General features: G+C 66.4%; 47 protein-coding genes, 3 tRNA genes and 1 pseudogene (1 of these 51 cut by a window edge). 29 read left to right on the top strand and 22 right to left on the bottom strand.

The genetic code is table 11. The features are described from left to right. Positions 1 to 151 precede the first annotated feature (151 nt). From HWN72_RS14085 to HWN72_RS14065, 5 genes are all read left to right on the top strand, one after another. Positions 152 to 325, top strand: a complete 174-nt coding sequence (locus HWN72_RS14085; RefSeq protein WP_170065941.1) for a hypothetical protein — start codon at positions 152 to 154, stop codon at positions 323 to 325. A 236-nt stretch (positions 326 to 561) separates the two neighbouring features. Beyond that, positions 562 to 2,217 (top strand): NAD+ synthase, encoded by a 1,656-nt coding sequence (locus tag HWN72_RS14080; RefSeq protein ID WP_211150493.1) that lies wholly within the window; start codon positions 562 to 564, stop codon positions 2,215 to 2,217. Between the two features lie 93 nt (positions 2,218 to 2,310). After that, positions 2,311 to 3,495 carry a benzoate/H(+) symporter BenE family transporter gene (locus HWN72_RS14075; protein ID WP_211150492.1) on the top strand — a complete coding sequence of 395 codons (1,185 nt, stop codon included), beginning with the start codon at positions 2,311 to 2,313 and terminating at the stop codon, positions 3,493 to 3,495. A 33-nt stretch (positions 3,496 to 3,528) separates the two neighbouring features. After that, positions 3,529 to 4,860: a glutamate--tRNA ligase gene (gltX, locus tag HWN72_RS14070; protein ID WP_211150491.1), complete on the top strand. Its 1,332-nt coding sequence runs from the start codon at positions 3,529 to 3,531 to the stop codon at positions 4,858 to 4,860. 332 nt (positions 4,861 to 5,192) lie between these two features. After that, entirely contained in the window at positions 5,193 to 6,221 is a 1,029-nt protein-coding gene (locus HWN72_RS14065; RefSeq protein WP_211150490.1) for an aspartate-semialdehyde dehydrogenase, read from the top strand. A gap of 148 nt (positions 6,222 to 6,369) precedes the next feature. Here HWN72_RS14065 and HWN72_RS14060 read toward each other — a convergent pair whose 3' ends face one another. The 3 genes from HWN72_RS14060 to HWN72_RS14050 form a co-directional block, all read right to left on the bottom strand. Continuing rightward, positions 6,370 to 7,149: a 3-hydroxybutyrate dehydrogenase gene (locus HWN72_RS14060; RefSeq protein WP_211150489.1), complete on the bottom strand. Its 780-nt coding sequence runs from the start codon at positions 7,147 to 7,149 to the stop codon at positions 6,370 to 6,372. Further along, positions 7,146 to 8,315, bottom strand: a complete 1,170-nt coding sequence (locus HWN72_RS14055; RefSeq protein ID WP_289357432.1) for a patatin-like phospholipase family protein — start codon at positions 8,313 to 8,315, stop codon at positions 7,146 to 7,148. The genes HWN72_RS14060 and HWN72_RS14055 overlap by 4 nt, the downstream gene beginning before the upstream one ends. Positions 8,316 to 8,532: 217 nt before the next feature. Further along, on the bottom strand, positions 8,533 to 11,286 hold the full coding sequence (locus HWN72_RS14050) for a [protein-PII] uridylyltransferase (RefSeq protein WP_008830854.1): 2,754 nt from the start codon (positions 11,284 to 11,286) through the stop codon (positions 8,533 to 8,535). Between the two features lie 270 nt (positions 11,287 to 11,556). On the opposite strand from HWN72_RS14050, the gene lgt reads away from it, so the two are divergent. From lgt to HWN72_RS14025, 5 genes are all read left to right on the top strand, one after another. Further along, complete coding sequence (lgt, locus tag HWN72_RS14045; RefSeq protein WP_211150488.1) at positions 11,557 to 12,450, top strand: prolipoprotein diacylglyceryl transferase; 894 nt, start codon at positions 11,557 to 11,559, stop codon at positions 12,448 to 12,450. Continuing rightward, complete coding sequence (locus HWN72_RS14040) at positions 12,450 to 13,511, top strand: class I SAM-dependent methyltransferase (RefSeq protein ID WP_211150487.1); 1,062 nt, start codon at positions 12,450 to 12,452, stop codon at positions 13,509 to 13,511. Before lgt ends, HWN72_RS14040 begins: the two co-directional genes overlap by 1 nt. Continuing rightward, a complete protein-coding gene (locus HWN72_RS14035; RefSeq protein WP_211150486.1) occupies positions 13,511 to 13,999 on the top strand; it encodes a DUF2306 domain-containing protein in 489 nt (162 codons plus the stop codon). Before HWN72_RS14040 ends, HWN72_RS14035 begins: the two co-directional genes overlap by 1 nt. Before the next feature lie 149 nt (positions 14,000 to 14,148). After that, a complete protein-coding gene (locus tag HWN72_RS14030; RefSeq protein WP_211150485.1) occupies positions 14,149 to 15,573 on the top strand; it encodes a pitrilysin family protein in 1,425 nt (474 codons plus the stop codon). An 11-nt stretch (positions 15,574 to 15,584) separates the two neighbouring features. After that, positions 15,585 to 16,970, top strand: a complete 1,386-nt coding sequence (locus HWN72_RS14025) for a pitrilysin family protein (protein ID WP_211150484.1) — start codon at positions 15,585 to 15,587, stop codon at positions 16,968 to 16,970. Positions 16,971 to 17,105: 135 nt separating this feature from the next. Here the strand turns inward: HWN72_RS14025 and HWN72_RS14020 are convergent, their stop codons facing one another. Then, a complete protein-coding gene (locus tag HWN72_RS14020) occupies positions 17,106 to 19,154 on the bottom strand; it encodes a protein-disulfide reductase DsbD (RefSeq protein ID WP_211150483.1) in 2,049 nt (682 codons plus the stop codon). A gap of 98 nt (positions 19,155 to 19,252) precedes the next feature. On the opposite strand from HWN72_RS14020, the gene HWN72_RS14015 reads away from it, so the two are divergent. The 4 genes from HWN72_RS14015 to HWN72_RS14000 all read left to right on the top strand — a co-directional run bounded on the left by HWN72_RS14015 (position 19,253) and on the right by HWN72_RS14000 (position 23,651). Then, positions 19,253 to 20,923 (top strand): alkaline phosphatase family protein, encoded by a 1,671-nt coding sequence (locus HWN72_RS14015; RefSeq protein ID WP_008829700.1) that lies wholly within the window; start codon positions 19,253 to 19,255, stop codon positions 20,921 to 20,923. Further along, a complete protein-coding gene (locus HWN72_RS14010; RefSeq protein WP_008829699.1) occupies positions 20,920 to 22,161 on the top strand; it encodes an FAD-dependent monooxygenase in 1,242 nt (413 codons plus the stop codon). Before HWN72_RS14015 ends, HWN72_RS14010 begins: the two co-directional genes overlap by 4 nt. Positions 22,162 to 22,366: 205 nt before the next feature. Next, positions 22,367 to 23,221, top strand: coding sequence for a trans-aconitate 2-methyltransferase (locus tag HWN72_RS14005; protein ID WP_008829698.1), 855 nt, complete (start codon positions 22,367 to 22,369; stop codon positions 23,219 to 23,221). Between the two features lie 229 nt (positions 23,222 to 23,450). Then, positions 23,451 to 23,651, top strand: a complete 201-nt coding sequence (locus HWN72_RS14000; protein ID WP_008829697.1) for a secretion chaperone CsaA — start codon at positions 23,451 to 23,453, stop codon at positions 23,649 to 23,651. A 131-nt stretch (positions 23,652 to 23,782) separates the two neighbouring features. On the opposite strand, the gene HWN72_RS13995 is transcribed toward HWN72_RS14000, so the two are convergent. Continuing rightward, complete coding sequence (locus HWN72_RS13995) at positions 23,783 to 24,961, bottom strand: TonB-dependent siderophore receptor (protein ID WP_008829696.1); 1,179 nt, start codon at positions 24,959 to 24,961, stop codon at positions 23,783 to 23,785. A gap of 544 nt (positions 24,962 to 25,505) precedes the next feature. Continuing rightward, a tRNA-Gly gene (locus HWN72_RS13990) sits at positions 25,506 to 25,579 on the bottom strand. 158 nt (positions 25,580 to 25,737) lie between these two features. On the opposite strand from HWN72_RS13990, the pseudogene HWN72_RS31095 reads away from it, so the two are divergent. Continuing rightward, positions 25,738 to 25,928: pseudogene (locus HWN72_RS31095) on the top strand (IS5/IS1182 family transposase); the annotation flags it as partial. A gap of 57 nt (positions 25,929 to 25,985) precedes the next feature. Here HWN72_RS31095 and HWN72_RS13985 read toward each other — a convergent pair. Further along, a tRNA-Thr gene (locus tag HWN72_RS13985) sits at positions 25,986 to 26,061 on the bottom strand. Positions 26,062 to 26,166: 105 nt separating this feature from the next. Then, a tRNA-Val gene (locus HWN72_RS13980) sits at positions 26,167 to 26,242 on the bottom strand. A gap of 169 nt (positions 26,243 to 26,411) precedes the next feature. On the opposite strand from HWN72_RS13980, the gene HWN72_RS13975 reads away from it, so the two are divergent. Continuing rightward, positions 26,412 to 28,163: an SLC13 family permease gene (locus HWN72_RS13975; protein ID WP_248006008.1), complete on the top strand. Its 1,752-nt coding sequence runs from the start codon at positions 26,412 to 26,414 to the stop codon at positions 28,161 to 28,163. A 25-nt stretch (positions 28,164 to 28,188) separates the two neighbouring features. Here the strand turns inward: HWN72_RS13975 and HWN72_RS13970 are convergent, their stop codons facing one another. Both HWN72_RS13970 and dcd read right to left on the bottom strand, forming a co-directional pair. Beyond that, the gene (locus HWN72_RS13970) at positions 28,189 to 28,770 is read right to left on the bottom strand and encodes a DoxX family protein (protein WP_036526938.1); all 582 of its coding nucleotides are present in this window, start codon (positions 28,768 to 28,770) and stop codon (positions 28,189 to 28,191) included. 200 nt (positions 28,771 to 28,970) lie between these two features. Beyond that, a complete protein-coding gene (dcd, locus tag HWN72_RS13965) occupies positions 28,971 to 29,525 on the bottom strand; it encodes a dCTP deaminase (protein ID WP_008831254.1) in 555 nt (184 codons plus the stop codon). A gap of 86 nt (positions 29,526 to 29,611) precedes the next feature. Between dcd and HWN72_RS13960 the strand changes: the two genes are divergently transcribed. The 4 genes from HWN72_RS13960 to HWN72_RS13945 all read left to right on the top strand — a co-directional run bounded on the left by HWN72_RS13960 (position 29,612) and on the right by HWN72_RS13945 (position 33,563). Further along, positions 29,612 to 30,310, top strand: a complete 699-nt coding sequence (locus HWN72_RS13960) for a hypothetical protein (RefSeq protein WP_037520273.1) — start codon at positions 29,612 to 29,614, stop codon at positions 30,308 to 30,310. A gap of 46 nt (positions 30,311 to 30,356) precedes the next feature. Beyond that, the gene (gene wecB / locus HWN72_RS13955; RefSeq protein WP_008831252.1) at positions 30,357 to 31,478 is read left to right on the top strand and encodes a non-hydrolyzing UDP-N-acetylglucosamine 2-epimerase; all 1,122 of its coding nucleotides are present in this window, start codon (positions 30,357 to 30,359) and stop codon (positions 31,476 to 31,478) included. Further along, the gene (wecC, locus tag HWN72_RS13950) at positions 31,468 to 32,781 is read left to right on the top strand and encodes a UDP-N-acetyl-D-mannosamine dehydrogenase (protein ID WP_211150481.1); all 1,314 of its coding nucleotides are present in this window, start codon (positions 31,468 to 31,470) and stop codon (positions 32,779 to 32,781) included. Before wecB ends, wecC begins: the two co-directional genes overlap by 11 nt. 263 nt (positions 32,782 to 33,044) lie before the next feature. Then, positions 33,045 to 33,563 (top strand): CHAP domain-containing protein, encoded by a 519-nt coding sequence (locus HWN72_RS13945; protein WP_008831250.1) that lies wholly within the window; start codon positions 33,045 to 33,047, stop codon positions 33,561 to 33,563. 163 nt (positions 33,564 to 33,726) lie between these two features. Here HWN72_RS13945 and HWN72_RS13940 read toward each other — a convergent pair whose 3' ends face one another. The 3 genes from HWN72_RS13940 to HWN72_RS13930 all read right to left on the bottom strand — a co-directional run bounded on the left by HWN72_RS13940 (position 33,727) and on the right by HWN72_RS13930 (position 35,272). Next, positions 33,727 to 33,954 carry a hypothetical protein gene (locus HWN72_RS13940; protein ID WP_008831249.1) on the bottom strand — a complete coding sequence of 76 codons (228 nt, stop codon included), beginning with the start codon at positions 33,952 to 33,954 and terminating at the stop codon, positions 33,727 to 33,729. 147 nt (positions 33,955 to 34,101) lie between these two features. Next, complete coding sequence (locus HWN72_RS13935) at positions 34,102 to 34,776, bottom strand: CDP-alcohol phosphatidyltransferase family protein (protein WP_008831248.1); 675 nt, start codon at positions 34,774 to 34,776, stop codon at positions 34,102 to 34,104. Positions 34,777 to 34,855: 79 nt separating this feature from the next. Beyond that, complete coding sequence (locus HWN72_RS13930; protein WP_008831247.1) at positions 34,856 to 35,272, bottom strand: secondary thiamine-phosphate synthase enzyme YjbQ; 417 nt, start codon at positions 35,270 to 35,272, stop codon at positions 34,856 to 34,858. Positions 35,273 to 35,334: 62 nt separating this feature from the next. Here HWN72_RS13930 and HWN72_RS13925 point away from each other — a divergent pair, with 62 nt between their 5' ends. From HWN72_RS13925 to HWN72_RS13900, 6 genes are all read left to right on the top strand, one after another. Then, entirely contained in the window at positions 35,335 to 36,135 is an 801-nt protein-coding gene (locus HWN72_RS13925; RefSeq protein WP_211150480.1) for an enoyl-CoA hydratase-related protein, read from the top strand. A gap of 90 nt (positions 36,136 to 36,225) precedes the next feature. Next, complete coding sequence (locus HWN72_RS13920; protein WP_008831038.1) at positions 36,226 to 37,713, top strand: diguanylate cyclase; 1,488 nt, start codon at positions 36,226 to 36,228, stop codon at positions 37,711 to 37,713. Positions 37,714 to 37,815: 102 nt separating this feature from the next. Further along, positions 37,816 to 38,727: a LysR family transcriptional regulator gene (locus HWN72_RS13915; protein WP_248006007.1), complete on the top strand. Its 912-nt coding sequence runs from the start codon at positions 37,816 to 37,818 to the stop codon at positions 38,725 to 38,727. A 137-nt stretch (positions 38,728 to 38,864) separates the two neighbouring features. Further along, positions 38,865 to 39,842 (top strand): alpha/beta fold hydrolase, encoded by a 978-nt coding sequence (locus tag HWN72_RS13910; RefSeq protein WP_036526946.1) that lies wholly within the window; start codon positions 38,865 to 38,867, stop codon positions 39,840 to 39,842. Positions 39,843 to 39,895: 53 nt separating this feature from the next. Continuing rightward, a complete protein-coding gene (locus HWN72_RS13905) occupies positions 39,896 to 40,525 on the top strand; it encodes a pyridoxamine 5'-phosphate oxidase family protein (RefSeq protein ID WP_008831035.1) in 630 nt (209 codons plus the stop codon). After that, entirely contained in the window at positions 40,525 to 40,995 is a 471-nt protein-coding gene (locus HWN72_RS13900; protein ID WP_008831034.1) for a nuclear transport factor 2 family protein, read from the top strand. Before HWN72_RS13905 ends, HWN72_RS13900 begins: the two co-directional genes overlap by 1 nt. A gap of 143 nt (positions 40,996 to 41,138) precedes the next feature. Here HWN72_RS13900 and HWN72_RS13895 read toward each other — a convergent pair whose 3' ends face one another. The 9 genes from HWN72_RS13895 to HWN72_RS13855 all read right to left on the bottom strand — a co-directional run bounded on the left by HWN72_RS13895 (position 41,139) and on the right by HWN72_RS13855 (position 53,324). Beyond that, the gene (locus HWN72_RS13895; RefSeq protein ID WP_248006006.1) at positions 41,139 to 42,569 is read right to left on the bottom strand and encodes a CHAD domain-containing protein; all 1,431 of its coding nucleotides are present in this window, start codon (positions 42,567 to 42,569) and stop codon (positions 41,139 to 41,141) included. A gap of 119 nt (positions 42,570 to 42,688) precedes the next feature. Next, positions 42,689 to 43,126, bottom strand: coding sequence for a barstar family protein (locus HWN72_RS13890; RefSeq protein WP_081799066.1), 438 nt, complete (start codon positions 43,124 to 43,126; stop codon positions 42,689 to 42,691). After that, on the bottom strand, positions 43,123 to 44,160 hold the full coding sequence (locus tag HWN72_RS13885; RefSeq protein ID WP_211150479.1) for a PHB depolymerase family esterase: 1,038 nt from the start codon (positions 44,158 to 44,160) through the stop codon (positions 43,123 to 43,125). The genes HWN72_RS13890 and HWN72_RS13885 overlap by 4 nt, the downstream gene beginning before the upstream one ends. A gap of 121 nt (positions 44,161 to 44,281) precedes the next feature. Further along, entirely contained in the window at positions 44,282 to 45,691 is a 1,410-nt protein-coding gene (locus HWN72_RS13880; RefSeq protein WP_051211516.1) for a PepSY domain-containing protein, read from the bottom strand. Continuing rightward, positions 45,679 to 47,961, bottom strand: coding sequence for a TonB-dependent receptor (locus HWN72_RS13875; RefSeq protein ID WP_211150478.1), 2,283 nt, complete (start codon positions 47,959 to 47,961; stop codon positions 45,679 to 45,681). Before HWN72_RS13875 ends, HWN72_RS13880 begins: the two co-directional genes overlap by 13 nt. Positions 47,962 to 48,038: 77 nt before the next feature. Continuing rightward, positions 48,039 to 48,428, bottom strand: a complete 390-nt coding sequence (locus HWN72_RS13870; RefSeq protein WP_008831027.1) for a hypothetical protein — start codon at positions 48,426 to 48,428, stop codon at positions 48,039 to 48,041. A 225-nt stretch (positions 48,429 to 48,653) separates the two neighbouring features. Further along, on the bottom strand, positions 48,654 to 50,069 hold the full coding sequence (locus HWN72_RS13865) for an aldehyde dehydrogenase family protein (RefSeq protein ID WP_036526976.1): 1,416 nt from the start codon (positions 50,067 to 50,069) through the stop codon (positions 48,654 to 48,656). Positions 50,070 to 50,227: 158 nt separating this feature from the next. Beyond that, a complete protein-coding gene (locus HWN72_RS13860) occupies positions 50,228 to 52,024 on the bottom strand; it encodes a thiamine pyrophosphate-binding protein (RefSeq protein WP_202902853.1) in 1,797 nt (598 codons plus the stop codon). 106 nt (positions 52,025 to 52,130) lie between these two features. After that, on the bottom strand, positions 52,131 to 53,324 hold the full coding sequence (locus tag HWN72_RS13855) for a CaiB/BaiF CoA-transferase family protein (RefSeq protein WP_211150477.1): 1,194 nt from the start codon (positions 53,322 to 53,324) through the stop codon (positions 52,131 to 52,133). A 139-nt stretch (positions 53,325 to 53,463) separates the two neighbouring features. On the opposite strand from HWN72_RS13855, the gene HWN72_RS13850 reads away from it, so the two are divergent. The 3 genes from HWN72_RS13850 to HWN72_RS13840 all read left to right on the top strand — a co-directional run. Continuing rightward, positions 53,464 to 54,630, top strand: coding sequence for an acyl-CoA dehydrogenase family protein (locus tag HWN72_RS13850; protein WP_008828008.1), 1,167 nt, complete (start codon positions 53,464 to 53,466; stop codon positions 54,628 to 54,630). Positions 54,631 to 54,774: 144 nt separating this feature from the next. Then, a complete protein-coding gene (locus HWN72_RS13845; protein ID WP_008828007.1) occupies positions 54,775 to 55,665 on the top strand; it encodes a CoA ester lyase in 891 nt (296 codons plus the stop codon). A 133-nt stretch (positions 55,666 to 55,798) separates the two neighbouring features. Further along, on the top strand, positions 55,799 to 56,985 hold the 5' portion of the coding sequence (locus HWN72_RS13840; protein WP_008828006.1) for an acetyl-CoA hydrolase/transferase family protein. It continues 61 nt past the right edge of the window; only the first 1,187 of its 1,248 coding nucleotides appear in the window; the start codon lies at positions 55,799 to 55,801; its stop codon lies off the right edge, out of view.

The following is a 56,985-nucleotide window of genomic DNA, read 5'->3' as shown; positions in this document are numbered from 1 at the left end:
TATCTTTATATGTGCGCAAGCCCTAGGAATTCTGCGGATTTCCGCCTGTCGTATTCCTATTTGCGTTGCACCATTGTCTCGTCTAAAGAATGCCACTGCAGGCTTGCCTGCAAGCGTTGGCCTATGCGCCAAACAATGCAAGGGGATTCGCATGAAGAAGATTGCTTTCGCCGCGTTCGCGTCGGTTGCCGCACTGTCGCTCGCTGCTTGCGGTGGTGAGCCCGCCGCCGAAGCTACCACGGATTCGGTCGAGACCGCTCCCGAGGAGCTGATGACCGGTGACGCCACCGACGTTCCGACCGAGGCTGCGTCCGAGGCGATGTAATCGGCTCGGGGGTTCGGCGCTACCTTTCGGTGCACTGACCCCCGCCGCTTTCCGCTTCCGGGTCCAACCGGCTTGTGGAAAGTCCGTCTCACGACGGACAGAAGCCCTCCCCGACGGGAGGGTTTTTTGTATCTGCATCGCGCGTTTATGCGGGGTGCGGAGCAGCAAGACCCGCCCGTCGATGACGGGCGGGTTTTTGTTTGCACTGCCTTCGGGGGCGGGGCATCAACCGGGCCATGCCCGATACGCTGAAGATCACGCTCGCGCAGCTCAACCAGTCGGTCGGGGACGTTCCCGGCAATGCCGCCGCCATTTCGGCAGCGCGTGAGGCGGCGAAGGGCAGCGACCTCGTCGTCTTCCCGGAACTCCACCTCATCGGCTATCCGCCCGAGGACCTGATCCTCAAGCCGGCGCTGATCGAGCGCGCGGCCGCCCAGCTTCAGCAACTCGCCGAATCGACCGCCAGTGAAGGTCCGGCAATGCTGGTCGGCTCGGCCTTCGTGCTCGATGGTGCGCTGCACAACGGGGTGGCGCTGCTCGATCAGGGCAAAGTCGCAGCGGTTCGCCTCAAGCACGAATTGCCAAATTACGGCACCTTCGACGAAATGCGCCTGTTCCAGCCCGGCCCACTGCCGGAACCGATAATCCTGCGCGGCACGATGATCGGGGTGCCGGTCGGCGAGGATATATGGCGCTACGAGGTCTGCCGCCATCTCGCCGATTTCGGCGCCGAAATGCTCATCTCGATCAATGGCAGCCCTTACGAGATCAACAAAGAGGCCCTGCGCATCGAAGGCGTGGCCAAGCGCCGCGCGGTCGATACCGGGCTGCCCCTGGCCTATCTCAACCGGGTCGGCGGGCAGGACGAACTGGTCTTCGACGGCGCGAGTTTCGCGGTCAACGGCGATGGCGCGCTGGCGGTTCAGCTGCGCGACTGGGAGGAGCAGGTCGTCGAAACCCGCTGGACCAAGACCGCCAAGGGCTGGCGCTGCGATCGCGGCGCCGTGGAGCCGCTCGCGCAGCACCCTGAGGACATCTACAGTGCAATGGTGCTCTCCTTGCGCGACTACGTGAAGCGCAACGGCTTTCCGGGCGTCGTTCTCGGCCTGTCTGGCGGGGTCGATTCGGCGACTTGCGCGGCCATCGCCGTCGATGCGCTGGGGGCCGACAGGGTCTGGGGGGTGATGATGCCCTCGCGCTTCACCAGCGAGCAGAGCCTCGACGACGCGGCCGCCTGCGCCCGCTCGCTGGGCATCCGCTATACGGAAATGCCGATCGGCGCGGCGATCGATGGATTCGACGCCATGCTCGGCGAGGCATTCGAGGGAACGCAGCGCGACCTGACCGAGGAGAACCTGCAGTCACGGGTACGCGGTGCGGCGCTGATGGCGCTGTCGAACAAGTTCGGCCCGATGCTGCTCGTCACTGCGAACAAGAGCGAGCTGAGTGTCGGTTATGCGGCGATCTACGGGGCCATGGCGGGCGGCTACGCCCCGCTCAGGGATGCCTACAAGAGCACGGTCTACGCGCTGGCGCGCTGGCGTAACGGGCAGGTCCCGCGCATCGGGCTCGGCCCGCGGGGGCCGCTGATTCCGGAAGGCGTGCTGACGCGCGATCCCACGGCCGAACTCTACGAAGGACAGCGCGATTGCGACAGCCTGCCGCCTTACGATGTGCTCGACCCGATCCTCGTCGGGCTGGTCGAGAACGACAAGAGCGTGGCGCAACTGGTCAACGAGGGCTTCGAGCATGGGGTTGTGCGCCACGTGGAGTTCCTGCTCCACCGGGCAGAATACAAGCGCCGCCAGTCACCGCCCGGCGTCAAGCTGACTGCGCGCAATTTCGGACGCGACCGGCGCTATCCGATCACGCACGCCTTCCGGAGCGCGTAGCGGGGCGCCCATGGTTCGGATGCTTGCTGGAGAGGCTCACGGTGATCGGTAACCGTGGGTTTCTTCAGTGAGGAATCATGTCATACGCACGACATGCCTTTGCGTTTTTCGATAGCCGGCCTTCCGCCGCTCGCCGCCTGGACTTCCGCTTTCATCGCCGCTCTGGTGGGCTTCGGCGGCACGGTTGCGCTCATCGTGCAGGCGATGCGCGGGCTGGGCGCGGACGCAGGGCAGGTCGGTTCGGCGGTGACGGCCTTGTGCCTGGGCATCGCCGTGTGCGGTGCGTTGCTTTCGCTGCATCTGCGTATACCGGTGGTGCTCGCCTGGTCGACGCCGGGCGCTGCATTGCTGGTGGCCAGCGCCGGAGCGGTCAGCTGGCCTGTCGCGATCGGTGCGTTTCTTGCGGCGGCCGCGATGATGTGCGTGCTGGCGGTAGTACCCGTGCTGGAGAGGGCCGCGCAGCGGATCCCCGCCTCGGTCGCCTCGGCGATGCTGGCGGGCGTGCTGTTGCCGTTCTGCCTGCAGCTGTTCCGGACCTTGGAAAGCGACGCCCTGCTGGTCTGCGTACTGCTGGTGGTTTTCGTCATCGCTCGCCAGCGGCTGCCGCTCTATGCCCTGTTGCTGGTGCTGGGCGCCGGTATCGCGGTCCTGCTGCTGCGCGGCGATCTCGCCGGTCATCACGGCGGGTCCTTGCTGGGGAGCCTGCGGCCGGTCGCTCCCCGGTTCGACTGGCGCGCGGTGACCTCCATCGGGGTGCCGCTGTTCCTGGTGACGCTGGTGTCGCAGAACCTGCCTGGCCTCGTGGTATTGCGTTCGGCCGGCTATGCGCCGGCGCCGCGCCCCCTGTTGCTGAGTACGGGGCTGGCGACGCTGCTGCTCGCGCCGTTCGGCGCGCATGGCGTGAACCTTGCGGCGATCACGGCCGCGATCTGTACGGGGTCAGACGCGCATCCCGATGCTGCAGGCCGCTGGGTGGTCGGCGTGATCTATGCCGGTTTCTATCTGCTTCTGGCGCTGTTCTCGACGCCGCTGGTGCTGTTCTTCCTCGCGATGCCCTCATTCGCGATCGCCGCGCTGACCGGGATTGCGCTGATCGCCCCGCTTTCGGGTGCGGTGGAGCAGATGCTGGTCGAGAAGTCCGAGCGCGATGCTGCGATCCTGACGTTCGCAGCCACCGCTTCGGGTGTCTCGCTGCTGGGCGTCGGCTCGGCGTTCTGGGGGCTGCTGGCGGGATTCGCGGCACTGGCGGCAAAATGGGCGTTTGCGCGCCGAAATTGACCTGACGGCCAGCGCCCCGTAATTGCGGGCGCCATGACCGTTACCCGCTTCGCTCCCTCGCCCACCGGGCACCTTCACGTCGGCAATATCCGCACGGCGCTGCACAACTTCCTGCTGGCCAAGCAGGCGGGCGGGCGCTTCCTGCTGCGCATCGACGATACCGACGCGGCGCGTTCGAAAGAGGAATATGTCGAGGCGATCCGTGCCGATCTGGCCTGGCTGGGCCTCCATCCCGAAGGTGAGGAGCGCCAGTCCGCGCGCTTTGTCGTCTACGAGGAAGCCTTCGCGAAGCTGGAAGCAGCGGGCCGCGTCTATCCGTGCTGGGAGACGCCGCAGGAACTGGATTTGCGCCGCAAGGTGCTGCTGGGGCGCGGTCTTCCGCCGATCTACGACCGCGCGGCGCTGAAGCTTTCGGCCGAGGAAAAGGCCGCGAAGATCGCGGCGGGCGACCTGCCGCACTGGCGCTTCCTGCTCGATCATGAAGAGCAGATCGCCTGGGACGACGGCGTGCGCGGGGCGCAGAAATTCGACGCCGCGCAGATGAGCGATCCCGTCGTGCGCCGCGCCGACGGTTCGTGGCTCTACATGTTGCCCTCAGTGATCGACGACATCGCCATGGGCGTGACCAGCATCCTGCGCGGCGAGGACCATGTGTCCAACACCGCGGCGCAGGTGCAGATGTTCACTGCGCTCGGCGCTCCGGTGCCTGCGTTCGCGCACGAGGCGCTGCTGGTGGGGACCGAGGGGAAGCTGTCGAAGCGTCTCGGCTCGCTGGGCGTCGCGCATCTGCGGGAAGTCGGGATCGAGCCGCAAGCGCTGGTGGCGCTGCTCGGACGGCTGGGGACGAGCGATCCGGTCGATCCGCTGCTGGGGCTGGAGGAGTTGGCGGGGGCCTTTGATCTTTCGCACTTCGGCCGCGCGCCTGCGCGGTTTGACGAGGCGGAACTGGAGCGCGTGAACGCCGCCGTGGTCCATGCGCTTAGCTTCGGTTCCGTGGCCGCGCGGTTGCCCCAAGGCATGGACGCGGCGGCTTGGGAAGCGATTCGTCCGAATCTCGCCAAAGTGGGTGAGGCGGCCGACTGGTGGGCCGTCGTGACCGGGCCGGTGGCTGCGGCGGAATTGTCCGATGAGGACCGTGCCTATTGCGCGCAGGCTGCTGATACGCTGGCCGGGCTGGAGTGGGGCGAGGGCATCTGGAAGGCGCTGACGGGGGCGCTCAAGGACGCCACCGGGCGCAAGGGAAAGGCGCTGTTTCTGCCTTTGCGTCAGGCGCTTACGGGCATGGAGCATGGGCCGGACATGGGCGCCCTGTTGCCGCTGATTGGGCGCGATGCGGCGTTGGAGCGGCTGCAGGCGGCCGCGTAAAACGCGGGGGCTTCGACAAGCTCAGCCTGGGCGGAATTCCAAATTGGTCTATCAACCTCGTTCAGGCTGAGCCTGTCGAAACCCCCCGTTGCACACGCAACATAAATTCCATTTACACCGCCCGCGCTTGCCGCTAGTGGCGCGATCATGTTCGTGAAGCCGATCATTATTACCACCCCGAAACCGACCGCGTCCGCGCGGTGGGCGTCGGTGTGCTGGTACTGAACGGCACAGAGCGACACTCACCCCGCACTTAACGGCACGCGGGGCTCTCCAAACGAAGATACCAGACCCTCGCGCTGCTCCACTACTAAGTAGGAGACGCATAGGTCATGGCAGCTAAGTTTACCCCCGGTCAGAAGCTCAACGTCGGCGTCGTCGGCGCGACCGGGCTCGTCGGTTCGATGATCCGCGAGATCCTCGCCGAGCGCAATTTCCCCGTCGCCCAGCTTCGCCTCTTCGCCTCGGCCCGTTCGGCGGGCAAGGCAATCGACGGCGTGGTCGTCGAGGATGCGGCGACTGCCGATTTCTCGGGGCTCGACGTCGTGCTGTTCTCGGCCGGTGGTTCGACCGCCAAAGAACTCGCGCCCAAGGCCGCTGCGGCGGGGGCGATCGTGATCGACAATTCCTCGGCCTTTCGTTCGGACCCGGAGGTGCCGCTGGTCGTCGCCGAAGTGAACCCGCATGCACTGGCGAATCTGCCCAAGGGCATCGTCGCCAACCCGAACTGCACCACCATGGCGGCAATGCCGGTGCTGCGTCCGCTGCATGACGAGGCGGGGCTCAAGCGCCTGATCGTCTCGACCTACCAGGCGGTGTCGGGCGGCGGTCTCGAAGGCATCGAGGTGCTGGCCAGCCAGATCGAGCACGTCGGCGACCGCACCCGCGAACTCGCCGCCGGCGATACCGCGCCGCTGCTGCCCGAGGCGAAGAAGTGGGCGGTGCCGATGGCGCACAACGTCGTCCCCCTGAACTACGTCTATGCCGAGGACGGCTACACCGAGGAAGAGATCAAGCTGCGCGACGAGAGCCGCAAGATCCTCGAAATCCCGGGCCTGCCGGTTTCGGGTACGTGCGTGCGCGTGCCGGTGTTCACCGGCCACTCGCTGTCGATCAATGCAGAGTTCGAGCGTCCGGTCAGCGCCGCGCGCGCGCTCGAACTGCTGGGCAGCGCGCCGGGCGTGGTGGTGACCGAAGTGCCCAACCCGCTGGAAGCCACCGGCAAGGACCCCGTGTTCGTCGGCCGTGTGCGCAAGGACCCAGGCGTGGAGAACGGCCTCGCGCTGTTCCTGTCGAACGACAACTTGCGCAAGGGCGCGGCGCTCAACGCGGTGCAGATCGCCGAAGCGCTGATCGGGTGAAGTGAAATCCTCCCCATCCCGCAGGGATGGGGAGGGGGACCGCCGCCGCAGGCGGTGGTGGAGGGGGAGAGTTCAGAAAACTCCCCCTCCGTCAGCCCTGACGGGCTGCCACCTCCCCATCGCTTCGCGACAGGGAGGATTGGTTAGTTTATTCCATGAACCAGCCGTGGCTTGCCACCAGCGACTGGCCGGTCAGCGCGTTGGTCGGGAAGCTCGCGAAGAACAGCGCGACTTCCGCAATATCCGCGACGGTGGTGAACTCGCTGTCCACGGTGCCGCCCAGCATCACCCGGCTGATGACTTCGTCCTCGGAAATACCCAGTTCCTTGGCCTGCTCCGGGATCTGCTTGTCCACCAGCGGGGTGCGTACGAAGCCGGGGCAGATCACGTTGGTGCGCACGCCCTTCTTGCCGCCTTCCTTGGCGATCACGCGGGAGAGGCCCAGCAGACCGTGCTTGGCGGTGACATAGGCGCTCTTGAGCGGGCTCGCTTCCTTGGAGTGCACCGAACCCATGAAGATCACCGAGCCCGACCCAGCTGCGTACATGTGCGGCAGCACCGCCTTCGAGGTCAGGAAGGCGCCGTCGAGGTGGATCGCCAGCATCTTCTTCCAGTCGGAATAGGCGTAGTTCTCGACCGGGTTGACGATCTGGATGCCCGCGTTGGAGACCAGCACGTCCACCGTGCCCCAGGCGGCGATGACTTTGGCGACGCCGTCGTTCACCTGCTCCTCGCTGGTGACGTCCATCGCCACGGCCATGGCCTGCCCGCCGCTGGCGACGATATCGTCGGCGGCCTTCTGCGCGGCTTCGAGGTTGAGGTCGGCGATCACCACCTTGCCGCCTTCACCGGCGTAGATGTCGGCGATGGCCTTGCCGATGCCGCTGGCGGCGCCGGTGACGATGCAGACCTTGTCCTTGAGCTTCATGCTGCTGCTCCATTTGAAGAATTCGAGGCGAGGGGATGTTTCAGGCGGCCGCCCGCGCGGTCTCCGGCAAGGTCGAAAGTCACGATTTCATCGGGGTCGATGTCGCGGTTCACCCAGTCCGGATGGCGCAGCGAATGCTCGGCGTCGATATGGCCGCAATGCCAGTGCTCGTCGATGGTCAGGCGCGAGAATTCGTAGTCCTTGGAGTTCGTCTCGTAACCGTGCGCGCGGTTGATGAGGTGCATCACCGCGACCGCGCCTGCCGGGCGGCAGTCGAGCAGGCGGGCGAGATCGGGGTCGTCCTGGAATTCCTCGGGCAGTCTGCGGGCGAGGCGCTTGGCGGCGGCGCGCAGTTTCTGGAGGGCTTTCGAGGTGTCGGTATTGAGCCGGGTGCGGCTGGAAAAGCGGATGTCCTTCTCACGCTGGGCAATGTCGGCCATCGAGGTCGGGATGATCCCGCGCGAGGAGAACAGGTCCACCTGGTAGACATTCATCTCCTGCATCGAGCGGTTGTCGAGCACGTATTGCAGCGGCGTGTTGGAGACGAGGCCACCGTCCCAGTACCATTCGCCGTCGATTTCCACCGGCGGGAAGCCGGGGGGCAGGGCGCCGCTGGCCATGATGTGCTCGGGGCCGATGGTGCGCTCGGTATTGTCGAAGTAGGCGAAGTTGCCCTTGAGCATGTTGACGGCACCGACGCTGAAGCGGGTTTCCGCACTGTTGAGGCGTTCGAAATCGACGAGGTCGAGGAGCGTCTGGCGCAGCGGCGCGGTGTCGTAATAGCTCAGGCGCGAGAGATGGTTCGGCCACTCGGGCAAAGGCATCGGCCAGCGCGGGGTGAAGAAGCCGGGCAGGCCCATGGTGGCGGCATATTGCGCCGAAGCCTCGTTGAAGGCGCGGCGGGCGAAGCCGATCGGTTCGTCGAGGCGGTACTGCAGTTCGCGCGAGATGCCGTGCCAGAATTTTTTGAGTGCGGGGATGCGGTCCTGAGGGGCGTTTCCGGCGATCAGGGCGGCGTTGATCGCGCCGATGGATATGCCCGCGACCCAGTCGGGAGCGATGTCTCGTGTCGCCAGCGCTTCGTAGACGCCGGCCTGATAGGCGCCGAGGGCTCCGCCGCCCTGCAGCACGAGTACGGATTGAGGATCGGGGTCAGGTGCGTTCACGGCGCCGTCCTGTTTGAGAGGAACCTGTTGCGGTGCAACATGTGGGGCAGTGCGCGGTTCCTTTCAATGTGCATTTGCGAGAGGTTGCGAAAGCGCCCACTCCGCTGCGACTAGGGCCTGTGGCCCAAGTCTCGCTCCCCTCCCGCAAGCGGGAGGGGCAGTACGCCGTGTTTCCCCCCTCCCGCTTGCGGGAGGGGCTGGGGGTGGGCTTTTCTTCTCACGCCACCGCTTCCTCCAGGCTTGGCTCGCTGGTGGCCTCCAGCAGACGCCGCTCGATCGCCTTGATGCGCGGGGCGGCGGTGATCTTCTCGCCCAGCAGGTCCGTCACGTAGAAGGTGTCCGCCGCCCGTTCGCCATACGTCGCGATATGGGCCGAGTGGACCATCAGTTTGGATTCGAACAGCGCATGCGCCAGCCGGTTGAGCAGCGCCGGGCGGTCGCGCGCGTTGATCTCGACCACGGTGAAGCGGTTCGACGCCTTGTTGTCGAACAGGACGCGCGGGCGCACGTCGAAGGCGTCGGCGCGCGGGCGCGCGTCGGGCTTGGCGACCAGCTGCGGCAGAATCTTGATGCGGTTGGCGAGCGCGTTCTCGATGGTGAGTTCGAGGCGGCGTAGCTGCCCGTACTCCATGAACGGGCGGCCGAGCGGGTCCTGCACGAGGAAGTTGTCGACCGCGCGGCCGGTGCGGGTGGTGTGGATGCGCGCGTCGATGATGTTGCCGCCCGCCAGATGGATGCCCCCGGCGATGCGGTAGAACAGGCCGGGGTGGTCCGAGGCGATCACCGTCACCAGCGTCGCCCCGCGGGCCGGGTAGTATTCGGTCGAGATCGATAGCGGTTCGTCGTCCGAAGCATCGAGCTGGATGAGGTTGCGGGCGATGACGTCTTCGGGTTCGGCGATCCAGTAGGCGTCGCCGAGGATCGCGCCGACCTTCTCGACCAGCGCGGCATAGGCGCCGCCCATCGCCTCGACCTGCGCCTTCTTGGCCTCGACCCGCTTAGGACGGCCGAATTCGGCATGGCCCAGACGCAGGCGTTCCTCGGCTGCGCCGTAGAGCGTGGCGATCAGCTGGCGTTTCCACGAATTCCAGGTGCCCGGCCCGACCGCGCGGATGTCGACGATGGTAAGCACCGTCAGCTGGCGCAGGCGATCGACCGACTGCACGACCTCGACGAAGTCGGCGATGGTCTTGCCGTCCGACAGATCGCGCTTCATCGCGGTGGCGGAGAGCAGCAGGTGATGGCGCACCAGCCAGGAGACCAGTTCGGTCTCCTCCTCGTCCAGCCCGAAGCGCGGACACAGCTTCAGCGCGATCTCTGCGCCCAGCACCGAGTGGTCGCCCTTGCGGCCCTTGGCGATGTCATGGAGCAGCACCGAGACGTAGAGCGCCCGGCGCGAGCGGACCTTGTGGATCACTTCATGCGCGAGGGGGTGGTCGTCCTTCAGCTCGCCCTTCTCGATGCGCGAGACGAGGCCGATGGCGCGGATGGTGTGCTCGTCCACCGTGTAGTGGTGGTACATGTCGAACTGCATCTGCGCGTTGACGCGGCCGAATTCGGTGACGAAGCGGCCGAACACCCCCGCCTCGTTGAAGCTGCGCAGCGCGACTTCGGGGTTCCGGCGGCTGGTGAGCAGTTCCATGAACAGCTCATTGGCGCGCTTGTCGCTCCGCACCTCGTCCTTGATCAGCGCGGCATCGCGGGAGATCAGGCGCAGTGTTTCGGGGTGGATTTCCAGGCCCTCGCGCTCGGCGAGGACGAAGATCTCGATCATCCGGACGGGATCGCTCTCGAACCAGTCGTCCGAGGGCGCGCGCAGACGGCCGCCGAACACCTTGTAGCCCTTGAGCAGCCGTTCGCGGGCGCGGAAACCCGCCAGCAGCCCGCGCGGCTGGCGCTTGGCGAACTGCTCGTCGAGCTGCGCGAGGAACACGCCGGTCAGGCTGCCGACCACCTTGGCCTGCAGGAAGAACATCTGCATGAAGCGCTCCACCGCGCTCTTGCCGGGGCGGTCGGAGAAGTTCATCCGCGCCGCCACCTCGCGCTGGAGGTCGAAGGTCAGGCGGTCCTCGGCGCGGCGGGTGATGGTGTGAAGGTGGCAGCGCACCGCCCAGAAGAAGTTCTCGGCGCGGCGGAAACTGCGGTATTCCTTGGCTGTCAGCAGCCCCACGTCGACCAGTTCGGCGGGCGAGCGGACCTTGTGGATGTACTTGCCGATCCAGTAGAGCGCGTGAAGGTCGCGCAAGGAGCCCTTGCCCTCCTTGACGTTGGGCTCGACGACGTAGCGACTGTCGCCCATGCGCTTGTGGCGTTCCTCGCGCTCGGCCAGCTTCTCGACCACGAACTGGCGCTCTGTGCCCGAGACGACGTCCTTGAAGAAGCGGGCGCGGGCCTCCTCGTAGAGGTCCTGGTCGCCCCAGACGTAGCGGCCCTCCAGCATCGCGGTGCGGATCGTCAGGTCCGACTTCGACATGCGCACCATGTCGTCGAGCGAGCGGCTCGAATGGCCGATCTTCAGCGACAGGTCCCATAAGAAGTATAGCATCGCCTCGATCACCTGCTCGCACCACGGCGTCTGCTTGATCGGGGTGAGGAACGCGATGTCCACGTCGGAATGCGGCGCCATCTCGCCCCGGCCATAGCCGCCGACCGCCATGATCGTCAGCCGCTCGCCCTTGGAGCGGTTTCCGGCTGGGTAGACGTTGGTGACGATGTGATCGTGGATGACGCGGATCAGCTGGTCGGTGAGGAATGCCTGCGCCTCGGCGACCTCGTGCCCGGCCGAGGGCTTGGCGTCGAGGCGGCGGGCGATTTCCTCGCGCCCGTCGGCAAGGGCAGTGCGCAGCGTTTCGACGATGTAGCGCCGTCCCTTGGCGGCGCCATAGGCTTCCACCAGCTTCTCGATCGTCTGCACAAGTTCGCGCCGGTCGATCACGGAACGCGGGGAGGGGATTCGGATCACGCTGCTCATGTGTCCTGACTTAGAGACTGCCTTGGAATTGGGGAAGTATTCGTCGCCCCGGACTTTTGTGCCGGATGGGGCTTCGACAGGCTCAGCCTGAGCGGATTGGAGAGGTTTACCCCAAACGCCGCTCACCCTGAGCTTGTCGAAGGGTCACAGCACAGCCTGTCGAAGCCCCATCCGCATACGGACCATACCGCGCGAAAGTGAAAAGCCCGCTACCATCGCGCATCGCCCTATGCCAGAAGGCCGCGAAATGAAGCATACGAGGTCCGCCACTTGTCCCTGACACTGCTTGCCGCCGCCGCCCAGGCGCCAGAGCCCATCTACTGGGTCAATCTCGGCCTCAAGAACTACCTGTTCCGCATTGGCAGTTTCGAGCTGCGCTGGTACTCGCTGGCCTATCTGGCGGGGATCGTGCTGGGTTACTGGCACCTCAGCCGCATGATCCGCGAGCCCGGCGCCCCGCTGGCGCAGCGCCATGCCGACGATCTGTTCTTCTACTGCACCGTCGGCATCATCCTTGGCGGACGGCTCGGCTATGCGACCTTCTACACCGGCGGCGGCTCCGATATCCCGAGCCTGTGGCTGCACCCGGCCGAACTGGTGAAGCTGTGGCACGGCGGCATGAGCTTCCATGGGGGCCTCATCGGCGTGATGCTGGCGATGGCCTGGGTTTCCTGGCGCAACCAGTTGAGCCTGATCCGAGTGGCGGACTTCGTGTCGGTCTGCGTGCCCTTCGGCATGCTGTTCGGCCGCCTCGCCAACTTCGTGAACGGCGAACTGTGGGGCCGCGTCGTCTCCGGGCCGCTGCCTTGGGCGATGGTCTTCCCCGACGCCGGACCGCTGCCGCGCCACCCCAGCCAGCTTTACGAAGCCGGGCTCGAGGGCCTGCTGATGATCATCGTCATGCTCACGCTCTATTGGAAGACGCGCGCGCGCTTCCGGCCCGGCCTGCTGGTCGGCGTCTTCACCACCGGCATCGCCTCGGCACGCTTCATCGTCGAGTTCTTCCGCGAACCCGACGCCCAGCTGCAGCGCTTCGCGCAAGTCACCGGCCTGTCGATGGGCCAGTGGCTGACGATCCCGCTGATCCTGCTCGGCCTGTTCCTGATCGCTCGCGCGCTGGCCAAGCCCGAACTGTCCACCCGGCGTCCTATCGAGATAACCTGATGAGCGACGAAGCCGGGGGCGAAGACTCTCTGGCAGCCGTCTTCCGGCGGCTGATCGCCAATTACGGGCCGATTTCGCTCCAGCAGTATATGGGCGAATCGAACGCCCGCTATTACTCCGGCAAGGACCCGCTCGGCGGCGCGGGCGATTTCGTCACCGCGCCCGAAATCAGCCAGATGTTCGGCGAACTGATCGGCCTGTGGCTGACCGATATCTGGATGCGCGCGGGCGCTCCGGCGACGGTGCACTACGTCGAGCTGGGCCCCGGTCGTGGCACTCTCGCGCGCGATGCGCTGCGGGTTATGCGCAAGCAGGGACTGAGCCCCGAGGTCCATCTCGTCGAAGGCTCCGAGGCCCTGCGCGCCGAGCAGCGCAAGGCAGTGCCTGATGCGCAGTGGCACGCCGACATGGACAGCCTGCCCACTGACGGCCCGCTGCTGCTGGTCGGCAACGAGTTCCTCGACGCGCTTCCCGTGCGCCAGATGGTGAAGACCGAAGCAGGCTGGCGCGAGCGCATGGTCGGCCTCGAAGGCCACCGCTTCGTGCCGGTCGCCGGCGATCGTCCGATGGACGCCGCCGTGCCCGAGGCATGGCTCGAAGCGCCCGAGCAGACCGTGATCGAGACTTGCCCCGGCGCGGCCGCCGTGGTCGACGAGATCGCCCGTCGCCTTCAGGGGCAGGGCGGGGCGGCGCTGCTGATCGACTACGGCTACGCCGAAAAGCGTACCGGCTCGACTCTGCAGGCGATCCGCGCGCATACCAAGGTCGATCCCTTCGCCCATCCCGGTGAGGCCGATCTCACCTGCCTCGTCGATTTCGCGACGATGGCCGAAGTCGCCGTCGCGGGCGGTGCGCGCCATCTCGGCACAGTGACGCAAGGGGCATTCCTGCGCGCGCTCGGCATCGAAACGCGCGCCGCGCAACTTTGCGCTGTTGCACCGCAACAATCTTCTGCCATAAACTCCGACAAGGATCGGCTGATCGACGAGGGGCAGATGGGGCAATTGTTCAAGGTCATGGGGCTGGCCGCGCAGAGTTGGCCAAACGGCGCAGGCTTCTGATGGCCAGCGTTGCCAAGTCCATCGCCCCCGATCGGCTTGAGAAGCTGCTCGGGGCACTGGCGCTCGTCATGTTGGGGTTTGTCGCCGTCGCGGTGCTCAAGGGCATGGCGGAGTGGGCGAACATCCCCGGCGTCATCTGGCTGCACTTGTTCACGATCGTCTTGGCGCTGGCGCTGACGCCGGTGCTGCTGTGGAAGCGGCGGGGCACGCCCGGCCACCGTGCGCTCGGCTATGCCTGGGCGGCGGCGATGTTCCTCACCGCCGTCGACAGCCTGTTGGTGACGACCAAGCCTGGCCATTTCAGCCTGATCCATATCCTCTCGGTCTTCACCATCGTCATGGTGCCGGTTCTGGTGCTCGCCGCCCGCAAGGGCAACGTGACGCGCCATCGCCGCACCGTGCGCGGGCTGATCATCGGCGCGCTGCTGATCGCGGGCTTCTTCACGTTCCCGTTCGACCGGCTGCTGGGGCACTGGTTGTTCAGCTGAATGCGGCGAAGCCGTTCGTCGATGGGCCAATGTCGCTTGTCGATTGCAAACCGGCCGCTCACGGATAGTCTGGCATTGCCAAGCGGTTGCGCCCTCGGCTTCTCCTGCCGGGGCGTATCAACAGGGACACATCCGGGAGCACCATCGCCATGAGACTCGGCACCGTTCGTCGCGCCGTTCTGCTAGCCGCCGCCTCGCTGGCGGCCGTTTCCGCCCCGCCCGTGCTGGCGGCTCCCAAGGTTGCCGCCGCTCCGGCGCCTGCGCAGGGGCAAGTCCCGGTCGAGTATCACAAGCTCGCCAATGGCCTGAAGGTGGTGATCTCGCCCGACCATTCGGTGCCCACCGCCACCGTCGGCGTATACTACGGCATCGGCTTTCGCATCGAGCCCAAGGACCGCACCGGCTTCGCGCACCTGTTCGAGCACATGATGTTCCAGGGCTCGAAGAACCTCGGCAAGGCGGAATTCATCGGCCTCGTCAACGCCAACGGCGGCGTGCTCAACGGCTCCACCCGGTTCGATTTCACGAACTATTACGAGGCGATCCCCAGCAACACGACCGAGACCTTCCTGTGGGCCGAGGCGGACCGCATGAAGGGCCTCGACATCACGCAGGACAACCTGACCAACCAGCAGGGCGTGGTGAAGAACGAGGTCAAGGTCAACGTCATCAACCAGCCCTATGGCGGCTTCCCGTGGCTGGACCTGCCGCAGCTGGCCAACACCAACTGGTACAACGCGCATAATTTCTACGGCGATCTCAAGGAGATCGACGCGGCGACGCTGACCGACGTGCAAGCGTTCTTCAAGGACTACTACGCGCCCAACAATGCCGTGCTGGTCGTCGCGGGCGACGTCGATCCGAAGCAGGTCATGGCCTGGACCGAGAAGTATTTCGGGCCGATCCCGGCCTCGGGCGCACTCAAGTTCCCCGACATTTCCGAGCCGCGCCAGACGGCGGAGAAGCGCTCCGAAAAGACCGATCCGCTGGCGCCGCAGCCAGCGCTGGCGTGGGCCTATCACGTGCCGCCGAAGAACACGCCGGAATGGGCGGCGATGCGGCTGATCGACCTGATGCTGATCCAAGGCGCGGACAGCCGGCTGACGCGGGTGCTGGTCAACCAGAAGGGCTATTCGGGCAACGTCTCGGGCGGGATCAACTGGCCGCTCGGCAGCGCCTACGACTATAATGGCCCGATGCTGTGGTCGGCATTCCTGATCCACGGGCCGGAAGTGACCGACGACGCCATCCTCGCCGACATCGACGCGGTGGTGAAGGACCTGCAGGACACCCTCGTCACTCCGGCCGAGCTTGCCCGTGCCAAGACCAAGGCGCGATCCGAAATCTACGATACCGTGGGCGATGGCTACCGCTTCGGGCTGGTCAACCTGCTCGCCAGCTTCGCGCTGTTCGACGACGATCCGGGGCGGATCAACCGGATGGAGGCGGAGATCGAGAAGGTCACGCCCGAACTGATCCGCAAGACCGCGCATGAATACCTGCGTTCGACCAACCGTACCGTGATCAGCCTGAAGCCCGGCGCCGTCGCCGCGGCTCCGGCGGCTGCGAAGTGAGGGAGGGCATCATGATCCGGAACCTTCTCCTCTGCACCGCCGCGCTGGCGCTGACCGCCGCTCCTGCTTTGGCAAAGGAAGCGCCGCCCGCCCCGGCCGCGGCCAAACCCTTCGCGCTGCCGCCGCTGACCGAGTTCACGCTTGCCAACGGCATGAAGGTGACCATGGCGCAGCACGGCAACGTGCCCAAGGTCACGATCGTCGCCAGCGTACGCACCGGCAATATCGATGACGGCCAGAACGTCTGGCTCGCTGATCTCACTGGCGCCTTGATGCAGAAGGGCGCAGGCGGCCGCGACGCCTCGCAGTTGGCCGAGGCCGCCGCGGGGATGGGCGGTTCGCTGGCGCTTTCGACCGGCCTCGATTCCAGTTCGGCGATGATAGACGTGCTGGGGGAATCGACGTCTGATGCCGTCGCCCTCGTCGCCGACCTGCTCCAGCGCCCCGACTTCAAGGCCGAGGAACTGGAGAAGGTGCGCGCCGACATGCTGCGCAACCTGATGGTGGCCAAGTCCACCCCCGGCTCCATCGCGTCCGAGGCGTTTTCGGCGGCGCTTTACCCTGAGCATCCCTATGGCCGCACGTTCCCGACGCCGCAGCAGCTTTCGGGCTATACGCTGGAGCAGATCAAGGCGTTCCATTCCGCCAACTTCGGCGCCGCGCGTACGCACCTCTATATCGTCGGCCGCTTCGATCCGGCGATGGTGCGCGCGGCGGTCGAGAAAGCGTTCGGCGGCTGGACGGCAGGCGCTGCGCCCACCGCATTGCCCGTGCCCGCCGAGCCCGCGCCCAAGGTCGTGCTGATCGACCGGCCGGGCGCGCCGCAGTCGACCGTGTGGATCGGCAAGCGCGTGGCCAAGCCCGGCTATGACATGGATTTCCGCGCCACCAACACGCTGCTGGGCGGCTATTTCTCCTCGCGCATCACCCGCAACATCCGCGAGGACAAGGGCTACACCTACTCGCCCAGCGCGTCGCTCTCGCAGCGGGTGCAGGGGGCGTTCTGGGTGGAGGACGCAGATATCACAGCCGAATCGACCGGGCCTGCGATCACCGAGATCTACAAGGAGATCCGGCGCATGCAGGACACTCTCCCCACCGATGCCGAAGTGCAGAGCATCCGCAATTACATGAACGGTACGTTCGTGCTGGGCCTGTCCTCGCGCGATGGGCTGGCGGGATCGCTGGCCAACCTCGACGTGCAAGGACTGGGGGTGGACTACCTCAACGGCTACGTCGGCCGGGCGAGCGCGCTCAAGGCGGCCGATTTCCAGACCGCCGCGAAGCGCGAACTGCCGGTGGACAAGCTGAGCGTTGTGATCGTCGGACCGCTGGAGAGCGTGCGTGCGCAGCTTGAGAAAGTGCCGGAGATCGCGGCGAAGCTGCCGAAGAAGTAAGCGTCATGGCACACCGTCGTCCCGGACTTGATCCGGGACCGGTGGCTGTCTTTAGGTAGGCGCTGCCGTGCCGGGCGCCCTGAAGCTATGTGGGCTGGTCACGGCCAGCGGTCCCGGATCAAGTCCGGGACGACGTCATCTTGCCTTTTCCGCCAGCAGCGCGGGCGTGAGCACCTGAGGCAGCGTTTCGGCGCGTCCGTCGCGGCCGTACCAGACGTATAGGGGAACCCCCGCCGCGCCCTGTTCGGTGAGGTAGCGGGTGATCGCGGGATCGCGCCGGGTCCAGTCGCCGCGCAGCACCACGACTCCGGCCTTTTCGAAGGCAACGCGGGTGTCCTCGCGCTCGATCGCGGCGGCTTCGTTGACCTTGCAGGTGAGGCACCAGTCAGCGGTCATCCATACGAAGACCGGTTTGCCGCTGGCGCGTGCCGCTGCCAGTGCCTCGGGCGAGAAGGGTCTGGCCTTGATGATCGAGGTTTCCTCCTGCGCCTGTGGGCGCGGCTCGGGCATCGTCAGCACGCCGACCGCCAGTACTGCCAGCGTCGCGAAAGCGGGCATGAGCGCGCGTTTCCCAGAGCGTTGCGCGCGTCCAACGAGGCCGAGCAGGGCGAGCACCAGCGCGGCCAGCGCGGCGACGTAGGCGAGCGAGGCCGAGCCGCCGAGGCGCCAGATCAGCCACGCCAGCGCCAGCGCGGTCAAACCCATCGGCACTGCCATGACCCGCCGGAACGTCACCATCCACTTCCCCGGCCGGGGCAGGCGCGCGCGCAGGGCGGGCACGAAGGCGACGGCGAGGAACGGCAATGCGATGCCGAGACCGAGCGTCGCGAACAGCGCCATTGCGGGCACGACCGGCAGCAGCAGCGCCGCGCCCATCGCGCTCGCCATGAACGGGCCGGTGCAGGGCGTGGCGACGAATGCGGCGAGCAGGCCGGTCGCGAAGGCTCCCTGCGGAGAGCCTGCCGAGGCGAAGCCGGGGACAGAAAATTCGAACAGACCCAGCAGGTTGGCGGTGATGGCGACCGCCAGCGCGAAGAGCGCGACGACGACGACCGGCTCCTGCAACTGGAAGGCCCAGCCGACTTGCTCGCCGCCAGCCCGCAGCGCCAGCAGCGCCGCGCCGAGGCCGAGGCAGGCGAGGATCACGCCCGCCGCATAAGCCAGTCCCTCGATCCGCGCATGGGCTTCGCTCTCGCCAGCGCGGGCGAGGCTGAGGGCTTTGAGCGAAAGGATCGGGAAGACGCAGGGCATCACGTTGAGCAGCAGTCCGCCCGCCAGAGCCGCCAGCAGCAGCCAGGGCAGGGCGGGGAGCTTGGGCGCTTCGCTTCCCGCCAGCATGGTGCCGCCGCTCGGCACCGGGCCGGGTCTGGCGGTGAGGGTGATGCCGTTGCCTGCGGCGTCGAGACGCAGGACGGCGTCGATTCCTGCGGCATTCTGCGGGGCGAAGCGGGCGCGGGGGATCGTTACCAGCAGCATGTCGCCCTTGCGTGCGAAGGCTTGCGGAGCAGCATAGTCGATCAGTTTGTCCTGGCCGACGAAGAGGTGCGGGGCCTCCAGCGGCACCGACGCCGGGAGCGGGATGGCAAGGCGCAACGTCTTGTCATTCAACGCAAAAGCGGCCGGCGTATCGAGCGGCGCGGGCAGGCGCTGGGTCCACGTGTCGAAGCGCGGATCATGCGGCGCACCGGCCGCGATCTCGGCCGCGAGTTCGGCGCGTTCGGGGACGCAGATCTGTTCAGTGCAGGCCAGCCACTGGGCCTTCACGTGCACGGGAATCCGCCCTTTTCCGGCAGGAACCGTGACTGGGACCAGCACCGCGTACTCGCTTTCGTAGACGTGGTTCATCAGGCCCTGAACCACCAGCGTCTGCGGCACCGGATAGCGCGGCTGCCCCGTCTTCACGCCCTCGGGCACGTCCCACGACAGCTGCATCCCTAGGCCTGCATCGCCCGGATTGAGCCAGTATCCGTGCCACCCCGCCTCGGGCGTCATGCGGATGGCGAGGGTGGCTTTCCCGTCTTTCACCGGCCCGGCGAGCAGCTCCGCCGCGATATGCGTAGGGGCATGGGGGGGCGCCGCGCGGGCGGGCACCGAAACGGCACCCAACAGGACCATAAAGGCACCCAGCAGCACCATGAGGTGACACAGAACTGTCACAGGCAGTCGGTAGCGGCGCTTTTGCATGGTGCTCCGTGAGGTTAGGCGAGTCTTGCGCCTGATCGACGATCGCGTCATCGCTGCATCTGCATCCAACGCTCGGACATTTCAAGGAACCTCCCCCGATGCGCCTCCCGCTCTCCTCGCTCGTTGTCGCTCTTGCGCTCGGCGCTTCCGCTCCCGTCTTCGCGCAGGAGGCCGCTCCGGCCCCGGCGGCACAGGCCGCTCCGCAGACCCCGCCCAGGCTGATTGTCGCGATCTCGGTCGACCAGTTCTCGGCCGACTTGTTCCAGCAGTATCGCGAGCGCTATTCGCAGGGCCTTAACCGCCTGCTGCAGGGCGCGGTGTTCCCCTCGGGCTTCCAATCGCATGCCGCGACCGAGACCTGCCCCGGCCACTCAACGTTGCTGACCGGTGTGCACCCCAACCGCACCGGCATCGTCGCCAACGACTGGTACGTTCCGGGCATCGCCCGCGCCGACAAGAAGGTCTATTGTTCCGAGGACGAGACCGACCCGAAGAGCAGCTCGGAAGATTCGGTCATCAAGCCGGACCACCTGATGGTGCCGACGCTGGGCGATCTGCTCAAGGCGAAGAACCCCAGGTCCCTCAACGCCGCCGTCTCGTTCAAGGACCGCGCGGTGGTGATGATGGGCGGCCACACCACCGATGCCGCCTACTGGATCAAGGGCAAGGGCTTCGTCACCTACGAGGATCGCAAGGTCTCCCCCGCCGTTGTCGCGGAAAACCAGGCGATCGCCGCCGCGGTCAATGCGGGCGCGCCCGAACTGCCGGTGCCGGGCTGGTGCGGCGGCGTCGACCATGCGATCCAGATGGGCGGCTTCACCATCGGCACGTATCGCTTCCCGCTGAAGGCCGGCGATTTCAAGGGCTTCTTCAACAGCCCGCGCACTGACGAGATGACCACCGACATGGCCATCCGCCTGCTCGACGAGATGCCGCTGGGCAAGGACGATGTGCCCGACGTGCTCTCGGTCAGCTATTCGGCCACCGACAAGGTCGGCCACGCCTACGGCAACGAGGGCGTCGAGATGTGCATCCAGATGAACGTTCTGGACCAGACCATCGGCAAGCTGCTGGGGGCGCTGGATGCGCGCGGGATCGACTATGCGGTCGTGCTCAGCGCTGACCATGGCGGCGCCGACGCGCCCGAGCGCATGAAGCTGCAGGGCGTGCCCGAGGCCAGCCGCCTCGACCCCTCGCTGACCGATGACGCGCTCTCCGCCTCGGTAGGCAAGGCGACCGGGATCACCGTGAAGGAAGGCCCGCTGCTCTACGGTGCGGGCGCTTCGGGCGACATCTGGCTGAACGCCGGGCTCACCGCAAAGCAGCGGCAGAAGGTCATCGCCGAACTGGTGTCGCAGCTGAAGGCCAACCCGCAGATCTCGGGCGTCTATACCGCCGAGGAACTGAAGAAGGTCAAGGTGCCCGCCGGTCACCCGCAGGACTGGACCGAGATCGAGCGCGTCGCCGCCTCGTTCTACCCCGGCCGCTCGGGCGAAGTGCTGATGATGACGAAGCGCGCCGTCGTGCCGGGCACCAAGCCCGTCCCCGGCTACACCGCCACCCACGGCAGCCCGTGGGACTACGACCGCCGCGTGCCGATGCTGTTCTGGCGGGGGGGGATGCCCTCCATGGAGCAGGCGCAGCCGGTCGAGACGGTGGACATCGCCCCGACCCTCGCCGCGCTGGTGGGCCTGAGCGAACCGGCGGGTACATGGGATGGAAGGTGCCTCGACATCTACGCCGGGGAGGCCGATAGCTGCTCGCGATGAGCGACTCGAATACGACTGGCACGGCGCCCGAAAGGCGCGATCTTATCATCCTGGGCGGCGGTCTCGTCGGCATGACGCTGGCGCTTGCCGCCGCCCGGGCGGGCATCACCGCCCACGTGGTCGACCGCGCCGATCCGGCCGATCTGGTGGCCGAGGGCGCGGACGGCCGCGCCTCGGCGATCTCGACCGCGAGCTGGAACCTGTTCACCAACATCGGCCTCGCGCCGGCGCTGGAGAAGCTGGGTTGCCCGATCGCCTCGATCGCGGTGACCGATGGCATGAAGCCCGGCCGCATCGACTTCACGCCCAAGGCCGAGGAAGGCACTTTGGGCCGCATGTTCGCCAACCGCGACTTGCGCATCGCGCTGTTCGATGCGGCGCGGCAGGAACCGAACATCGCCTGGCACGTGCGCACCGAAGCCGTGCGCAAGGATCGCGGCGCTCACGGCGTCGAGGTGGAACTCTCTGACGGCCAGGTTATCCGGGGCTCGCTGCTGATCGCGGCGGAAGGGCGCCAGTCGCCGACGCGCGACGAGGCTGGTTTCGCGCTGGCGAAGTGGGAATACCACCACCGCGCCTTCGTCACCGGGCTGTTCCACGAAAAGCCGCATGACGGCACCGCCTGGGAAATCTTCTACCCGGCCGGGCCGTTCGCGCTGCTGCCGCTGCTCGACGATGCACAGGGCCGCCACCGCAGCGCGCTGGTCTGGACCGTCGCGGAAAAGGATGCGGCGGGCGTCAGCGCCATGCCGGATGCGATGTTCGTGAACGAAGTGTTCGAGCGCATGCACGGCGTGTTCGGCAAGATCGAGCTGTCGGCCCCGCGCATGAGCTATCCCTTGCGCTTCCACCACGCCGGGCGCGTGGTCGAGGAGCGCCTCGCGGTGATCGGCGATGCTGCTCACGGCATGCACCCGATCGCCGGGCAGGGCCTGAACCTGGGCCTGCGCGATGTCGGCGCGCTGGTGGAAGTGCTGACAGACGGCATGCGCCTCGGCCTCGAACCCGGCGACGCGCAGATGCTGGCGCGCTATGAGAAGTGGCGCAGCCTCGACAGCCTGATGGTCATGGCCGCGACCGACGGGCTGACCCGCCTGTTCGGCATTCCCGGCCGCACGGCCAGCGCCGTGCGCCGCCTCGGAATGGGCGCGGTGCAGCGCACGCCGCTGCTCAAGCGCTTCTTCATGGACGAGGCGCGGGGCATGTCGGGCAAGCTGCCGGAGCTGCTGCAGGCGTAAGCGCGGCGATGCGCCAAGTGCTGCCGCTCCCTTCATCATCCCCTTGAACCCCTTTCCGTCATTCCCGCCTTCGCGGGAATGACCAAGGTGTGGCGCAGCTCATTTGCGCTCGCACTTCTGCTTTCGCGCGCGGGCGGCGGGTGCGGTGACTTGTTCTCTTAGTCTATTCGGTCTAGTTGATAATCATTCGCAACTGGGAGTGATCATGACGAAACCGGCGGTCTATCAGGTCAGCGACTGGAGCGGCAGCAGCGGTGATCGCTGGGCAAGCAACCAGCGCCGCCTCGATGCGATGCTCGAGGTTTTCGGGGAGGCGGCAATCGCGGCAGCCGATCCTCGGGCTGGCGAGCATGTGCTCGACATCGGGTGCGGAGCGGGGGCGTCCAGCTTCGTGCTGGCCGACCGCGTTGGGCCCGAGGGCCAGGTGCTGGGCCTCGACATATCGCCGCAACTGATCGAGCGCGCGCGTGAACTGGGTGAAGGCGCGGTGGACTTCGCGCTGGACGACGCGGCCACGGCGGAGCTTGCCGTGCAGGCCTACCACCTGCTGTTTTCGCGCTTCGGAGTGATGTTCTTCGCCGATCCCGCCGCCGCCTTCACGCATATGCGAGCGGCCTTGAAAACCGGCGGAAGGCTGGCTTTCGTGTGTTGGCGCGGCGCGGCCGAGAACGACTGGGTGCGGCTGCCGATGGGCGCCATCCGGGACATTCTGCCGCCGCCGCCCGCGCCCGACCCGGAAGCGCCCGGTCCGTTCTCCTTCGGCGATGCGGCAAGGGTGGAGCGTCTGCTGGTCGAGGCAGGCTTCACCGGCATTGCGATAGCCCCCTTCGACGCCGAAATCCCCTTCGGCGAAGGTCCCTCTCGCGAGGCTGCGATCGACGATGCGGTGCAGATGGCCTTCGAGGTCGGCCCGCTTTCGCGCGCGCTGGCCGATCAGGACGAAACCGTGCGCGCCCGCTGCGCATCCGCCGTCCACGCCGCCTTCGCCGCGCGCCCCGGCGAGCGCTCGGTCATGATCGACGGCGCGGCATGGATCGTCACCGCGCGCAATCCGGGCTAGCCTGCGGGAAGTGGATACTGCCGTGGCGGTCCGGGCCGGCGCCGGTTCGCGCGCTGGGCAAGCCGGGAATCCCGCGTCGAACCACGCATTTGCGCCGCGCGGACCCGCAAAGCAGAATCCACCGCGCCGCGATCGCAAAACGGGATAAGTCGCGGTCGTCCCCTGCGCAATCGGCCATTATCGCGAACGCCTGCACCTACAACACAAGGGGTCAAAGCAGGAGAACGCAATGAACATGCAATCGCTGCTGGGGCAGGATGCGCCGCAGGATCTGCTGGGCACGCAAGTCTGCTGCGTCGTCAACTTCGCGGCGCGAAATATCGCGGGCTTCTGCTCCGAAGTGCTGATCCTCGGCGCGCCGGGAGAGGGGCGGGACGTGATCGTCGTCACTCCGCGTTCGGTGGTCGAAAACGGCGCGGCGCTGTTCTGAGGGTGTGGGCCGGTGCCGCGAAGTTAGCCTCCAGCGAATTTCCAAACGATCTCGGACTTCAAAAAAATGGCCCGGAACGCTGGGGGTTCCGGGCCGAGTGGGAGGGTTTCCGCTGAGGCGGTCTCCCGCCGTCAGATCTTGAAGTTGAGCCGGGCGTAGTAGTAGCCGCCCTGCCAGGGCACGACGCCATCGACGTAAGTGCGGCCGTTGGTGTCGTCGATGCGGTTGACGTCCGGATAGTTGTCGAAGATGTCGCGCGCGCCCAGCGTCAGGGTCAGGCGCTCCATCAGCGGCATCGAGACTTCGGCGTCGAACAGGGTCTCGGTGCCGTACTTCTGGATCGCATGGCTCGCCGCCGTCGTCTGGCGCGACCACGGTCCGAAGAAGTTGGTGCGCAGCATGACGGAGACGGGGCCGATCTGCTGGTTGATCGTGGCATTGGCGCGCGACTTCGGATCATTGTGCTCGAAGTTGTAGAGCGTCGTGGAATCGAAGCTGACGGTCGAAACCAGAACCTTGTCCACCTTGTAGGAATTGGTGTTGAAGGCCGCCGTCAGGTTGGTGGAGCCGATGTCCAGCCAGTCGGCGCGGTAGGAGGCCACCACGTCGAGGCCCTCGGTCGTGGAATCGATGGCGTTCTGGTAGAACTGGATGCGGTCGATCGAATCCGCGCCGACGATCCCGGCATCGACCATCGCCTGCTTGATCGCGCTCGTCACCACGATCTGCGAGCTGGTGTAGAGCTGGTCGTAGAGCTTGATGCGATAGGCATCGACCGTCAGCGTGAAGTTCGGCGCCGGGGTCAGCGTGAAGCCCACTGAGTAGTTCTTCGACCGCTCGGGCTTCAGGGGATTGGCGCCCAGATACTGCGCCACCGCGTTCGAGGTCGGGTAGAGGCCGACGTTGAGCTGGACGCCGCCGACGGTCTGGATCGAGGTCTGCGTCATGTTGATCTGCCCGGCTGTGGGGGCGCGGAAGCCGGTGCCGATCGACCCGCGCGGGCCCAGCCAGTCAGTCAGGTTGTAGCGCGTCGCCGCCTTCCACACGAGCTTGCTGCCGAACATCCGGCAGTTCTCGAAGCGGGTGGCGAGGTCGAGGAACCAACGGTCGGTGATGTCACTGGTGACTTCGCCGTAAAGCGACTTGTTGTTCGTCGTCCAGCGTCCGGAAGCGGCGGGCGAGATGCCGGTAATGCCGTTCGAGCCGGGCTGGAGGACGTTATACACCGGGTCGCTGGCGCTGGTGCAGTTGATGCCCTGGTTCGTGGGCGCATTGGCGGTCAGCGTACCTGCGCGCCGCCGTGGCGACATGAGCGAGGCCGGACACGATCTATGACTTGCGCGCAAGGGGGCAGTGGCACTCCGCAGCCGGGGTTCTGATGCTGAACCGGCCGGGTCGCGCACAGACGAAGAAGCACCGCCCGACGATCCCCGTTGCGCGCCAGTTCGCGCCGTGGCTCGACGAAGCGATGGAGCGCGAGAACTACCTGCCAGTCTCGACGATCAAGCATGGATGGAACGCCATGCGCCTGCACCTCGGGTTGCCGGGCGATGCCGAGGCTGGCGAGAAGCTGGTGCGTCGCAGCGTCGCGACGATCTGCCGCCGCACCATTGGTGAGGCGAATTGGGTTCAGGGCAAGATGATGCTCGGGCACAACAAGTCTGAGATTTCGGACATCTACGCGGTGCCAGACCCGGCCAACCTCGGCCTAGCGCTGGCAGCGACAGAATCGCTGATAGACGAGATTGAAAAGCGTGTTCCGGGAGCGTTTTACCGCGCCGTTACCGCGCGAAATCGCTATGCGCCCCGCATTGAAGGTGGTATAAAAGGTGAGATTTCTGCTGATTTAAAGGCTGGAGCGGGTGAAGGGAATCGAACCCTCGTATTCAGCTTGGGAAGCTGCTGCTCTACCATTGAGCTACACCCGCAAACCGGCGGAATTCCGTCAGTTCGGTTGATCGGCTGATTCCGGTTTTACAACTAGTCCGTTCAACCGTTTCGCTCCTGCCACAAGCCGCTCGGTCCGGTCAACATAATGATGCCGAATACGTTTGACCGGAACCGGTCGAAGGACCGCCTCTTCACCCAGAGGGCCGAGTACCAGACGGTTGTGATCGACGCGACCTATCTCAAGGCCCACCGCACGGCTTGCGGCTTGCGGCTTTCGGGTAAAAGGGGGATTTGGGCGCCTGATCGGACGGGCCAGGGGGCATGAATATCAAGTTTCACGCCCATACCGATGCCAATGATCGCTCCTTGAGCTTTCTCATCACGGCCTGCCCGACGACTTGCCGAAGCCTTTACGAAGGTGGTGCGCTTACGTGACGGAAAAAGTGGTGCCGCTTACAGGATTCGAACCTGTGACCCCATCATTACGAATGATGTGCTCTACCAACTGAGCTAAAGCGGCATGCCTTGCAGGCAGGCGCGGCGTTTACATGCGGACGGCGCTCCGTGCAATCGCATTTCGCGCATTTTTTTCACCAATCCGGAAACCGCTGATTTGCCGGATAAATGGTGGGCGGTGAGGGGCTCGAACCCCCGACCCTCTCGGTGTAAACGAGATGCTCTACCAACTGAGCTAACCGCCCGCGCCTTGCGCTGGAGGCGCTATTGGCGCTTCGCGGGCTCGACGTCAATGGTGCAACGTGGCCTGGCTGGCACCGAGGCGCTTCCCGCGCATTTCTTCCATGCACTCCCGCCTGCTTCCGAGGCCCGATGACCTTTCAGCAATATCTGTCTATCGCCCTGCTTTGCAGCATGATGGCCCTCTTCATCTGGGGCCGCTTCCGCTACGACGTTACTGCAGTCATCGCCCTGTTGGCCGGCTTGGCACTGGGGCTCGTCAGCCCCGAGAAGGCGTTCGCCGGTTTTGCCGACGATATCGTCATCATCGTCGGCTCGGCGCTCGTGCTTTCGGCTGCGGTGCAGCGGTCGGGGCTGATCGAGAAAGCCGTGGCATGGGCGGGCCGGTGGCTGGGGCGCACGGGATCGCAACTGCTGGTGCTCACGGCGTCAGTGGGCCTCGCCTCGGGGCTCATCAAGAATATCGGCGCGCTGGCGATGCTGATGCCTGCCGCCGGGCAACTCGGCCGCAAAAGCGGAACCAACCCCTCGCGTTTTCTCATGCCGATGTCGTTCGCCGCCCTGCTGGGCGGGCTGACAACGCTGGTTGGGACCTCGCCCAACATCATCGTCAGCCGGGTACGCGAGCAGATGACAGGCGAGCCGTTCGCGATGTTCGACTACCTGCCGACCGGGCTCGGCCTGCTGGCCATCGGGCTGGTCTTCCTGCGCCTGTGCTACCGCCTGCTCCCGGCCGACCGGCGCGCGGTGGCGACGATGGGCGAGGCGCTCGACATCGCCGACTACACGATCGAAGCCCGGGTCCGCGAGGATGCCCCGGTGGTGGGGAACACCGTTGCGGCTTTCCTGAGAGAGCATGACGGCGAGGTCGATGTGACGGCGGTGCTGCGTCATGGCCTCTCCGGTGAGGTTCGGCCGGACCTCGTGCTGGTGGAGGACGACGTGCTGATCCTTGCAGGCGAGCCCGATACGCTGGAGCGCGCGGTCGCGGCGGGTGGCCTGGATCCCAGCGGCCGTGACGCGGACGACGACGGGGCCGAGAGCGAGCATACGGCGCGCGCCCGCGACGACGTGGGCGTGATCGAGGGTGTCGTCACCGCGCGCTCCGCGCTGGCGGGAAGTTCGGCAAGCCGGTTGATGCTGCGCGAGCGCATGGGGCTGCGCCTCGTCGCCATCTCGCGAGAGGGGGAGAGCCTGCGCGCCAAGCCGGCCAGCATTCTGATGCAGCCCGGCGACGTGATCGTGCTGCAAGGAGCGCTTTCCGCCATGCCGGGAAGGCTGCGGCAGCTTGGCGTGCTGCCGCTGGCGCAGCGTCAGATCGCGCTGGGAGCGACGCGCAAGGGCTGGCTGGCGGTCGGAATTCTTGCCGCTGCGATGCTGGCGACGGCGACCGGGCTGGTGCCGGTGGCCGCGGCCTTTTTCGCCGGAGCGGGCCTCGTGGTCATCACCGGAGCCCTGTCTGTCGACGACGCCTACGAGGCCGTGGAATGGCCGATCCTCATCATGCTGGGGGCGCTGATCCCGGTGAGCGGGACGCTTCAATCGACCGGGGCTTCCGATGTCATGGCGACGGGGCTGGCGGCACTCGCGCGCGACATGCCGCCATGGGGTGCGGTGGCGCTGGTGCTGGCGGCGTCGATGGCGGTGACGCCGTTCCTCAACAATGCCGCGACGGTGCTGGTCATGGCGCCGATCTCGGCCGTGTTCGCCGGCGATCTCGGCTATCGGCCCGATGCGTTTCTGATGGCGACCGCGATCGGCGCGGGATGCGATTTCCTGACGCCGATCGGGCACCAGTGCAATACGCTGGTCATGGGGCCGGGGGGCTATCGTTTCGGCGACTACGCGCGGCTTGGGGCACCGCTCTCGCTGCTGGTGCTGGTGCTGGGCACGCCGCTGATCATTCACTTCTGGCCGCTGCGGTAGTCCGCAGCGGCAAGGCCCATCGACTTTACCAGTCGAACCAGCGGCGGTTGCGCCAGCCTGTACGGCGCACTTCGGGCACGCCGTCGTGGTTGACGTCGGTGACAACGGTGCGCGGTTCATGCGCCGTCTGTCCCTGCGCCAGCACATCGGCGCGGGCTTCGGCACGGGCGGCACGCAATTCGGCGTCGCGTACGCGCGCATCCGCGTCGCGCGCGGCGATCTCGCCCCGGCGCTCGCGGGCGATGGCGTAGTAGTGGCTCCACATCTGGCTATGCGCGAAGGCCAGCGCGAGGCCGCCGATGATCGCAAGGTTCTTGAGCGCCATGACCCGCTGCATCGGGTCGCCGAACTGCGCGTGGAAGAACAGGATCGTCAGCGCGGTGAACCCGGCCAGCAGCACCGCCACCAGCCGCACCATGAACCCGGCGGCAAGGCACAGCCCCGCCAGCAGTTCGAACAGCCCGGTGGGAATGGCAAGGCCCGAGGGCAGACCGGCGGCGACGATCATCGTCTCGGTCGCGGATATGTCGGCGAGCTTGCCCGCCCCGGAAAATATGAAGATGAGGGCGATCAAAATCCGCCCGATTATCGCGGCAATCTTCGACACGGCTTTTCTCCCGGCCTGTTTTATGCCGGGAGAAGCGGGTTCGGCCCAATATTGTTCCCTGTCAGATTCTCTGCGGCACCGCCCCACGCCCCCACCCGGCCTCCCATCAAGTATACTTCCGTGGGAGGCCGGGTGGGCCAAGTACTTGCAACTGGGGCCGGTGCCGCCAAATTCGCTTCAGCGAATTTGCAGACAGGCTCTCAGAGCCGGGGCAGCGTCACTCCGCGCTGGCCCATGTACTTGCCCGCGCGGTCGGCATAGCTCGTCTCACACGGTTCGTTGCCCTTGAGGAACAGGAACTGGCAGGCGCCCTCGTTGGCGTAGATCTTCGCGGGCAGGGGGGTGGTGTTCGAGAATTCGAGCGTCACGTGGCCTTCCCAGCCCGGTTCCAGCGGCGTGACGTTCACGATGATGCCGCAGCGCGCATAGGTGCTCTTGCCCAGGCATATGACCAGAACGTCGCGCGGGACGCGGAAGTATTCGACCGTGCGGGCCAGCGCGAAGGAGTTGGGCGGGATCACGCAGACGTCGGTGGTACGGTCCACGAAGGAGTTCGCCGCAAAGTCCTTGGGATCGACCACTGCCGAATCGACGTTGGTGAAGATCTTGAACTCCGGCGCGACGCGGGCGTCGTAGCCATAGGAAGACAGGCCGTAGGAAATGCACCCGTCGCGGCGCTGCGCCTCCACGAACGGCTCGATCATGCCGTGTTCCTGGGCCTGCTGGCGGATCCACTTGTCGCTGAGGATAGACATGGCGCGGGTGTTACCCAAGCGGTGCGGGCGGGCAAGAGCCTCGTGCGGGGTTGTCCACGTGGAAAGGCGGGGATAGGCTGAGCCCCGTGACGATGCTTCCCCGCCGCTTCGCCCTGACGCTGGTTTCGCTGGCTGCTCCATTGCTCGCTCTGACCGCGTGCAATCCCGAATCGGATGCAGGCGCCGAGCCGCCGCCTGCCGCGAAGATCGACCCGAGCCCGCAGGCCAAGGCCAAGGCGGCCGAACTGGCGAAACGGGAGGACGCGCAACTCGCCTGGCTGAAGACAACACTCGACAAGCCCGCGCATTCGCAGGTCTATTCTGCCGCGATCGGACAGGCGCGCGGCCGCGCCGAACATTGCCAAGACCAGCACTGCATCAACCGCGCCCTGAAGCGCCGCGAAAGCCGTCTCAACTTTGCCGAGGGCAAGCACGCGCGTATCCCTTTCCTGCCGTTCCCGTCGGGGCAATTCGCGCGGGGAGAAGCGGGCTATTCCGGCCCCGTGCGGATCGTCCCGCTAATCGACGGCAAGGCGATGCTGGTCATCTCGCTGTCCTTCAAGGGTCGCCCGTCCTGCACGCTGGACGGGGTCATGAGCCGCGACGACGACAAGCAGACCTGGACCGTCGCCTCACTGGAAGAAGGACTGCCGATGCTGGTCTTCACCCCCAGCGGCAAGGACGCCTTCCAGCTGTCCTATGCCGAAGCCGGGCACCAGCCGCACACGGATGATTATTGCACGGCGGGCACGAGTATCGACGGACGCTATACTCTGGCGAAATGAAAAGGCTTTAGTCTCCATTTAACACACGGCTGCTAAGCCCCGCCGTATGACCGCACGCATCCTCGTCGTTTTCGGCACGCGCCCGGAAGCCATCAAGCTGTTCCCCGTCGTCCACGCGCTCAAGGCCGATCCCCGGTTCGAGTGCGTGGTCTGCGTCTCCGCGCAACACCGCCAGATGCTCGATCAGGTGCTGGAGATCGCCGGGATCGTGCCTGATCACGACCTCGACGTGATGCAGCCCGACCAGACGCTCGACGCGCTGACGGCGAACCTGCTCACCGGGCTGGGCAAGGTGATGGACGAAGTGAAGCCAACCCGCGTGATCGTGCAGGGCGACACCGCCACCGCCATGTCGGGCGCTCTCGCGGCCTATTACCGCAAGCTGCCGGTCGATCACGTCGAGGCAGGGCTGCGCAGCTACAACATCTACCATCCGTGGCCCGAGGAGGTGAATCGCAAGATCATCGGCGCCATGGCGAGCCTGCACTTCGCGCCCACCACCACCAGCGAGGCTGCCCTGCTGCGCGAGAATGTGGCGGCCGACCGCGTCCACGTCACCGGCAATACCGTGATCGACGCGCTGCATTGGGTCACCGCCGAGATTGAGCGTAATCCCGCTCTCGCGTCAGGCCTCGCCGACCTCGAAACCCGCTTCGCAGGAAAGCGCATCATCGGTGTCACCAGCCACCGCCGCGAGAACTTCGGGGAGGGCATGGAGCAGATCGCGCAGGCCATCCGCGAAATCGCATCGCGCCCCGACACGGCGGTGATCTTCCCCGTCCACCTGAACCCCAACGTGCGCAAGGTGATGAACGAGCGTCTTTCCGGCCTCGACAACGTCGCGCTGATCGAGCCGCTCGACTACCCGCACTTCGCCCGGCTGCTGGCGATCAGCGAGATCATGCTCACCGATTCGGGCGGCGTGCAGGAGGAAGCCCCGGCCCTCGGCAAGCCGGTACTGGTGATGCGTGAGACCACCGAGCGGCCCGAAGGCGTCGAGGCGGGCACCGCGAAACTCGTCGGCACCGATGCGCGCCGGATCGTTACCGAATTATCAACCCTGCTCGACGATAAGACCGCCTACGAGGCCATGGCGCGCGCCCACAATCCATTCGGAGACGGGCAGACCTCGCGCCGCATCCTGGAGCTGCTTGCGAATGAAATCTGATAACAAACCCTTGGTCTGCGTCGTCGGCCTCGGCTACATCGGACTTCCCACCGCCGCCGTGATCGCCCGTTCGGGCAGCAAGGTGCTGGGCCTCGACGTGTCGCAGAAGGTGGTCGACACCATCAATCGCGGCGAGATCCATATCGAGGAAGTCGACCTCGACGGTCTCGTGCAGGGCGTCGTTTCGCGCGGGCTGCTGTCGGCCTCGCTGGAGGTGGAGCCCGCCGACGTCTTCGTGATCGCGGTGCCCACGCCGTTCGAGAAGGACGAGAAGGGCGACCACGCCCCTGACATCTCGTATGTCCTTGCAGCGGGCCGCAAGATCGCGCCGGTGCTCAAGGCGGGCGACGTGGTGATCCTCGAATCGACCTCGCCGGTCGGCACCACCGAGAAAATGCGCGACATGATCGCGCAGATGCGCCCGGACCTGAAAATTCCCGGTCTGACGCGCGAAACCCCGGACATCTCGATCGCCTACTGCCCCGAGCGCGTCCTGCCTGGCCGCATACTCGAGGAACTGACCAACAACGACCGGTCGATCGGCGGCATCACCCCGCGCTGCGCGCGCAAGGCGCTGGCGTTCTACAAGCGCTTCGTGCGCGGCGAATGCGTCACCACCGACGCGCGCGCGGCCGAGATGACCAAGCTGGTCGAGAACGCCTACCGCGACGTCAACATCGCCTTCGCCAACGAACTGTCGATCGTCTCGGACCGCATGGGGCTGGACGTGTGGGAGGTGATCCGCCTCGCCAACCGTCACCCGCGCGTCAACATCCTCTCGCCCGGCCCGGGCGTCGGCGGCCACTGCATCGCGGTGGACCCCTGGTTCATCGTCCACGGCGCGCCCGAGGAAACCCCGCTGATCCGCACCGCCCGCGGCGTCAACGACGGCAAGATGCACCACGTCATCGCCAAGGCCGAAGCCCTGATCGAAGCTCATCCGGACGCACGCATCGCCTGCCTCGGCCTCGCCTTCAAGGCCAACATCGACGACTTCCGCGAGAGTCCGGCCCGCTTCGTCGCCAGCCGCATCGCGCGCAAGTTCGGGGAGCGCGTCTCGATCGTCGAGCCCTATGCCGCCGAACTGCCGATCGAGTTCACCGACACCGGCGTCACCCAGATCGACATCGACGAAGCGCTGGAGACTTGCGAGATCCTGATCGTGCTGGTGGACCACGACGTCTTCCGCGTCGTGCCGCTGGCCGAACGCGCGACCAAGCTGGTCTACGATACGCGCGGCATCTGGGCCGACCAGCCCCGCGTCGTGCGCGAGGAAGCGGCGAAGCTGGCTCTGGCGAGCTGAGGCGGCCCAACCTGCGTCACCCGCGGACGAAACGAAGAAGCCCGGAGTAGCACTACGCTGCCCCGGGCTTCTTCGTTTCGCTGATGGATAAGGCCGATTCGGCGCCACCCGGCAAAATTTGCCTAGTTGTTCCAGAATCTTGCGACCAAACACTTCATCGCATTTCGTCGCTTGTGGACAGTGCGACGAACCGTGCGAGAGGGACGGTGACCGCCTGCCCCCTTCGCTATCGCAACAAGAGTTGCGCGTTATAACTCCTGTCCATGAAATTCGTTCCCGCACTCGCTCTGGCCGCTGTCGCTCTGTTCACCCAGCCGGCCATGGCCCGTCCGCTCCAGTGCGCACCTTATGCGCGGGAACATTCAGCCATCGATCTGCACGGCAACGCTGCAACGTGGTGGGGTCAGGCCGAAGGCACGTACGCGCGCGGCAAGACCCCGATGACCGGCTCGGTGCTGGTGTTCAAGGCGACCGGCGCGATGCCGGTGGGCCACGTGGCCGTCGTCAGCAAGATCGTCGATGAGCGCCATGTGGTGCTCAACCACGCCAACTGGTCGCGCCCCGGCATGATCGAGAAGTCGGCCATGGCCGAAGACGTCTCGGCCAACGGCGACTGGAGCAGTGTTCGCGTGTGGTACGCCCCGACTCAGTCGCTGGGCCTGCGCACCAGCCCGACCTTCGGCTTCATCTACGCGCCTGGCGCCGCTGCCGCCGATCAGAAGCCCGGCCTGCCCAGCGACACCTTCCAGGCCGCTTTCGCGCAGCTTCCCTCGCAGGGCTGATCTCTATTTATCGCCGCTGTTGCCGTCCCGGACTTGACCCGGGACCGTAGACGCGTGTGCGCCCGATCCTGGGTCAAGCCCGGGACGGTACAGGATGCGAAAGCGGACGCCTCCCCTGCCGAACGCAGGGGGTACTCGGTGGCGGCCCGCTTTCGCAGCCTGATTACTTGCAGACCCTGACCTTCTTGCCGCGCTGCACCTGATAGCGGCAGGTCACCTTCTTCGCGGGCTGCTTCTTGGTAACGCCAGTCTTGCGCACGGTGGTGGTCTTCTTCACCACCGGCCTGGCGGCGGTGTGCGTATCATGCTGCGCCGTCTGCGCACCGGCCACGGACGGTGCGAAAGCGCCCAGCGCAAGGGCGGCGAGGATGGTCATGCTGGTCTTGTTCACGGGTAGTCCCTGTTCTCGGATCGGCCGAATGGGCCAAGGGCGTCGCACCCGCCTTGGGACGGTGAAGACACCTGCGCGCCTGAAGTTCAGGTGAACGGGAGCGGAATTTACAAGAACTTACGTAGCATTACAGGCCGTGCAGGTCGGTCATTTGGCCGGGTCTATAAGCGCCAGCCTGCGGACCGACCGCGCGGTCTGCACCACGAACACGCCGATCAGGATCACGCCCACGCCGCCAACGAACCAGTCGAAAACGGTCATCGCCTCCATGTCGCGCTGCTTGTCGCCGAGGATCAGCATCGCGAACGTCAGGGAGATGAGGATCAGGCGCAGTTCGGTCGGCCCGGCGTTGAGGTACGACAGCCGCAACTCGCCCAGCACCCGCACCGCCAAGAAGGCGTGAATGCACAGCAGCAGGTAGCCGACCATGGCGATCAGCGAGACTTCCAGCCGCACATAGGGGCTCACGCCGATGCCGAGCAGGATCAGGAAAGTCGCGATACCGTCGCAGCTGTGATCGAGGAAATAGCCGTAGCGGGGCCGCTCGATATGGCGAAAGCGGGCGAGGCTGCCGTCCATCGAATCGCCGAACCAGTGCAGCAGGTAACCCGGCATGCACAGCCACAGCCAGTCTTCGTCGAGCAGGCTGGTGGCATATCCGGCGAAGATCAGGACCGCACCGACCATGCCCAGCGCGGTCAGCAGGTCGGGCTTCACCCAGGCCGGCATGCGTGCGCAGAGCCAGTTGAGCAGCCGCCGCTCCCCGATGGCAAGGAAGTTGCCCTGAATACGGACGGGGGGCGCAATACGATTTTCCTGCATGGGCCCTTATTGTGACAAGCGGATGGCTTGGCAAGGTAAACCGCCGCCGTGATGGGCCATTCCGTCGCGTCTGACGGGGTTATTCCCCCATCAAATGCACCGCGATCTCCCGGCAATGCGGTCGGCGCCGGTGTTCGGCCAGATAGATGCCCTGCCAGATGCCCAGCGCCATGCGTCCGTCGATCACCGGGATCTGCAGGTTCACGCCCGTCAGCGTCGCCTTGAGATGCGCAGGCATGTCGTCCGGCCCCTCGTCGTCATGGGCATAGTGCGCACCCTCGGGCGCCAGCCGGTCGAGCCAGGCGGCGATGTCCACCCGCACCTCGCGCGCGGCGTTCTCCTGGATCAGCAGCGAGGCCGAGGTGTGGCGGCACAGCAGCGTCAACAGACCCTCCTCGATGCCGGTCTGCGCCAGCCACTCGGCCATCGCCCGTGTGATTTCGGTGAACCCGCGGCCCGGCGTATCGATGGAAAGGATGGTCGAGGCTTGTCGCATTGCGCCACGGTGCCCGCTTGCGACGCCGCTTTCAACCACGGCGCGAAAGGAAGAGGACATCCATGGACACGCAGTTCTGCAAGGTGGCGACGGACGGCCGCGTCATGACCATCACCATCGACCGCCCCGAGATGCGCAACGCCCTTCACGCCGAGGCGCATTTCGAACTGTCCGAGGTGTTCGACCGCTTCGAAGCCGACCCGGCACTCTGGGTCGCGATCCTGACGGCCTCGGGCGACAAGGCGTTCTCGGCGGGCGCGGACTTGCGCACGCCGTCGAACAAGGACGATCCGCGTGCCTTCAGGGGCATGCCGGTGCCCGAGACCGGCTTTGCGGGCCTGACCTGGCGCTTCGCCCGGCGCAAGCCGGTGATCGCGGCGGTCAACGGCCTGGCGCTGGGCGGCGGGTTCGAGGCGGCGCTGGCCTGCGACGTGATCGTCGCGGCCGAGAGCGCCGCCTTCGGTCTCACCGAACCCCGGGTGGGGCTGGCGGCGCTGGGCGGCGGCATCCAGCGCATCGTGCAGGAACTCGGCCCCAAGCGCGCCCACGCCATGCTGCTGACCGCAAGGCGCATCACCGCCGCACAGGCGCACGACTGGGGGTTGGTGGCCGAAGTCGTGCCCGCAGAGCAGCTGCTCGAGTGTGCCCGGCGCTGGGCGGAGGAGATCGCCGCCTGCTCGCCCGCGGCGATCGTCGCGACCAGGGCGGTGATCGGGTCCTATTATGCACTCGGCATGGAAGGTTCCAACCGCGAGATGTTCGCATTGCCCGAAGTCCGCGCCATGCTGACGGGGCCGGACGCGCGCGAAGGCGGCAAGGCCTTGTTCGAAAAGCGAACTCCGGCCTGGGCCGAGCCACAGTAATACCCAAGTCGCACGGCAGTAGGAATTAACTTCGATTAAAGGTGCCTGTGGCAAAGATCATCGAAAGAGTGCCCCGCCCGAGGGAATGACATGCGGCACGGATCGAGGATCATCACTGCAGCACTTCCCGTCCTGTTCCTTGCAGGGCACGCCGGCTCGCTCCTGCTTGCCGGCAGCGCGGGCACGCAAGCCTCGTTCGCATGGCTGATCGCCGCTCCAGTCCTCGCGGGTCTGGCCTGCCTGTATCGCGGCTGGAAGGACGGTTTCGAGGGCTGGCTTCCCGCAGGCGCGGCGATGCTGTGCTGGGCAGGCGGCATGACATCGACGATGTTCGCCACGCTGTTCCTCGACATCGTGCGCGAAGACCGGCTGAGCATGCTGCTATACGTGCTCTACGGCGTGCCGCTGATCTTCGCGCTGGCCAGCCCTGCGGACGAGAAGTGGCAGGTCCGCCTGGTCGATGCCGCGCTGGCGACGGCGCTGGGTTATCTCTACTACATCCACGTCGGCAAGCTGATCTCGCAGTCCCGCACCCCGTTCGAGACGGTCGATGCGCTGCAGCTGATGTTCGACATCGAGAACCTGTTCATCGCAGCCTTCGCGACGATCCGCTTCCTCGTGCGCACCCGGCAGCGGGCGCCGTTCTTCCGCGCGATGACGGTCTACGCGGTGGTCTACATGCTCTGCGCGGGCTACATCAATCACTACCAGTCCGCGACGGCGTACGGCGGCTGGTCCGACCTTCTCGTCGACCTGCCGTTCATGGTGCTTGCCTGGCATGCCGTCGGCGAGCCCTACCGGCAGGGACTGGGGGCAGCCGGAGGCGCACGCGCGCCCAGGATCGTGCGCGCCGGAGGGCCGCTGCTGATCCCCGCGACACTGCTGACCGTATCGGTGCTGCTGGTATCCTACGACCCGATCATCGCGATCAGCGGCTGCGTCGCGGCTTCGCTCGGCTATGGTCTGCGCACGATGCTGGTGCAACTGCGCAACTTCGAGGAGCAGGACGAACTCGCTCGCCTCTCGCACGTCGATGCGCTGACCGGCATCGCGAACCGCCGCCGCTTCGACGAGGTGCTGGCCCGCGAATGGGCACGGCGCCGGGAAAGCCCCGAGCCGCTGGCCCTGCTGATGGTGGACATCGACCATTTCAAGCAGCTCAACGACCAGTTCGGCCACGCTGTGGGCGACCAGCACTTGCGCACCGTGGCGGCCGTCCTGTCCGGCTGCGCGCGGCGCGACAGCGACCTCGTCGCGCGCTACGGCGGCGAGGAATTCGCCGCGATCCTCACCGGCATCGACCCACAGGACGCCGGCATGATCGCCGAACGCATGCGGGCATCGGTGGAAGCGCTCGGCCTGCCATCCGGGACGGGCGAGGGCGTCGTCACGATCAGCATCGGCGTCGCCTGCACCCAGGCGCTCGACACCGAGGTCGCCGTATTCGTCTCGGCTGCCGATACGGCGCTCTATGATGCCAAGCACAGCGGCCGCAACCGCGTGGCCCGCCGCAGCGCCGTGCGCCTGCGCGCCGTCGATACGCCCCCGGTCTCCACCACCGGCGGCCGAGCGGCCTGAAGCGCCTTCGCGTCGACGCTCGATAACTTATCCCTGGGGCCAGGCCGGAAACATTGACCCCAAACGCCGATTGCGCCCATCTCCGGCGCGAACGCGGTGTCGATGGAGGACGTGGAATTGGATCGGTGGCAAGCCATGAGGATTTTCGTCCGGGTGGCAGAGACCGCAAGCTTCGCCGAGGCGGCAAGGCAAATGCACCTGAGCCCGCCGGCCGTCACGCGCGCGATATCCTGTCTGGAAGACGAGATCGGCGTGCGGCTGCTGGCAAGGACCACCCGGTCGGTGAAGATGACCGAGGCCGGACAGCGCTATTTCGACGACTGCAGGCGCATCCTGGTCGATATCGCGGAGGCAGAGGCTTCGGCGGCGGGATCGCACGGCAACCCCGCCGGCACGCTCGTCGTCACTGCGCCGGTCATGTTCGGGCAGATGCACGTGCTTCCCGTCCTGCTGGAATATCTCGATCTCTACCCGCGCGTGACTGGCAGAAGCCTGTTCCTCGACCGCAGCGTGAACATCATCGAGGAAGGAATCGATGTGGCGGTCAGGATCGGCAATCTGCCGCCGTCGGGCCTGACCGCCACGCGCGTGGGCTGGGTGCGCCGCGTAATCTGCGGCGCGCCGTCCTATTTTGCCGAGCACGGCGTGCCCCGATCCCCCGCCGATCTTGCCGAGCACCGCGTCATCATGCCGACCGGCGCCTGGGTTTCGCCCGAGTGGCATTTCGGCCCGGATTCGCGCACCAGCGTCACCGTTCACCCGCGCCTGCTGTGCAACACCAACCAGGCCGCCATAGCCGCAGCCGAACAGGGCTGGGGCATCACCCGCGTGCTGTCCTACCAGATCGATCCGGCACTGGCGCAGGGCCGTCTCCAGTCGGTGCTCGACGATCATGCGGAAAGCCCGATGCCGATACACGTGGTCCATGGCGAGGGCCGACGCGCGACCGCCAAAGTACGCGCGTTCGTCGATCTCGCCGTTGAAACGCTGCGAAACAATCCCCTTCTTCAATAGCGGCCATCGCGCGATAATTCCAATTATCGGAACAATGACTTTCAAAATTGCCGAATTATCGCTTCGATCAGTAAGAATTATATCTCCCTCAAGAAGCTGACGCAGATCGCTCAGCGGTTTCGACGAGGGTGGAAAAAATGACCAAGCAACTGATCCTGTCCCTGATGCTGGCGGGCGCGGCCATCGCCGCTCCTAGCGGTGCAATGGCGGCCACTACGCAGCAGATCACCGCGTCCAGCACGGCGCCGGCGACCGTTCACTACCGCACCGCGACCATCGAGGGCGTGAAGATGGCCTACCGCGAAGCCGGCCCGGCCGATGGCCCGGTGGTGCTGTTGCTGCACGGCTTTCCCACGTCCTCGCACATGTTCCGCAACCTGATCCCGTCGCTGGCGGATCGCTATCACGTGATCGCCCCTGACTATCCCGGCTTCGGCGAGAGCGATGCGCCCGATCACAAGCAGTTCGCTTACAGCTTCGCGCACTATGCCGACATGGTCGATGCGCTGATGGGCCAGATCGGTGCCCAGCGCTATGCGATGTACGTCATGGATTACGGCGCGCCCGTGGGCTACCGGCTGGCGCTCAAGCACCCCGAGCGGGTGAGCGGGCTGATCGTCCAGAACGGCAACGCCTATGACGAAGGGCTCGGCGCGTTCTGGGACCCGATCAAGACCTACTGGAAGAGCGGATCGGCCAAGGACCGGGCAGCGCAGGCCTGGCTGGTGACGCCGAAGGCGACCAAGTTCCAGTACACCGACGGCGTCCGTGACGTATCGCGGATCAGCCCGGACAACTGGGTCCACGACCAGGCGCTGCTCGACCGGCCGGGCAACAGCGAGATCCAGCTCGACCTGTTCTACGACTATCGCACCAATGTGCCGCTCTACCCGCAGTTCCAGCAGTTCTTCCGCGAGCGCAAGCCGCCGACGATCATCCTGTGGGGCAAGAACGACACGATCTTCCCCGAGCCCGGCGCGCACCCGTATATGCGGGATCTGCCCGAGGCCGAACTCCACATCCTCGATACCGGGCATTTCGCGCTCGAGGACAAGCTGGACGAGATGGCGCCGCTGATCCGGGATTTCCTCGATCGCAAGGTCGCGCCGCGCTGAACGAGGGCGGGGGCAGTCGCGAACTGCCCCCGCCTCAAATCGGAAGATACGCCATGTCTTACGGATTTCTCGATATCGCCATGACCCCCAGCGTCCGCGCGGCGCAGGCGGAGATGGGCGCGGACAGGCAGTGGGCCCATTTCGAGGGGAACCGCGAATTCGACCGGTTCACCGCGAACGAGGCCGCCTTCATCGCCGCGCGCGACAGCTTCTACATGGGGTCCGTCTCGGAAGACGGCTGGCCTTATGTCCAGCACCGCGGCGGCCCCGCCGGGTTCCTCAAGATGGTCGACGAGCGCACGCTGGCCTTCGCCGACTATCGCGGCAACCGCCAGTACATCAGCACCGGCAATCTGGCCGCGAACGACCGGGCCTCGCTGTTCTTGATGGACTATCCGCGCCGCATGCGGCTCAAGATCTATGCCCATGTCGACAAGCTGTCGCTTGACGAGGACCCGGCACTGACCGAACGCGTCATGGACAAGGGCTACAAGGCGCGGCCCGAGCGCATCTTCCGGTTCCGGCTGAAGGCGTTCGACTGGAATTGCCCCCAGCACATCACCCCCCGCTTCACCGAGCGGGAGATCGAACAGGCGGTGCGCCCGCTGCACGAGCGGATGGCCGAACTGGAAGCAGAGAACGCAGCCCTGCGCCTCCGGCTCGAAAAACGAGGAGAAGCATGATGGAAAGTCCACGCCCGCCTTTGCCGCCCTTCACGCTGGAGACGGCGGCCGAGAAGGTCCGCCTTGCCGAGGATGGCTGGAACAGCCGTGATCCCGAAAAGGTCGCGCTGGCTTATACGCCGGACAGCCAGTGGCGCAATCGCGGCGAATTCCTGAACGGCCGCCCCGCCATCATCGCGTTCCTGACGCGCAAGTGGCAGCGGGAGCTGGATTACCGGCTGATCAAGGAGCTGTGGGCCTTTCGTGACAACCGCATCGCCGTGCGCTTCGCATACGAATGGCATGACGACAGCGGCAACTGGTTCCGCTCGTATGGCAACGAGAACTGGGAATTCGACGAAACCGGGCTGATGCAAAGGCGCCTTGCCTGCATCAACGACACGCCGATCGCAGTGGAAGACCGGCGCTTTCACTGGCCCCTGGGCCGGCGTCCCGACGCACATACGGGTCTTGGCGATCTCGGATTTTAGAGGGTGACGGCATCGGGGCCAGTCACCGGATCGTCGGTCCGGATGACGGGACGTCGGTGGCAGGCGGCGGTGTTGGGCTGCAATCCCTTGCCATCATCCGCCCGCGAGCCCGCCGGCGAAGCCCGCGGCTCATCTCGAGGATGCTACGTCCAGAACCGCTTGGCGCCGATCAGGCTGTCATGATGGGCGGCGGCCTGCTCCAGCAGGGCTGCCTTTGCCTTCGGGTCGCCCGCGCGTCCATCCGCATCCCCGCCGGTGATGCCGAGCCGCCGCAGCGTTTCTGACGCCGCGGACAGGTCGTTGAGGTCGCCGAGGCTGTCTTGCAGGTCTTCGAGGGCCGACAGGAAGCGCTTGAACCGCCGGCGATCGCGTTTGCGGTCGTACAATGCAGCGAAGAACTCCGTGGCGTAGCGCAGCTTCTTGGCCGATTTGCGCAGTTCGTGGCGGCTCTCGTCGTCCAGCGCCTCAAGTCCGTGGCCCTGCCGCTTTACCTTCTTGCGCAGTTTGCGCAGGGTCCTCGCCGCGAAGCCGGGCACCGGTGTCGCCGCGGCCTCGGCGTTGGTGTCGTCGCGCAGCCACTCGCCCATGCTCAGCCATTCTAAGAGATCGATCATGAGCCCTCGCGCCCGCGCCGATTGCAGGGCGATGCCCACCGCGTCGTAGGCCGCGGCCCGGGCTTCCAGCAATTGCGTCCTGATCGCACTCTGCCCGGTCCGCTTGAGCAGCACGTCGATGTCGCGTGCCTTCCCGAGTTCGGCCGCCAGCCAGCGCAGTTCCGTGTTCAGCCTCGGCACGGTACGATCGACGAACACGCTCTTGTGGATGGTGAGCGCGGACCGCAGCCGCCGGATCGCCACGCGGGCCTGATGGAGCGCTGAGGCATCCCGGTGATCCAGCACGAGCGGGAGGTTGAGGCGATAGTGGCGCAGGCAGGCGAAACCGATGGCCTGAAGCGCACTGGCCACCGTCATGCTTTCGTCCAGCGCCACGCGGTGCGCCTTGGTGGCGGTCGGTGCGGGGCCGAGAAGCCGGTAACCGCGTTCCGCCTTGCTCATCACGCCAAGCTGGACCGGAGCCACCGCGTCGATTTTCCGGGCAAGCGCGAAGATCGCGGCCGGATCGCCGCTCTTGTGCTCCAGCTCGACCTCTGCGAACGACGTCTTGCGATCTCCGGCGATCACGCGGCCGTCGTCGAGCGAAATCTCGATGCCGCCGTCCATCCACTGGCGGCGTTCGTTCTCGACGGCGAAAACAGTCGCGATCGCTTCGGTGCCGGTGCCGATCAGGGCGCGGACCGGGCTGGTATGATCGAGCACGGGCTGGTCGTCCGCGACTTTGAATTCCCATTCCGGCCGAACGAACAGGCCCGCGGTGGCGCCGGAAGCCTTGACCGTCTGGACCCGGCGGTCGCCTTCCCGGCGGATGCGCAGCGACAGCCCGCCGCGCAGCAGGCTCTGGTCGGGCGTGTCGAAGTAGATGGCGCGCTGTGACACGGCGCCCGGCGCAGCAGCCAGCAGCTCCGACGCGCCGAGGGCATCCATGCCCGCCGCATCCAGCTCCAGCTTCAGTTCCATTTCCATGCCTCTGGACGGCTTGGGGGTCATCGGTTCGCCTCTTGTCCTGCCTTATCGGTGACCAACGGGCGAGCCGGCAAATCGTGACAGCGCGTACACCGATCGATCGCTTTTCCGGCTCATGCCGGCACGATCTCTATATTGGGATGGTCTGCGAAGACCTGCATCACGACGTCGAAGTAAGTGGTGCCCAAGCCGCTTTCCAGCGCGGCCAGCTGATCGACGATGGGAGAGCCGTTGAACATCGTTCTCGTCTTCAGCCGTTCGCGCAGGAAGGCGCAGGTCGCCTCGCGGCCCAGCGCGGCGCGCGTCGCGGCGATGTCCTTCCAGACGAAGCGGACAGGCTCGCGCCCTGCGATGGCGCCGTAGCCGCCGTAGAGCACGTCGTTCAGGGCATCGAGGCTTTCGGCCAGCGCCCACGATTCTCCGTCCATGAGCAGCCGGTTCATCTGCGCATAGAACGAGGCGATGTCGGTCATGGTGCTGCCGTCGATCTCGAACTGCCTGGGCGCCATCGTGCCGCCGTCATCCCGGTTTCGCGGCGGCTCCGGCGTCAATTCGCTCTCCTTTGCGAGAGGAAGAAGCGCATCATTTCCCGCGATGCGTTCGGCGCCAGTGGATCGGTGTAGGATGCGGAGGCGCTGCCGCCCGACCATTCATGGCCGCTTCCGTGAATGGTCCAGTCCTCGAGCAGCGTGTTCCCGCTCGACGAGCGATAGACCTTGCGCGTGAAATCCCGGCCCTTGTCGGATTTTCCATAATACGTGCGCGAAATCAGCGGGCCGGGCTGCGAGCGTTCCAGGGTGTTGAGGAAACCCGCTGCATTGGACGGATGGACGACGCGGTCCTCGTCGCCGTGGAAGACGATGGTGGGCAGGGGGCGGGTCGCCCTGCCGGTGAATCCGGCCCGCTTGTCCCCGCGCATGGCGGCGAGCGCCGAGGGCAAGGTCCGGATCGTGCCGCGTGCGACCCCGGAATGGACGCCCACCGCGATGAACAGGTCCGGATAGGCCGCCCCGACGATCGCGGCGGCCGAGCCGCCCGCCGAAATGCCCGCGATGAAGACCCGTTCCGAATTGCCCGCGGCAATCGCGAGGACATGGCGGGTCAGGGCCGCGATCAGCGCCGGCTCTCCTTCGCCGCGCGCCTGGTTCCTTGGACGGTGCCAGTTCCAGCACCGCGCCAGGTTCGCCCGCTGCGACTGCTGCGGATAGAGGACGAGGCAACCCAGTTCGTCGGCCAGTTCGTTCATGCCGGTGCCGGTCGCGAAGTCGGATGCGGTCTGCGAACAACCGTGCAGCATGACGACGAGGGGGCGGTTCCGGCGCTTCGGGCCGCGCGGCGTATATAGCCGGAAGTGAATCGCGCCGTGCCGGCAATCGAACTCGTGCGCGCCGAAAGTTCCGGGCGCCGGACGCGGCTGCCGGGCCGCTGCGGGCTTTGCCTGCTTGCGCCGGGGGGCCTTCGGCAACCTGGTTCTGGGCGCCGCCGTCGGCTTGAGCCCGTCCTGCATGGCGATCAGCGCCGACATCGGGCGGCCCTTGCGGACGAGGCGTGCTGCCTTGGAGAGTGTCTTGAACAGGTCGGCCATCACGCCTTGGTGAATCTTCGTTGCTTGCACGCAAGCGCCAGAAGCGACGAACATCGCAGAGCCGGCGCCAACTGTCACCCTCCGGCGAATGGCGCCCGCTCCCCACTCCCCGCGGCCCGCATCATCCGGATGCAGCTTTTTTCCGCCACCCCATCCACAGGTGCAGGCGCGGGGCGATGCGGCCGAGCACCGCCTCCGTAATCGCCGCCAGCCCCAGCGACAGGCCGAACAGCGGCATCGCTGCCGCCAGCGCCAGTACCAGCAGGACCAGCGCCCATGAATGATGCAGCGGGGCAAGGCTCTGCGGGGCGCCGAGGCCCCCGCCGGGGCGGCGGCGCCACCACAGGACCGCGCTCGATACGCACAGCAGGACGAGCCCGGCCAGCACCGCGAGGTTGAGCAGCTGATTGGCGAGACCGGCCCAGGCGCCCTCGTGGATCGCCACGCCGTAGCCCACCGCGCGGTCGATCCAGTGGCGGTCGGCGAAGCGCTCCACGCCGACCACGCGGCCGTCGGAGGCGATCTCGGCGCTGTCGCGGCGGGGGCGGTTCTCGGCCTGGCTGCGGACCTGCCACGGGGTGCCGGGCGCTGTCGGCGGGCTGACCTCGACCGGAGCGGCGAAGTGCAGACTTGTGGCCCTCGTGATCACCGCGTTGAGGGCGGCGGGCGGCGGGGCCATGTGCGCCATCGAGCCCATAGTCATTTGGCCGTGATGCTCGGCATGTTCGGACATCATCGCGCGCATCGCGGCGTCTTCGCGGGCGCGGCGGGCGCTTTCGGTGGTGGAGCCGGCGGACCAATCCTGCCGTCCCGACGCTGTGCCGGTCACCACGCGGACCTGCCGGAAATAGTCGCCCCATGCATTCGCCCATGGCAGGCCGGAGACGATCAGGAACAGGGCGCCCAGCGATATCCAAAGGCCCGTCACGGCATGGATATCGCGCCAGAACAGCGCGCGGCCCCGGCGCAGGCGCGGGTAGAGCAGGCCAGCCAGCCTCGCCCCGCCGCGCGGCCACCACAGGAACAGGCCGGTCAGCAGCATCACCAGCGTCCAGCACGCGGCCGTCTCGACCAGCGCGGAGCCCAGGTTCCCGGCCAGCAATTCGCCGTGGAGGCGAAAGACGACCCGCATGAGGCGGTCCTCCTCGGGCACCTGATGAAGCACCGCGCCGGTCTGGGGATCGACCCAGACGCGCACGTCTCCGGCGCCCCTGCCGACGAGGATTTGCACCGCATCACGCGGGCTTTCGGGCAGGACGTACTTGTGCAGCACCGAACCCGGCACCGCCGCGACGGCGCTGGCGGCGATCGCCTCGGGCGCCAGCGCCGGTCCGGAGGCGACATTGCGGTAAGGTGCGTAGATCACGGCTTCGATCTGCGGCTTGAACAAGTAGAGGCCGCCCGTCACCGAAAGCCAGAGCACGAAAGGCAGGCAGAACAGCCCCGCGTAAAAATGCCAGCGCCAGACCGCACGATACCAGCGTTCGGTGCGCGGCCCGGCAGGGATCGTCGCGGTGCTCACAGCGTCCATCCCGCTTCGAGGAGGAAGCTGCGCTGCGGGTAGGGGTGGTAGACCCAGGCCCTGTCGTTGGTGATGTTGTCGATGCCGGCGCTGACCCGAAGCTGCTGCGTCACGTCCCAGCTGACGCGGGCGTCGAGCGCGAACAGCTCGGACGTATAGCCGTAGGTATCGCCGCGCTGGAGGCCGAACAGGTCGGTGTTGGGGCGGCTGGCATAGCGCACGCCGATGGAGACGAGCACCGGCTCTGCCACCCGGTAGCGCAGGTTGCCGTTGAGGCGCCAGCGCGGGATGCGGGGGAATTGCACGCCCTCGGCGGCCGGGGCGGCGTCGTTGCGCACGGTGACGGAATCGATCCAGGCGGCGTTGGCGTCGATGTCGAGTCCGGGGATGAGGACGTCGCGGGCTTCGGCGATCAGTTCGAAGCCGTACTGGCGAGTGACGTCGACGTTCTTGAAGTTCGAGGTGCTCACCCCGTTCTGGTTGAAGCCGTAGAACGCGAAGATCGTGTCCTTCACCCGCTGCCAGAACGCCGAGCCGGTCAGCTTCACATGGCCGAAGTCGTGCGCCACGAGAAGGTTCGCGTCGGTCGAGCGCTCGGGCCTCAGGTTCGGATCGAAGCTGTCTTCGTTGAAGGTGCCGTCGCCGTTCAGGCTGCCCTGGAACAGTTCGCCCACGGTGGGGAAGCGCACCGCCCTGGCGAGGCTGAGCTGCACGCGGGTGTCGGGATCGACGGCCCATTCCAGCGATGCCTTGGGCTGGAAGCCGGTGGCATGGCGGCCGTCGTAACGGTTGGTGACCACCGCGCCCGCCGTGCTCACGCGGGCGAGGCCGCCGTCGAAGGCGCGCCAGTCCTCGTAGCGGGCGCCCAGTGTCAGGGTTACCGGATCGAGCGGGATGCGCAGTTCTCCCCATGCGGCAAGGTTACGCGTCTTGCCGAAGGTACGGGTGGAGATCGCCTTGCCCGTATCGCTGCGCCAGTTTGCCAAGGTGTAGTTGGTGAGGTCGGTCTTGTAGAGATTCGCGCTGCCGCCGCCCGCAAGTTCGACGCTGCCGAGGTGCGCGGTGGCCGAGAGTTCTCCGGTCCACCAGTAGGTCGGCCCCTGCCGGGCAAGGCGGCCCGCGCCGTCGTTGGCGCCGTTGGTCCAACTGGTCGAGGTGAAGCCGTCCGAGCGCAGGATCTGGTAGGTGGAGACGTTCGCCTGCACCTCCACCGCATCGGACAGCGGGGCGGAGAGCTTGAGGCCCGCCAGCAGTTCGTCCCGCACGGTGCGCGACCAGTTGGCGCCGCTGGCGGTGTAGTTCCTGCCACCTGCCGAGACGAGGCCGCCACATACCGCATTACCGCCCGCATCGCGCAAGTAGCAGTCGGGAGCGGTCTGGCTGTCGAGGTTGTGCCAGTAGGCCAGCAGGAACTCGCCGGTCACGCCCGATGCGCCGTCGTAGCCGAGGCGCAGCTTGGCCTGATCCTGCGTGGTTTTGGCCGGGCTCTGCGCGGCGAAGATCGGGTTGGTGCTAGTGCCCGGCGAACCGGCGACGGCCTGTCTGGGATCGACGATTGCGCCGGTCACTGCGGTCACGGCGGCGGTGCCGGTGGAGGGCGTCAGGCCGTAGAACATCTGCGGATGGCCGGTGTTGCGGAAATGGCGGCCCGAGATGCGCACGGACCACGGGCCTTCTTTCTGCCGAAAACCGAACCCGGCCTCGGCGGAATAGCCGTAGTACGTGTCGTGGGTCCCGTACTGGTCGTAGGGCTGGGCCATGGCCTGCATGGTGGCGAAGGCCTCGGTCTTCTCGGGCGAGCGGGTGGTGATGTTGACCACGCCGCCCATCGCATTGCCCGCATAGCGTGCCGAGTAAGGGCCGTAGACGACGTCGAACTGCTCCACCTCGCCGGGGCCGACGACGCCCCACTTGGGCGCATAGGCGAAGGAGTTGCCGAGGGAGTTGGACACCGTGAAGCCGTCCACCATCACCACCGTCCGTGCGCTCTGGGTGGAATGGGTGCCGCGAAAGCCCGGTACGCCGTTGGAGTCTCCGGCATAGCGGGTGCGCACGAAGAAGTCGGGCGCGTACTTCATGAGGTCTTCGACGTTGCGGGCGTTGACGCCCTCGAACTGTTCGTCGCCGAGACTGACCGACAACCCGCGCGCGTCGAGGCTGATGTCGCGGTCGCGCTGGCCGACGACGAGGATGGTGGATTCGTCCGCCTCTTCGGCGAAGGCATGGACGGGAAACAGGGCAAGCGGAGCCGCGCCGAGCGCGAGCAATCTACGGAGCATGGAAAATTCACCTGAACGGCCCGCACTGGAGGCGGGCGAGTAGCTGTAGGCCGCGAAACGGCCGGGCTTTTACGGGTTCAGATGAAGCGCGGCGGCGCCTGACTGGGCGGCCTGATCCGGGCGCCGGTCGCAGGCAGTGCGAGGTCGCGGCGCAGGATCGCGGCGACGAAGACGAAAGCCAGCGCCGCCAGTACCAGCGGCGCGAAGTCGGCGCCGGTCAGTGCCGCGCTCAGCGGGGCGAAGGCGCACGGGTGGTCGGCGGTGGTGGCGCCATTGTCCGGATGGGCGCCCTTGACGGGAATCTCCACGGTCATCGTCGTGCCCGAACAGAGCATGACGACTGTGCCGGTCTCGGACGCGGTGGGCATGTAGCCGGTGGGGACCAGCGCCTTGAGGCACAGCGCGGCGGCCAGCAGCAATGCCGCAAGCGCCGGACGGTGCCGGAAGAAGTGCCTGATGGTGCCCACGGGCGGGTTCTTAGCGGGTCGGAAGGAGGAAGGGAAGAAGTCCTGGGGCCATTGCCCCAGACCCCCATACTGTCGTCGCTGCGCGTGCAGCCACCTCAGCTCCTCATGGCGCCGCAGGCTTTTTGTCTTCCGGCTCGAAGTGGGCGCGAAACGCGGCCGCGCGCATATCCTCGACAGTAAAGGGGTCTGGGGCGCCAAAGTGTTCGGGGGCCCCAGGACTTCCTCTTAGTTCCAACCGATGACCGATTTCACTTCCAGATATTCGTGGAACCCGAACTCGCCCCACTCGCGCCCGTTGCCCGAGCGCTTGTAGCCGCCGAACGGCGCGTGGAAGTCGAAGCCGCCGTTCACCCAGATCGCCCCCGTGCGCATCCGGCGCGAGACGGCGCGGCAGGTGTCCAGATCCTCGCCCGAGACGTAGCCGCCGAGGCCGAAATTCGAATCGTTGGCGATCCGCACTGCGTCGTCGATGTCATCGTAGGGGATGACGACCAGCACCGGGCCGAAGATTTCCTCGCGGGCGATGACCATGTCGTTGGTGCCGACGAACACGGTCGGTTTCACGTACCAGCCCTTGTCCAGGCCCTCGGGGCGGCCGAGGCCACCGGCGATCAGCTGCGCGCCTTCTTCAAGGCCCTTCTCGATGTACTGCTGGATGATGTTGTACTGCGATTTGGACACGACCGGTCCCATCGCCACATCGCTCTGCGGGTCGCCCACGGTGACGCCGCTGGCGGCCTCGGCGGCGGCGCGTTTCACATCGTCGAGGCGGGAGGCGGGGACCAGCAGGCGCGAACCGGCCGAGCAGGTCTGGCCGGAATTGCCCATCATGCCCGCCGTCGCGCCCGCGACGTTCGCCGCGAGAGAGGCATCGTCGAGCACGATCCACGCGCTCTTGCCGCCGAGTTCGAGGCCGACGCGCTTGACGGTGTCGGCGGCGTCCTTCTGGATCTGCACGCCCACGGGTTCGGAGCCGGTGAAGGAGATCATGTCGACGTCCTCATGCCGGGACAGCGCCGCGCCGATCACCGAGCCCTGGCCCTGGATCATGTTGAACACGCCAGCCGGGACGCCCGCCTTGTCGAGAATCTCGGCGAGGATCTGCGCGGAATAGGGCGCGAGTTGCGGGGGCTTTAGGATCATCGTGCAGCCTGCCGCCAGCGCCGGGAAGATTTTCACGCAGGTCTGGTTCATCGGCCAGTTCCACGGCGTGATCAGGCCGCAGACGCCGATCGGTTCCTTGCGGATCAGGGTAACGCCGCGCTGTTCCTCGAACTTGAACTCCTTCAGCACCTCGATCGCGGTGCCGAGGTGGCCTTTGCCGAGCAGGGTGTGAAAGCCGTTGGCGAGGCCCTTGGGAGCGCCCATCTCGACCATGATCGCCTCGCCGAGTTCGGCTTCGCGGCGTTCGTATTCGGCCTGGATGGCTTCGAGAAGGTCGAGGCGGTCCTTGACGCTGCTATCGCCATACGTGGCGAAGGCGCGGCGGGCGGCGGCGACGGCAAGGTCGACGTCGGCGGGGGAGCCCAGCGAAATTTCGCCGGAGACTTCCTCGGTGGCGGGGTTGATGACTTCGGCGGTTTTCGGGGTGACGGGGCTGGTCCAGCGGCCGTCGATGTAGAACTGCGTGTAGCTGCGCATGATGCTCTCTCCCATCCTCCCCGCGGGCGGGGAGGGGGACCGCCGCGCAGCGGGGGTGGAGGGGCACCATCGGATTACGAGACGTCACGTAAGCCGCGCGTGCCCCTCCACCATGCTTCGCATGGTCCCCCTCCCCCGCAGGGGGAGGATCTTGGTTGTTACTGCGTGCCTTCGGCGTACCAGGTGCGGAATTCCGAATAGTTCGGCATTTCCTCCGAGTTCGCCGCCGGGTCGATGGGCACGTGGATCACGGTGCAGCCGCCGCGTGCATAGGCCCGCTCGATGGCGGGGCCGATGTCGGCGGCCTTCTCGACATACTCGCCCGCTGCGCCGAAGCCCTCGGCGATCTTGTCGAAACGGACCTTGTCGGACCAGTGGACGCCGGTTTCCTTGGTGCCGTGGCCGAAGGTGCGCTTGTAGACGCCCACTTCGAGACCCCATTGGAAATCGACGCCGACGACGATCACCAGCGGCAGGTTCTTGCGCACCGCCACTTCCAGCTCACCGACGTGGAACAGGAACGAGCTGTCCGAAGTCAGCAGCATGCCGGGGCGTACCTTGCCGGTGGCGGCCTGGTCGGCGAGCATGGCGCCGGTCGCGTAAGGCAGGCCGGTGCCGATGTGGCCGTAGTTCTGGTTCCAGATCACGTCATGCGGCTTGGCCTGCGAGTAGGTCCACTGGAAGATCACCGTGGCGCCGCCGTCGCGGATCAGGATGCCGTCCTTGGGGAAGGCCTTGGTCGCTTCGGTGACGAACTGGCTGGTGTGCATCTTGGCGGTGGAGCCGTCGGACTTGGAGCCTGCGTCCTCGGCCAGTTCCTCCAGCTGCTGCGCGTCGCGCTGGATATATTCGGAGAGCGAGGGCGAAGCGCTGCGGCCGCCGAGCGCCTTCAGGGCGCGCGAAAGCTGCGGCACAACGGCGCGCACGTCGCCGACCAGCGGCACGTCGATCGGGCGGTTGACGCCGATCGCGGTGGGGTCCTGCTGGACGTAGATCCACTTGCGGTTGGCCTCGTTGTCGACCCAGTGGCGCCAGCGGCCGTAGTGGCTCGGCTCGCCCAGTTCGGTGGCGAGCGCAACGCAGCAGTCGCTTTCGACCACCGCGTCGATCGAGGCTTCGGAGAAACCATAAGGGAAAGTGCGGTCCTCAAGCCCTTCGATGAACGAGGTGCCGCCCGAGGTCTGGATCACCGGGCACTGCATCAGTTCGGCCAGTTCGCGCACCGCCGCGCCCGACTTCGAGGTGTGGACGCCGTGGCCGACGAGCAGCACCGGGTTCTTGGCGTTCTTGATGATCTCGGCCGCTTCGGCGATCCGGTCGCCGTCGGCGCCCTGGTCGGTCAGGCGATAGCGGTGCGGCGGCAGCACCGGCGGCAGGTCGAGTTCTTCCAGGATGATGTGCGCAGGGAACTCGATGTAGGCCGGACCGGGGGTGCCCGACAGGGCGACGCGGATCGCCTCGCGGACGATCTCGTCGGTCTGGTCGGCATATTCGATGGAACTGGAGAACTTCACCGAATCCTCGATCATCGGCTCCTGCCGCACGAACTGGATGCGGCCCCGGCGCACGCGGCGCTCGGTGATGCGGGCGCGCTGGCCGCCCATCACGATGATCGGATCGTTCTCGACCTTGGCGCACTGGATCGCCGGCATCAGGTTGGCCATGCCCGGCCCGAGCGTGCCGATGCACAGCGCCGGCTTGCCGGTGATACGCGCGGCGGCAGCGGCCATGTGGCCTGCGGACGCCTCGTGGTGCGGCGACACGACGGTCCAGCCGCGCGTTTCCGCTTCGAGGAAGAGGTGCACGAAGTTGGGATCGGGAATGCCGAACAGGGTGCGGATGCCCTCGGCCTCGAACAGGTCGAGGATGCGCTTGAAGACGGGCGTGCCCTTCTTCTTCGCACCGGCCGGAGCCTCGGGGGCGAGCGTGTCAGCCGCAGGCTGGTCGTCGTACATCGTGAGTGCCTTTCTTCTCGATCCGCTTGGGTCACGCTCTGGGGCGCTTTGAACAGTTGGTTAGCGTAAGGTTCCTAATGCTGTCAGGTGAAATCAACAGGGGTGTTCACTGCGACTCGCCTGCTATCGCCGGGGCGACGCTCGAAGCGACTTTTGTGAGCAGTTCGGAGTTGTCCTGACCGAGCGTAGGAGCGGGGCCGCGCACTTTGCCGGGGGTCTTCGAGAACCACGTCGGCACGCCGGGGAATCGCACCGGGCCTTGCGGCGTTTCCACCTCCTCGAAGAAGCCGATGGCATTGAGGTGTTCGTTGTCGAACAGCTCGTCAGTCGATTGCGGCCGGGCGCAGGGGATATGCAGCGCCTGCAGGGTATCGAGCCATTCCTGCGTGGTCCGGGTAAGGAACGTCTCGCCGAGCAGGCCGTAGACGCGGCCGATCTGCTTCGCGCGCTGGGCGAGGGTGGCGAACTCCTCGCTGGCCCAGAGCGGATTCACGGCGGCGACGAAAGCGTTCCAGTGCTTGTCGTTGTAGATGAGTGCGGCGACGTGGCCGTCCTTCGTTTTATACGGCCGCCGGTTGGGCTCGACTGCGCGGTGGTAGTGCGCAGGCGTCGTCGGCGGGGCAAACATCGCGCCGTTGGCATGCTCGACCAGCATGAACGAGGACATCGCCTCGAACATCGTGACTTCGACTTCCTGCCCCTCGCCGGTCCGTTCGCGGTGAAACAGCGCCATCATCGTCGCGTAGAGCGCGTGGAGGCCCGCCACTTTGTCGGCCATGATCGTGGCGACATAGCCGGGCTCGCCGTTCATCAGCCCCTGCACATGGGGGATGCCGCACTCGGCCTGAATGGTGTCGTCGTAGGCGGGCTTGTCGGCCTCGGGCCCCCGGCGCGAATAACCGTAGCAGTTGGTGTAGACGATGTCGGGCCGGATCGCGCGGACCGACTCGTAATCGAAGCCGAGCCTGGCGATCGCCTTGCCGCGCATCGAGTGGATGAAGACGTCGGCGGTGGCGATCAGGCGGCACAGCGATTCGCGGTCTTCCTCTTGCCGAAGGTCGAGCATGACCCCGCGCTTGCCCCGGTTCACGTTGACATAGATGCCGCCCATGCCGGGTACGGGGCCGGTGGTGATCCAGCGGGTATTGTCGCCCTCGGGCGGCTCCACCTTGATCACTTCGGCGCCCATGTCGGCCATGATCTGCGTGGCGTAGGGTCCGAACACCACGCTGGTCAGGTCGATCACCCTGAGCCCCGCCAGAGGGCCGTTAGGTGCCGTTATGGTATCGTTGAGTGCCATTGTGTCGATCTCCCGCGAGACTTGTATATCTATACGCATTACCGTTCAACGTACGCATATCGGAACAATCAGTTGTCTCGGCGGCGCGGCGCTGCTAGCCTTCTCGCAACGGTAAAATGGGCAAGAGGGCCGGAAAAGCGTGGATTTCTCCCTGAATCAGGACCAGCAGGACATTCGCGAAGCGGTCCTGAAGCACTGCTCGCAGTTCCCGGACGAGTACTGGCTCGAAAAGGATCGCTCTGGCGAATTCCCCTTCGAGTTCCACAAGTCGATGGCCGAGGCCGGCTGGCTCGGCGTCGCCATGCCCGAGGCGGTCGGCGGCGCGGGCCTCGGCATCACCGAGGCGGCGGTGATGATGCAGGCGGTGGCGGAAAGCGGTGGCGGGATGACGGCGGCCTCGGCGATTCACGGGCCGGTGTTCGGGCTTGAGCCGGTCACCCTGTTCGGCACCGAAGAACAGCAAAAGCGCATGATTCCGCCGATCCTGTCGGGCGAGGAGAAGATGTGCTTCGCGGTGACCGAGCCCAACACCGGCCTCGACACCACCAGCCTCAAGACCCGCGCCGAGAAGGTGCCGGGCGGCTACAAGGTCAATGGCGAGAAGATCTGGATCACCAACGCTCACGTCGCCGACCGCATGCTCCTCATCGCCCGCACCACGCCGCTGGAAGAGGTCAAAAAGAAGACCGAGGGGCTGACGCTATTCTATTGCAGGATAGACAGAAAATCGGTCGAGCACCGCCTGATCCCGAAGATGGGGCGGCATGCGGTGGGCTCGAACATGCTGTTCATCACCGACCTCTTCATTCCCGAGGAGGACCGCATCGGCGCGGAAGGGCAGGGGTTCAAGATCCTCCTGCAGGGACTCAATCCCGAGCGCGTCCTGCTGGGCGCCGAGGCCACCGGGCTGGGGCGCGTGGCGATAAAGAAGGCGTCCAAATATGCGCAGGAGCGCGTGGTTTTCGGCCGTCCGATCGGCCAGAATCAGGGCATCCAGCACCCGCTCGCCAAGGCCTGGATGCAGGTGGAAGCCGCCAGCCTCATGGTGTTCAAGGCCGCGACCCTGTTCGACAAGGGCCTCGAATGCGGGACCGAGGCGAACGCCGCCAAATACCTCGCCGCCGAGGCCGGTTACGAGGCGTGCCAGACTGCGGTGATGTCGATGGGCGGCATGGGCTACGCGCAGGAATACCACGTCGAGCGCTACCTGCGGGAAGTCATGATTCCGCGCATCGCTCCGGTGAGCCCACACCAGATCATGAACTACATCGCCGAGAGGGTTTTGGAACTGCCGAGAAGCTATTGAGCGTTACCGTCGTCGTCCCGGACTTGATCCGGGACCGGTGGCTGTCTTTAGATAAGGCCCCATCGGCAAGGCGCCCCGGCGCAAGCAAGGCTGGCCCCGGCCAGCGGTCCTGGCCTTCGCCGGGATGACGAATTTGGAGAGACGATGACTTTGGTTCACACCCCCGCCACCGCCCGTTCCTGGCTGTTCGCGCCAGGCGACAGCGAGCGCAAGATGACCAAGGCAATGGAAGGCGAGGCCGACATCGTCCTGATCGACCTTGAAGACGCCGTCGCCCCTGACGCCAAGGCCGCCGCGCGTCCGCTGGTGCATGACTTCATCAAGGCCAACCCCGAGCAGCGCGCGCGCCTGTGGGTGCGGATCAACCCCTTCGACGGGCCGCACACGCTGGCGGACCTCGCGGCGGTGATGCCCGCGCATCCCGGCGGCATCATGCTGCCCAAGGTCTACGGCCGGGCGGATGTGGAGAAGCTGGACCACTGCCTCTCAGCGCTGGAAGTGGCGAACGGGATCGAGGAAGGCTCCACCCCCGTCATCGTCCTCATCACCGAGACGGCCGAGGCGATGTTCCACACCGGCAGCTACAAGGGCGCCCCGCGCGTGGTGGCGGTGACCTGGGGCGCGGAGGACCTTGCGGATTCGATCGGCGCCTCGTCCAACCGCAACGATGATGGTTCCTATTCCTTCACCTACGAACTGGCGCGCAGCCTGACGGTGCTTGGTGCGGCGACGGCCGGGGTCACCGCGATCGAGACGATCAGCGCCGACTTCCGCGACCTCGAAGCCCTGAGAGCCCGCGCCGAGAAGGTCCGCCGCGACGGCTTCAGGGGCATGATGGCGATCCACCCGGCACAGGTGCCCGTTATCAACGCGGCTTTCACCCCCACCGAGGCCGAGATCGCCGAAGCGCAGGAGATCGTCGATGTCTTCGCCGCCAACCCCGGCGTCGGCGCGATCGGCTGGAAGGGTGGCATGCTCGACAGGCCCTATCTTGCCCGCGCCGAGCGGCTGCTGCGGCAGGCGGGTAAGCCGTGAGCATGTATCGTCGTCGTCCCGGACTTGATCCGGGACCGCTGGCCACGAACAGCCCAGAGCCCAGCAGGGCGTCTTGCCGAGAAGGTCCGGCCAAAGATCGCCACCGGTCCCGGATCAAGTCCGGGACGACGGCATGATCGACCTCATCCCCTACCTGCGGCCCGGCGACCACATCGTCTTCGGGCAGGCTTGCGGCGAGCCGACCACGCTTGTCGAGGCACTGGCCGAACAGGGCGCGCGCATCGGCGATCTCCACGCCTTCATCGCCACCAGCTTTTCCGGCCTGTTCACGCCTGAAACGGCATCCGCCTTCCGCCTTTCGTCGATGGGCGCGATCGGGGCGCTGCGCGTGATGGCAAAAGCGAACGCACTCGACGTCATTCCGGTCCACGTCAGCCAGGTCGCGCCGCTCATCACCGCAGGCGTGATGCGCTGCGACGTGGCGATGATCCAGGTCAGCCCTGCCAACGCGGCGGGCGAGCACTCCTGCGGCCTCATTTCCGACTACGTGCGCGCCGCCGTGGACAAGGCCCGCGTGGTCATCGCCGAGGTCAACGAGCAGGTGCCCTTCGTTCCCGGCGAGACGATCCCGGCCAGCGCGATCGACGTGGCAGTGCCGGTCTCGCGCATGCCGGTCGAGGTCATGCCCGCAAAGATCAGTCCGACTGATGAGGCGATCGCGCGGCTCTGTGCGGAATTCATCGGCGACGGTTCGGTGATTCAAACCGGCGTGGGCGCGGTGCCCGATGCGATCCTGCGGCTGCTGCACGACCGGCGCGACCTCGGCGTCCATTCGGGGATGCTGGGTGACGGCCTCGTCGATCTGGCCGAGGCGGGGGTGCTGACCAATGCGCGCAAGGAGATCGACCGGGGCGTCTCGATCAACGGCGCGCTGATCGGCACGCGGCGGCTCTACGACTGGGCGCAAGGGAATCCGGCGATCCGCATGACGCCGACCAGCTATACCCACGACGCGGGGGTGCTGGGGCAGCTCTCTCGCCTCGTCACCATCAATTCGGCGCTGGAAGTCGATCTCACCGGGCAGGTCAATGCCGAGCAGTCCGGCGCGGCCTACATGGGAGGCACTGGCGGGCAGGTGGACTTCGTGCGGGCGGGCGCGCGCTCGCCGGGCGGTGCTTCGCTGATGGTGCTGGCGGCCACGGCAAAAGGCGGAACGATCAGCAAGATCGTGCCCGCGCTTTCCGGTCCCGTCACCAGTGCGCGCAGCGAGGTAGACGTAGTGGTCACCGAGTTCGGGGCCGCGCAGCTCAAGGGCCAGACCCTGGCCGAACGCGCGCGGCGGCTGGCCGCGGTGGCGCA

The organism is Novosphingobium sp. HR1a (assembly GCF_015594425.1).
Taxonomy (GTDB): Bacteria; Pseudomonadota; Alphaproteobacteria; order Sphingomonadales; family Sphingomonadaceae; genus Novosphingobium; species Novosphingobium resinovorum_A.
The sequence above is the reverse complement of the archived record's forward strand: the minus strand, read 5'-3'. Positions and strand labels throughout refer to the sequence as shown.

Bases quoted from the DNA above. Each gene is read 5' to 3' on its own strand.
- HWN72_RS14085 (WP_170065941.1), top strand. From the start codon at position 152: ATGAAGAAGATTGCTTTCGCCGCGTTCGCGTCGGTTGCCGCACTGTCG.
- HWN72_RS14080 (WP_211150493.1), top strand. From the start codon at position 562: ATGCCCGATACGCTGAAGATCACGCTCGCGCAGCTCAACCAGTCGGTC.
- HWN72_RS14075 (WP_211150492.1), top strand. From the start codon at position 2,311: ATGCCTTTGCGTTTTTCGATAGCCGGCCTTCCGCCGCTCGCCGCCTGG.
- gltX (WP_211150491.1), top strand. From the start codon at position 3,529: ATGACCGTTACCCGCTTCGCTCCCTCGCCCACCGGGCACCTTCACGTC.
- HWN72_RS14065 (WP_211150490.1), top strand. From the start codon at position 5,193: ATGGCAGCTAAGTTTACCCCCGGTCAGAAGCTCAACGTCGGCGTCGTC.
- HWN72_RS14060 (WP_211150489.1), bottom strand. From the start codon at position 7,149: ATGAAGCTCAAGGACAAGGTCTGCATCGTCACCGGCGCCGCCAGCGGC.
- HWN72_RS14050 (WP_008830854.1), bottom strand. From the start codon at position 11,286: ATGAGCAGCGTGATCCGAATCCCCTCCCCGCGTTCCGTGATCGACCGG.
- HWN72_RS14040 (WP_211150487.1), top strand. From the start codon at position 12,450: ATGAGCGACGAAGCCGGGGGCGAAGACTCTCTGGCAGCCGTCTTCCGG.
- HWN72_RS14035 (WP_211150486.1), top strand. From the start codon at position 13,511: ATGGCCAGCGTTGCCAAGTCCATCGCCCCCGATCGGCTTGAGAAGCTG.
- HWN72_RS14030 (WP_211150485.1), top strand. From the start codon at position 14,149: ATGAGACTCGGCACCGTTCGTCGCGCCGTTCTGCTAGCCGCCGCCTCG.
- HWN72_RS14025 (WP_211150484.1), top strand. From the start codon at position 15,585: ATGATCCGGAACCTTCTCCTCTGCACCGCCGCGCTGGCGCTGACCGCC.
- HWN72_RS14020 (WP_211150483.1), bottom strand. From the start codon at position 19,154: ATGCAAAAGCGCCGCTACCGACTGCCTGTGACAGTTCTGTGTCACCTC.
- HWN72_RS14015 (WP_008829700.1), top strand. From the start codon at position 19,253: ATGCGCCTCCCGCTCTCCTCGCTCGTTGTCGCTCTTGCGCTCGGCGCT.
- HWN72_RS14010 (WP_008829699.1), top strand. From the start codon at position 20,920: ATGAGCGACTCGAATACGACTGGCACGGCGCCCGAAAGGCGCGATCTT.
- HWN72_RS14005 (WP_008829698.1), top strand. From the start codon at position 22,367: ATGACGAAACCGGCGGTCTATCAGGTCAGCGACTGGAGCGGCAGCAGC.
- HWN72_RS14000 (WP_008829697.1), top strand. From the start codon at position 23,451: ATGAACATGCAATCGCTGCTGGGGCAGGATGCGCCGCAGGATCTGCTG.
- HWN72_RS13995 (WP_008829696.1), bottom strand. From the start codon at position 24,961: ATGTCGCCACGGCGGCGCGCAGGTACGCTGACCGCCAATGCGCCCACG.
- HWN72_RS13975 (WP_248006008.1), top strand. From the start codon at position 26,412: ATGATGGCCCTCTTCATCTGGGGCCGCTTCCGCTACGACGTTACTGCA.
- dcd (WP_008831254.1), bottom strand. From the start codon at position 29,525: ATGTCTATCCTCAGCGACAAGTGGATCCGCCAGCAGGCCCAGGAACAC.
- wecB (WP_008831252.1), top strand. From the start codon at position 30,357: ATGACCGCACGCATCCTCGTCGTTTTCGGCACGCGCCCGGAAGCCATC.
- wecC (WP_211150481.1), top strand. From the start codon at position 31,468: ATGAAATCTGATAACAAACCCTTGGTCTGCGTCGTCGGCCTCGGCTAC.
- HWN72_RS13945 (WP_008831250.1), top strand. From the start codon at position 33,045: ATGAAATTCGTTCCCGCACTCGCTCTGGCCGCTGTCGCTCTGTTCACC.
- HWN72_RS13935 (WP_008831248.1), bottom strand. From the start codon at position 34,776: ATGCAGGAAAATCGTATTGCGCCCCCCGTCCGTATTCAGGGCAACTTC.
- HWN72_RS13930 (WP_008831247.1), bottom strand. From the start codon at position 35,272: ATGCGACAAGCCTCGACCATCCTTTCCATCGATACGCCGGGCCGCGGG.
- HWN72_RS13925 (WP_211150480.1), top strand. From the start codon at position 35,335: ATGGACACGCAGTTCTGCAAGGTGGCGACGGACGGCCGCGTCATGACC.
- HWN72_RS13920 (WP_008831038.1), top strand. From the start codon at position 36,226: ATGCGGCACGGATCGAGGATCATCACTGCAGCACTTCCCGTCCTGTTC.
- HWN72_RS13915 (WP_248006007.1), top strand. From the start codon at position 37,816: ATGGAGGACGTGGAATTGGATCGGTGGCAAGCCATGAGGATTTTCGTC.
- HWN72_RS13910 (WP_036526946.1), top strand. From the start codon at position 38,865: ATGACCAAGCAACTGATCCTGTCCCTGATGCTGGCGGGCGCGGCCATC.
- HWN72_RS13905 (WP_008831035.1), top strand. From the start codon at position 39,896: ATGTCTTACGGATTTCTCGATATCGCCATGACCCCCAGCGTCCGCGCG.
- HWN72_RS13900 (WP_008831034.1), top strand. From the start codon at position 40,525: ATGGAAAGTCCACGCCCGCCTTTGCCGCCCTTCACGCTGGAGACGGCG.
- HWN72_RS13895 (WP_248006006.1), bottom strand. From the start codon at position 42,569: ATGGAACTGAAGCTGGAGCTGGATGCGGCGGGCATGGATGCCCTCGGC.
- HWN72_RS13885 (WP_211150479.1), bottom strand. From the start codon at position 44,160: ATGGCCGACCTGTTCAAGACACTCTCCAAGGCAGCACGCCTCGTCCGC.
- HWN72_RS13880 (WP_051211516.1), bottom strand. From the start codon at position 45,691: ATGGACGCTGTGAGCACCGCGACGATCCCTGCCGGGCCGCGCACCGAA.
- HWN72_RS13875 (WP_211150478.1), bottom strand. From the start codon at position 47,961: ATGCTCCGTAGATTGCTCGCGCTCGGCGCGGCTCCGCTTGCCCTGTTT.
- HWN72_RS13865 (WP_036526976.1), bottom strand. From the start codon at position 50,069: ATGCGCAGCTACACGCAGTTCTACATCGACGGCCGCTGGACCAGCCCC.
- HWN72_RS13860 (WP_202902853.1), bottom strand. From the start codon at position 52,024: ATGTACGACGACCAGCCTGCGGCTGACACGCTCGCCCCCGAGGCTCCG.
- HWN72_RS13855 (WP_211150477.1), bottom strand. From the start codon at position 53,324: ATGGCACTCAACGATACCATAACGGCACCTAACGGCCCTCTGGCGGGG.
- HWN72_RS13845 (WP_008828007.1), top strand. From the start codon at position 54,775: ATGACTTTGGTTCACACCCCCGCCACCGCCCGTTCCTGGCTGTTCGCG.